This is a genomic window from Streptomyces sp. NPDC058051 (assembly GCF_042885475.1).
Lineage (GTDB): Bacteria > Actinomycetota > Actinomycetes > Streptomycetales > Streptomycetaceae > Streptomyces.
The window spans coordinates 58,337-115,111 of sequence record NZ_JBHVRW010000026.1 but is presented as its reverse complement, the minus strand read 5'-3'; the positions used below and the strand labels follow the sequence as shown (position 1 = coordinate 115,111).

Annotated in this window: 49 protein-coding genes and 1 pseudogene; 19 read left to right on the top strand and 31 right to left on the bottom strand. The window is 69.4% G+C overall.

Features of this window, described 5'->3' with window-relative positions; genetic code table 11:
• The first annotated feature begins 325 nt into the window (after nucleotides 1-325).
• Nucleotides 326-736, top strand: coding sequence for an HIT family protein (locus tag ACFVUT_RS30965; protein WP_389656686.1), 411 nt, complete (start codon nucleotides 326-328; stop codon nucleotides 734-736).
• Nucleotides 737-746: 10 nt separating this feature from the next.
• On the opposite strand, the pseudogene ACFVUT_RS30960 reads toward ACFVUT_RS30965, so the two are convergent.
• A pseudogene (locus tag ACFVUT_RS30960) lies at nucleotides 747-906 on the bottom strand (IS5/IS1182 family transposase); the annotation flags it as partial.
• Between the two features lie 109 nt (nucleotides 907-1,015).
• Here ACFVUT_RS30960 and ACFVUT_RS30955 point away from each other — a divergent pair.
• Nucleotides 1,016-1,576, top strand: coding sequence for a GNAT family N-acetyltransferase (locus tag ACFVUT_RS30955; protein ID WP_389656683.1), 561 nt, complete (start codon nucleotides 1,016-1,018; stop codon nucleotides 1,574-1,576).
• Between the two features lie 164 nt (nucleotides 1,577-1,740).
• Here ACFVUT_RS30955 and ACFVUT_RS30950 read toward each other — a convergent pair whose 3' ends face one another.
• The 7 genes from ACFVUT_RS30950 to ACFVUT_RS30920 all read right to left on the bottom strand — a co-directional run bounded on the left by ACFVUT_RS30950 (nucleotide 1,741) and on the right by ACFVUT_RS30920 (nucleotide 10,025).
• On the bottom strand, nucleotides 1,741-3,357 hold the full coding sequence (locus tag ACFVUT_RS30950) for a type VI secretion protein (protein ID WP_389656680.1): 1,617 nt from the start codon (nucleotides 3,355-3,357) through the stop codon (nucleotides 1,741-1,743).
• 1 nt (nucleotide 3,358) lies between these two features.
• Nucleotides 3,359-4,777, bottom strand: coding sequence for an ATP-binding protein (locus tag ACFVUT_RS30945; protein ID WP_389656678.1), 1,419 nt, complete (start codon nucleotides 4,775-4,777; stop codon nucleotides 3,359-3,361).
• 42 nt (nucleotides 4,778-4,819) lie between these two features.
• Entirely contained in the window at nucleotides 4,820-6,370 is a 1,551-nt protein-coding gene (locus ACFVUT_RS30940; RefSeq protein ID WP_389656675.1) for an SCO6880 family protein, read from the bottom strand.
• Nucleotides 6,367-7,740, bottom strand: a complete 1,374-nt coding sequence (locus ACFVUT_RS30935; protein ID WP_389656672.1) for a hypothetical protein — start codon at nucleotides 7,738-7,740, stop codon at nucleotides 6,367-6,369. The genes ACFVUT_RS30940 and ACFVUT_RS30935 overlap by 4 nt, the downstream gene beginning before the upstream one ends.
• Complete coding sequence (locus ACFVUT_RS30930) at nucleotides 7,730-8,608, bottom strand: hypothetical protein (protein WP_389656669.1); 879 nt, start codon at nucleotides 8,606-8,608, stop codon at nucleotides 7,730-7,732. Before ACFVUT_RS30930 ends, ACFVUT_RS30935 begins: the two co-directional genes overlap by 11 nt.
• 180 nt (nucleotides 8,609-8,788) lie before the next feature.
• Nucleotides 8,789-9,097, bottom strand: a complete 309-nt coding sequence (locus tag ACFVUT_RS30925) for a hypothetical protein (RefSeq protein ID WP_389656702.1) — start codon at nucleotides 9,095-9,097, stop codon at nucleotides 8,789-8,791.
• 301 nt (nucleotides 9,098-9,398) lie between these two features.
• Nucleotides 9,399-10,025 (bottom strand): DUF402 domain-containing protein, encoded by a 627-nt coding sequence (locus tag ACFVUT_RS30920; protein WP_389656666.1) that lies wholly within the window; start codon nucleotides 10,023-10,025, stop codon nucleotides 9,399-9,401.
• Between the two features lie 219 nt (nucleotides 10,026-10,244).
• Between ACFVUT_RS30920 and ACFVUT_RS30915 the strand changes: the two genes are divergently transcribed.
• Complete coding sequence (locus ACFVUT_RS30915; RefSeq protein ID WP_389656663.1) at nucleotides 10,245-13,544, top strand: LPXTG cell wall anchor domain-containing protein; 3,300 nt, start codon at nucleotides 10,245-10,247, stop codon at nucleotides 13,542-13,544.
• 242 nt (nucleotides 13,545-13,786) lie between these two features.
• Here the strand turns inward: ACFVUT_RS30915 and ACFVUT_RS30910 are convergent, their stop codons facing one another.
• The 3 genes from ACFVUT_RS30910 to ACFVUT_RS30900 are packed head-to-tail and all read right to left on the bottom strand — an operon-like array spanning nucleotide 13,787 to nucleotide 15,067.
• Nucleotides 13,787-14,026, bottom strand: coding sequence for a DUF397 domain-containing protein (locus ACFVUT_RS30910; RefSeq protein ID WP_389656660.1), 240 nt, complete (start codon nucleotides 14,024-14,026; stop codon nucleotides 13,787-13,789).
• On the bottom strand, nucleotides 14,019-14,210 hold the full coding sequence (locus ACFVUT_RS30905) for a DUF397 domain-containing protein (protein ID WP_389656657.1): 192 nt from the start codon (nucleotides 14,208-14,210) through the stop codon (nucleotides 14,019-14,021). The genes ACFVUT_RS30910 and ACFVUT_RS30905 overlap by 8 nt, the downstream gene beginning before the upstream one ends.
• A gap of 11 nt (nucleotides 14,211-14,221) precedes the next feature.
• Nucleotides 14,222-15,067: a helix-turn-helix domain-containing protein gene (locus ACFVUT_RS30900; RefSeq protein WP_389656654.1), complete on the bottom strand. Its 846-nt coding sequence runs from the start codon at nucleotides 15,065-15,067 to the stop codon at nucleotides 14,222-14,224.
• A 203-nt stretch (nucleotides 15,068-15,270) separates the two neighbouring features.
• Between ACFVUT_RS30900 and ACFVUT_RS30895 the strand changes: the two genes are divergently transcribed.
• Nucleotides 15,271-15,705, top strand: coding sequence for an ATP-binding protein (locus ACFVUT_RS30895; RefSeq protein WP_389656651.1), 435 nt, complete (start codon nucleotides 15,271-15,273; stop codon nucleotides 15,703-15,705).
• A gap of 146 nt (nucleotides 15,706-15,851) precedes the next feature.
• Here the strand turns inward: ACFVUT_RS30895 and ACFVUT_RS30890 are convergent, their stop codons facing one another.
• Both ACFVUT_RS30890 and ACFVUT_RS30885 read right to left on the bottom strand, forming a co-directional pair.
• Entirely contained in the window at nucleotides 15,852-20,279 is a 4,428-nt protein-coding gene (locus ACFVUT_RS30890; protein ID WP_389656648.1) for a caspase family protein, read from the bottom strand.
• Nucleotides 20,251-21,222, bottom strand: a complete 972-nt coding sequence (locus ACFVUT_RS30885) for a hypothetical protein (protein ID WP_389656645.1) — start codon at nucleotides 21,220-21,222, stop codon at nucleotides 20,251-20,253. The genes ACFVUT_RS30890 and ACFVUT_RS30885 overlap by 29 nt, the downstream gene beginning before the upstream one ends.
• Nucleotides 21,223-21,525: 303 nt before the next feature.
• Here ACFVUT_RS30885 and ACFVUT_RS30880 point away from each other — a divergent pair, with 303 nt between their 5' ends.
• The 6 genes from ACFVUT_RS30880 to ACFVUT_RS30855 all read left to right on the top strand — a co-directional run bounded on the left by ACFVUT_RS30880 (nucleotide 21,526) and on the right by ACFVUT_RS30855 (nucleotide 29,797).
• Nucleotides 21,526-21,927, top strand: a complete 402-nt coding sequence (locus ACFVUT_RS30880; RefSeq protein WP_389656643.1) for a hypothetical protein — start codon at nucleotides 21,526-21,528, stop codon at nucleotides 21,925-21,927.
• Entirely contained in the window at nucleotides 21,924-23,795 is a 1,872-nt protein-coding gene (locus ACFVUT_RS30875) for an alpha/beta hydrolase (protein WP_389656640.1), read from the top strand. The genes ACFVUT_RS30880 and ACFVUT_RS30875 overlap by 4 nt, the downstream gene beginning before the upstream one ends.
• An 829-nt stretch (nucleotides 23,796-24,624) precedes the next feature.
• A complete protein-coding gene (locus ACFVUT_RS30870; RefSeq protein WP_389656699.1) occupies nucleotides 24,625-27,006 on the top strand; it encodes an alpha/beta hydrolase in 2,382 nt (793 codons plus the stop codon).
• The gene (locus ACFVUT_RS30865) at nucleotides 27,003-27,596 is read left to right on the top strand and encodes a hypothetical protein (RefSeq protein ID WP_389656637.1); all 594 of its coding nucleotides are present in this window, start codon (nucleotides 27,003-27,005) and stop codon (nucleotides 27,594-27,596) included. Before ACFVUT_RS30870 ends, ACFVUT_RS30865 begins: the two co-directional genes overlap by 4 nt.
• A gap of 111 nt (nucleotides 27,597-27,707) precedes the next feature.
• Complete coding sequence (locus tag ACFVUT_RS30860) at nucleotides 27,708-28,718, top strand: NlpC/P60 family protein (protein WP_389656634.1); 1,011 nt, start codon at nucleotides 27,708-27,710, stop codon at nucleotides 28,716-28,718.
• A 347-nt stretch (nucleotides 28,719-29,065) separates the two neighbouring features.
• Complete coding sequence (locus ACFVUT_RS30855) at nucleotides 29,066-29,797, top strand: phosphatase PAP2 family protein (protein ID WP_389656631.1); 732 nt, start codon at nucleotides 29,066-29,068, stop codon at nucleotides 29,795-29,797.
• Between the two features lie 161 nt (nucleotides 29,798-29,958).
• Here the strand turns inward: ACFVUT_RS30855 and ACFVUT_RS30850 are convergent, their stop codons facing one another.
• Together ACFVUT_RS30850 and ACFVUT_RS30845 are read right to left on the bottom strand one after the other, a co-directional pair.
• Nucleotides 29,959-31,605 carry an FAD-binding oxidoreductase gene (locus ACFVUT_RS30850; protein WP_389656628.1) on the bottom strand — a complete coding sequence of 549 codons (1,647 nt, stop codon included), beginning with the start codon at nucleotides 31,603-31,605 and terminating at the stop codon, nucleotides 29,959-29,961.
• Nucleotides 31,606-31,665: 60 nt separating this feature from the next.
• Nucleotides 31,666-31,854, bottom strand: coding sequence for a hypothetical protein (locus ACFVUT_RS30845; protein WP_389656625.1), 189 nt, complete (start codon nucleotides 31,852-31,854; stop codon nucleotides 31,666-31,668).
• Nucleotides 31,855-31,987: 133 nt separating this feature from the next.
• On the opposite strand from ACFVUT_RS30845, the gene ACFVUT_RS30840 reads away from it, so the two are divergent.
• Nucleotides 31,988-32,932, top strand: a complete 945-nt coding sequence (locus ACFVUT_RS30840; protein ID WP_389656622.1) for a hypothetical protein — start codon at nucleotides 31,988-31,990, stop codon at nucleotides 32,930-32,932.
• Between the two features lie 142 nt (nucleotides 32,933-33,074).
• Nucleotides 33,075-33,269, top strand: a complete 195-nt coding sequence (locus ACFVUT_RS30835; protein WP_389656619.1) for a hypothetical protein — start codon at nucleotides 33,075-33,077, stop codon at nucleotides 33,267-33,269.
• Nucleotides 33,270-33,526: 257 nt separating this feature from the next.
• Here the strand turns inward: ACFVUT_RS30835 and ACFVUT_RS30830 are convergent, their stop codons facing one another.
• Nucleotides 33,527-33,892: a metal-sensitive transcriptional regulator gene (locus tag ACFVUT_RS30830; protein ID WP_389656615.1), complete on the bottom strand. Its 366-nt coding sequence runs from the start codon at nucleotides 33,890-33,892 to the stop codon at nucleotides 33,527-33,529.
• Nucleotides 33,893-34,092: 200 nt separating this feature from the next.
• Here ACFVUT_RS30830 and ACFVUT_RS30825 point away from each other — a divergent pair, with 200 nt between their 5' ends.
• A complete protein-coding gene (locus tag ACFVUT_RS30825; protein WP_388993491.1) occupies nucleotides 34,093-34,713 on the top strand; it encodes a DUF47 domain-containing protein in 621 nt (206 codons plus the stop codon).
• A 5-nt stretch (nucleotides 34,714-34,718) separates the two neighbouring features.
• Complete coding sequence (locus ACFVUT_RS30820) at nucleotides 34,719-35,717, top strand: anion permease (protein WP_389656612.1); 999 nt, start codon at nucleotides 34,719-34,721, stop codon at nucleotides 35,715-35,717.
• Between the two features lie 306 nt (nucleotides 35,718-36,023).
• Here ACFVUT_RS30820 and pstB read toward each other — a convergent pair whose 3' ends face one another.
• The 11 genes from pstB to mshD form a co-directional block, all read right to left on the bottom strand.
• A complete protein-coding gene (gene pstB, locus ACFVUT_RS30815; RefSeq protein WP_389656609.1) occupies nucleotides 36,024-36,800 on the bottom strand; it encodes a phosphate ABC transporter ATP-binding protein PstB in 777 nt (258 codons plus the stop codon).
• A gap of 62 nt (nucleotides 36,801-36,862) precedes the next feature.
• Nucleotides 36,863-37,942, bottom strand: a complete 1,080-nt coding sequence (gene pstA, locus ACFVUT_RS30810; protein WP_389656605.1) for a phosphate ABC transporter permease PstA — start codon at nucleotides 37,940-37,942, stop codon at nucleotides 36,863-36,865.
• On the bottom strand, nucleotides 37,939-38,934 hold the full coding sequence (pstC, locus tag ACFVUT_RS30805) for a phosphate ABC transporter permease subunit PstC (protein WP_389656602.1): 996 nt from the start codon (nucleotides 38,932-38,934) through the stop codon (nucleotides 37,939-37,941). The genes pstA and pstC overlap by 4 nt, the downstream gene beginning before the upstream one ends.
• Before the next feature lie 155 nt (nucleotides 38,935-39,089).
• A complete protein-coding gene (gene pstS, locus ACFVUT_RS30800; protein ID WP_389656599.1) occupies nucleotides 39,090-40,229 on the bottom strand; it encodes a phosphate ABC transporter substrate-binding protein PstS in 1,140 nt (379 codons plus the stop codon).
• A gap of 177 nt (nucleotides 40,230-40,406) precedes the next feature.
• Nucleotides 40,407-40,865, bottom strand: coding sequence for an NUDIX hydrolase (locus tag ACFVUT_RS30795; RefSeq protein WP_389656596.1), 459 nt, complete (start codon nucleotides 40,863-40,865; stop codon nucleotides 40,407-40,409).
• Nucleotides 40,862-41,860 carry a CHAD domain-containing protein gene (locus tag ACFVUT_RS30790; RefSeq protein ID WP_389656593.1) on the bottom strand — a complete coding sequence of 333 codons (999 nt, stop codon included), beginning with the start codon at nucleotides 41,858-41,860 and terminating at the stop codon, nucleotides 40,862-40,864. The genes ACFVUT_RS30795 and ACFVUT_RS30790 overlap by 4 nt, the downstream gene beginning before the upstream one ends.
• A complete protein-coding gene (locus ACFVUT_RS30785; RefSeq protein WP_389656590.1) occupies nucleotides 41,847-44,102 on the bottom strand; it encodes an RNA degradosome polyphosphate kinase in 2,256 nt (751 codons plus the stop codon). Before ACFVUT_RS30785 ends, ACFVUT_RS30790 begins: the two co-directional genes overlap by 14 nt.
• Before the next feature lie 270 nt (nucleotides 44,103-44,372).
• Nucleotides 44,373-45,344, bottom strand: coding sequence for an ABC transporter permease subunit (locus ACFVUT_RS30780; protein WP_389656587.1), 972 nt, complete (start codon nucleotides 45,342-45,344; stop codon nucleotides 44,373-44,375).
• Nucleotides 45,341-46,252: an ABC transporter ATP-binding protein gene (locus tag ACFVUT_RS30775; RefSeq protein ID WP_389656584.1), complete on the bottom strand. Its 912-nt coding sequence runs from the start codon at nucleotides 46,250-46,252 to the stop codon at nucleotides 45,341-45,343. Before ACFVUT_RS30775 ends, ACFVUT_RS30780 begins: the two co-directional genes overlap by 4 nt.
• On the bottom strand, nucleotides 46,249-46,659 hold the full coding sequence (locus ACFVUT_RS30770; RefSeq protein ID WP_389656581.1) for a GntR family transcriptional regulator: 411 nt from the start codon (nucleotides 46,657-46,659) through the stop codon (nucleotides 46,249-46,251). Before ACFVUT_RS30770 ends, ACFVUT_RS30775 begins: the two co-directional genes overlap by 4 nt.
• A 179-nt stretch (nucleotides 46,660-46,838) precedes the next feature.
• Nucleotides 46,839-47,762: a mycothiol synthase gene (mshD, locus tag ACFVUT_RS30765; protein WP_389656577.1), complete on the bottom strand. Its 924-nt coding sequence runs from the start codon at nucleotides 47,760-47,762 to the stop codon at nucleotides 46,839-46,841.
• Nucleotides 47,763-48,077: 315 nt separating this feature from the next.
• Between mshD and ACFVUT_RS30760 the strand changes: the two genes are divergently transcribed.
• A complete protein-coding gene (locus ACFVUT_RS30760) occupies nucleotides 48,078-49,913 on the top strand; it encodes a bifunctional metallophosphatase/5'-nucleotidase (RefSeq protein ID WP_389656574.1) in 1,836 nt (611 codons plus the stop codon).
• 263 nt (nucleotides 49,914-50,176) lie between these two features.
• On the opposite strand, the gene ACFVUT_RS30755 is transcribed toward ACFVUT_RS30760, so the two are convergent.
• Both ACFVUT_RS30755 and ACFVUT_RS30750 read right to left on the bottom strand, forming a co-directional pair.
• Complete coding sequence (locus tag ACFVUT_RS30755; RefSeq protein WP_389656571.1) at nucleotides 50,177-51,220, bottom strand: SGNH/GDSL hydrolase family protein; 1,044 nt, start codon at nucleotides 51,218-51,220, stop codon at nucleotides 50,177-50,179.
• 380 nt (nucleotides 51,221-51,600) lie between these two features.
• A complete protein-coding gene (locus tag ACFVUT_RS30750; protein ID WP_389656568.1) occupies nucleotides 51,601-52,062 on the bottom strand; it encodes an ATP-binding protein in 462 nt (153 codons plus the stop codon).
• Between the two features lie 245 nt (nucleotides 52,063-52,307).
• On the opposite strand from ACFVUT_RS30750, the gene ACFVUT_RS30745 reads away from it, so the two are divergent.
• The 3 genes from ACFVUT_RS30745 (at nucleotide 52,308) to ACFVUT_RS30735 (ending at nucleotide 54,024) form a co-directional block, all read left to right on the top strand.
• Complete coding sequence (locus ACFVUT_RS30745; RefSeq protein WP_389656565.1) at nucleotides 52,308-53,159, top strand: helix-turn-helix domain-containing protein; 852 nt, start codon at nucleotides 52,308-52,310, stop codon at nucleotides 53,157-53,159.
• A 13-nt stretch (nucleotides 53,160-53,172) separates the two neighbouring features.
• The gene (locus ACFVUT_RS30740) at nucleotides 53,173-53,367 is read left to right on the top strand and encodes a DUF397 domain-containing protein (protein WP_389656696.1); all 195 of its coding nucleotides are present in this window, start codon (nucleotides 53,173-53,175) and stop codon (nucleotides 53,365-53,367) included.
• Nucleotides 53,368-53,679: 312 nt separating this feature from the next.
• The gene (locus tag ACFVUT_RS30735) at nucleotides 53,680-54,024 is read left to right on the top strand and encodes a hypothetical protein (RefSeq protein WP_389656562.1); all 345 of its coding nucleotides are present in this window, start codon (nucleotides 53,680-53,682) and stop codon (nucleotides 54,022-54,024) included.
• An 18-nt stretch (nucleotides 54,025-54,042) separates the two neighbouring features.
• On the opposite strand, the gene ACFVUT_RS30730 is transcribed toward ACFVUT_RS30735, so the two are convergent.
• On the bottom strand, nucleotides 54,043-54,978 hold the full coding sequence (locus tag ACFVUT_RS30730) for a LysR family transcriptional regulator (RefSeq protein ID WP_389656560.1): 936 nt from the start codon (nucleotides 54,976-54,978) through the stop codon (nucleotides 54,043-54,045).
• A 133-nt stretch (nucleotides 54,979-55,111) separates the two neighbouring features.
• Between ACFVUT_RS30730 and ACFVUT_RS30725 the strand changes: the two genes are divergently transcribed.
• Nucleotides 55,112-56,416 carry an MFS transporter gene (locus ACFVUT_RS30725; RefSeq protein ID WP_389656557.1) on the top strand — a complete coding sequence of 435 codons (1,305 nt, stop codon included), beginning with the start codon at nucleotides 55,112-55,114 and terminating at the stop codon, nucleotides 56,414-56,416.
• 164 nt (nucleotides 56,417-56,580) lie between these two features.
• Here ACFVUT_RS30725 and ACFVUT_RS30720 read toward each other — a convergent pair.
• Nucleotides 56,581-56,775 (bottom strand): tectonin domain-containing protein (locus ACFVUT_RS30720; RefSeq protein WP_389671082.1); only part of this gene is annotated, 195 nt, incomplete at its 5' end.

Below are 56,775 nucleotides of genomic sequence, written 5' to 3'. Positions count from 1 at the left end.
CTGCAGGGGGGACCCTGTGGGAGAGTAGGACGCCGCCGAACTCCTTTTGTTGAGAAGCCCCGTGCCCTTGTGGCACGGGGCTTCTCTGCGTTCACGACCAGACACGACCAGACAGGAACACCCGCTCCGTGTACGGGTTCTTCCCGCTGAGGCAGGTCGGAGCTGTCGCCCGCGAGCTCCGCTGGTCGATCTGCGCGAGCTTGTCCTTCGCTGCCGTGAGGCTGATGCGCAGACCTTCGATCGAGCCGAGCCATCCCTCGCGCGTGGCAGCTGAAGTTGCACGAGTTGATGCCGCTGAGGCGCATCGGATGCGATCATCGGGCGGGTGAGTGGTTGCATCTTCTGCCAGATCGTCACCGGTCAGCTGCCGTCCTATCGCGTCCTGGAAGACGAGCACGCCGTGGCGTTCCTCGATATCGCGCCGGCCACTGCCGGGCATACCCTGATCGTCCCCCGCGAGCACGTCCGGGATGTCTGGGAGATCTCCGAAGGCGCTTACGGGCATGTTGCTCGGATGGTGCATCGAGTGGCCGCTTTGGTGACGGCGGCGCTTGCTCCCGACGGTGTGAACATCGTCCATTCCACTGGCGAGTTCGCCGGGCAAGAGGTCTTCCATTTCCATGCCCATGTGGTGCCGCGCTGGCAGGGTGATGGCCTGCGGCCGATGTGGAGTTCTCAGCCGGCGCCGGGCCAGGTGCTCGAACGGGTCTTGGAACAGGTCACCGCGGTTCGGTGAGGTCGGGCCCGCCTTCGGTGTCCGAGCCGTTCGCTGAATTCGCGTCCGACAGGACGTGCATCTTGGAACCCGGTCTGCTCCGGTCCACGGGGCTGGGGCCTGCAAGTTCGCCTCCCTTTCGACCACCGTATGTGGGCGGAGTCGAGGACCACGCGGGTCAGGTCGAGCAGGTACAGGGACGCACTCTCGGCGTTTGCCTTCGGATCCGCAGCACACCCTCCGGGGCAAGGCCATGAATTGTGTTTGCGCAGGTCGGGAAGGCAGGGGAAGGATCGGGGGATGGAACACGTGATGCGAGCCGTGCGGGCTGATGAGTGGCCTCTGGTCAAGGAGCTGCGGCTGGCCGCCCTGCAGGACCCGGCGGCGCCGATGGCTTTTCTGGAGACGTACGAGGAGGCCGCTGACCGGTCCGACGCGTTCTGGCAGGACCGGACACTCGGCGGGTCGGAGGCCGGCGGCGGTGAGGTGCGGCAGTTCGTCGCCGTGGCGCCCGACGGGCGGTGGGACGGCAGCGTCACCGTGCTGATCGAGCGGACAGGGGCGGAGGTGCGGTTCGGGGAGCGGCCCGATGTCCACCAGGCCCAGGTGGTGGGGGTGTTCGTACGGTCCGGCGCGCGGGGCGCGGGTCTGGCCGAGGAGTTGTTCCGGGCCGGGACGGACTGGGCCTGGTCGCTGGAGGAACCGCGGATCGAACGGGTGCGGCTGTATGTGCACGAGGACAATGCGCGGGCGGCGGCCCTCTACCGGCGGATCGGGTTCGTGGCCACCGGGCAGTTGATTCCGGTGCCCGGCGACCCGTCCGCCCAGGAACTCGAATACGCGGTGGAGCGGGCGTTGTAGGGCGGTGGCGTCGGGTGTGGCCAGCACGCAATGGTCTTGTTCACGGCGGGCCCCCATCGCGAGGGTGTGGCGGCGAGAGGGATGGGTGCGAGCGGTGAGGGCGTCGAGCTGTGTGGGTGCGTCGAGGGCGGAGGCCGGGTCCGGGAGACGCCTGTGATCTCGTACTAGCGCGAGCCGGTGAGGTCCTGCGGCCAGCGGGCGCGGGCCTGTTCCTGGGAGCGGAGAAGGGCCAGGGTCGGCAGGCCCAGGGCCTGGCCGGTCGACAGCAGCTCCGGGAGCCGGGGCAGGGGCGCCACCGCGGCGACATCGTCGAGCACGAGCGTCATTGGTGGGTCGAGCCGACCGTCGGTTGACCGTGCGGCCATGCGGCGGCCGTGCTCGACCACGTGTGAGGCGAGTGCCGTGAGCAGGGGCATCGCTCCGGGGCCCGAGCGGGGATCCTCGATCGGGTCACCCACCACATACAGGGTGCCCCCTTCGGCCGCAAACGAATCCAGCGTGAGCGAATCGGTACGGTTCGGTGTGCAGGCGTTGCGGATGTGGACCGAGGAGAGCGCGGCGAAGGCGCGTACCGTCAACTCCTGGGCCATTTCGCGGCGTTCGGGGTGCGCGATGAGTGCCGACTCCAACACGCCGGCGAGTCCGGAGGCCGCCTTGGGATGGGTCCGCAGGAGGCGCACCGGTTCGTGGGCGCTGCCGCCGAGAGCCCAGCGGTGGACCTGGCGGAAGGGACGGCCGTCGATGGCGGCGGCGTGCAGCCAGCACTTCAGGAGCGTCTCCGCTGTGTCGGCCGTCGCCGCGTCGATACGGGCCTGTGGCCGGACCGGGGCGAGGAGCGCGGTGGAGCGGGCGGCGGCGGTGTCGGGCTGCTCGCATCCGGCCGTGGGGGACCAGTGGAGACGGGCCGGGGTGTCGCAGAGATGGCCCGGGTCGTAGACGAGGACCGGGCCGAGCTTGGCGCGGGCGTCCTTCGTCTCGGCCCAGACGGTGGGGTCGGAGGTGACGACGAGCACGGGCCCGTCGGCCTCCTGGATCGCCTGGACGACGGCTGGGCGGCGGGTGGCGGCCGGCCCGTACACGACATGTGGGGTACGGGGCGGAGGCAGGGCTGACGGGGCGGACAGGGCGGGATCGGGCTGGAGGGGGTGCCCGAAGGGCACGGGTGTGGGTGCGGGTGCTGGGGGCCGTGTGGGTTCGAACGACGGGGTGTGCTCCACGGGCAGCATGGGTGTGTGGGGGGATTCCGGGGTGGGAGCGGGTTCCGGGGTGGCCTTCGTGGGTTCTGGGGAGTGGGCCGTCGGTTGCGGCGTCGCCCGGGTCGCCTCCGTCCGGGGCGGGTGCTGGGCTTCGGGCCGCGGTTCCTGCTGCCGTGACAGGTCGGGCCCGTCTTCGCCCATGTTCCGGTCGTGCCGCTGCCGTGCCCGTACCGCTCTCCAACGGGCCACCACACCCAGCACGAACACCGTGAGCACCATCAGTGTCATCAGTTCGCCTATGAACAGGCCCCAGAACAGCCCGTATCCGGAGAGCTCGTCCGCCGGGGTGTGCGGCCAGGCGGCCGGGAGATCGTGCGGGGCGGTGACGAGTTGACGCATCGCCAGCGGGGTCTCGGTGAGGGCGACCCCCTCCGGCCAGGCGCCGTGCGCGAAGAGTCCGGCCAGGCCGGTGGCCATCCACGCCAGGAGCGTCAGCCCGAGGAGGAAGGCCAGCAGACCGACCAGCAGGCCGTCCGGGACGCCTCCGCCGCCTTTGCCGGTACGTTCCTCACCGCGCCCTGCCATGTCATGCCACCGTTGACTCGGACGACTCGTTCAGTCGTTGCTGGTGCTCGATCCGTGCCGCGCGCTGTTCCGCCTCCAGGTCGGCGGCGCGTACGTCCTCCGGGAGGAGTTCGGCCGCGGAGGACTCGGTCATCGCGCGGTCGGTGAAGACCAGGGGGCGTTCCGCTTCGGTGATCAGGTGTTTGACCACCTGGACGTTGCCGTTGACGTCCCAGACCGCGATGCCGGGGGTGAGGGTCGGGATGATCTCGACCGCCCACCGGGGCAGGCCGAGCACGCGGCCTGTCGCTCTGGCCTCGTCGGCCTTCTGGGCGTAGATCGTGCGGGTCGAGGCCATTTTGAGAATGGCGGCGGCCTCGCGGGCTGCCGCCCCGTCGACGACATCGCTGAGGTGGTGGACGACGGCCACGAACGACAGACCCAGCCGTCGGCCGAATTTCAGCAGACGCTGGAAGAGCTGGGCCACGAAGGGCGAGTTGATGATGTGCCAGGCCTCCTCGACCAGGAAGATGCGTTTCTTCCGGTCGGGCCTGATCCAGGTGTGCTCCAGCCATACACCGACGATGGCCATCAGGATCGGCATCGCGATCGAGTTCCGGTCGATGTGGGAGAGGTCGAAAACGATCAGTGGGGCGTCGAGGTCGATGCCGGCGCTCGTCGGTCCGTCGAACATGCCGCGCAGGTCTCCGTCGACCAGACGGTCCAGGACGAGGGCGACGTCCAGGCCCCAGGCTCGTACGTCATCTATGTCGACGTTCATCGCCTCGGCGGACTCGGGCTCCGGGTGGCGCAGTTGGTCGACGATGTCGGTCAGGACCGGCTGCCGGTCGGTGATCGTCTCGTTGACGTATGCGTGGGCGACCTTCAGTGCGAAGCCGGACCGCTCGTCCAGGCCGTGTCCCATCGCGACTTCGATGATCGTGCGGAGCAGGGCGAGCTGGCCGGTCGTGGTGATCGCCGGGTCGAGCGGGTTGAGCCGGATGCCGCCGTTGAGCGCGGAGGTCGGGTCGAGACGGATCGGGGTGAGGCCGAGCTCCTGGGCGATGAGGTTCCACTCGCCGACGCCGTCCTCGCCCTGGGCGTCCAGGACGACGACCTGGCGGTCGCGGAAGCGGAGCTGGCGGAGCACGTATGTCTTCTCCAGCGCGGACTTGCCGTTGCCGGACTCGCCGAGCACCAGCCAGTGCGGGGCGGGCAGCTGCTGTCCGTACAGCTGGAAGGGGTCGTAGATGTAGCCCTTGCCGGAGTACACCTCCCGGCCGATGATCACTCCGGAGTCGCCGAGGCCGGGGGCCGCGGTGGGCAGATAGACGGCCTGTGCCTGTCCGGTCGACGTACGGACCGGCAGCCTCGTCGTCTCCACCTTCCCGAAGAGGAAGGCGGCGAAGGCGTCCGACAGCGCGGACAGCGGATCCCGCATGGCGTGACCGACCTCCCTTTCGTTTCTCTCGGTTGTCTGCGGCTAGCGGCGGATGCCGGTGGCGAACGGCAGGGTGTTCACGAAGGCGCGGTGGTGCTCGCGGTCGCACCACTCCAGCTTGAGATACGACTTTCCGGCCGAGGCGCGGATCGTCCGCTTGTCGCGGGCGAGGGCTTCGGGTGATCTTGAGGACACGGTGATGTACCCCACCAGGTTCACTCCGGCCGCGCCGCTCGCGAGATCTTCACCCCGCTGGTCGAGCCGTCCGTGCGCGGCGATGTCGCGCGGGTCGACGGTGCGGTTCATCTTGGCCTGACGGCTTGCCTCCGCCTCGTCGTTGGTCTTCTCGGTGAGCATCCGCTCGATGGCGATCTCGGTGGGTTCGAGGTCCATGCAGACGGCGACGGTACGGATCACATCGGGCGTGTGGACGAGGAGCGGCGCGAGGAAGTTGACGCCGACGGGCGTCATCGGCCATTCCTTCACCCAGGCCGTGGAGTGGCACCAGGGTGCGCGGGTGGCCGACTCGCGGGTCTTGGCCTGGAGGAACGTGGGCTCGACCGCGTCCAGTTCGGCCGGCCAGGCGTTGCGCTTGGTCATGGCCTGAATGTGGTCGATGGGGTGGTCGGGGTCGTACATGGAGTGCACGAGGGAGGCGAGCCGGCTCTGGCCGAGCGGCTGACGCACCCGGATGTCGGCCTCGGCGAGGCGGGCGCAGATGTCGGTGAGCTCGCGCGCCATGACGACGGCGAGGCCCGCGTCCCGGTCCAGCTTCCGGCCGGAGCCGGGACGGGCGGCGCGGGCCATGGCGTTGGCCTCGGCTGCCAGCTCGCGCGTGTAGTGCATGCAGGCGACGAGGTAGGCGCGGTGCTGTTCGCTGGAGGTGGAGACCATGGACTGGAGCTGGTCGTACGAATCCTGGAGCCAGTTCGGGGACGCCGTGTCGCCGCGCTGGGCGACATCCTTGGCATGGGCGTCGGGGTCGGCGGGGAGGGTGCGGGCCAGCATTTGAATGCGGGTCACGAAGCCGTCGCCGTTGGCGACATGCTTCAGCAGGGTGCCGAACCGGTCGACGAGGGCCTCTTGGTCCTCGCTGTCGCGCAGTCCGACGCCGGGGCCCTCGATCTCGATCGCGGCGGTGACGGTGCGGCGGTCGGCGTGCAGGAGCACGGCGATCTCGTCCGGGCCGAACGGGGCCGCGAGCCAGCTGATCCGGCCGATGCCGGGGGGCGGTCCGATCTCGACCTCGCGCCCGTCGGCGCCGACGCCCGCCTCCATGGCGGCGGAACGGTAGGTCGTGCCGCGGCTCAGGGTGCGCTTGTAGCTGCGGTTGATCTCGAACCAGCGGTAGAAGGTGCGGTGCTTGTACGGGACGTAGACGATCGCGAGGGCAAGGAGGGGGAAACCGGCGAGCAGCACGATCCGGGGTGCCAGGTAGGGGACGAGCAGCCCGCTCATCATGCCGAAGAACGCACCGGCGATGATCAGTGCGATCTCGCCGGTCTCGCGGTTCTTGCCGACGATCGCGTTCGGCCGGGCCCGGCCGATGAGATACGTACGGCGGGGCGCGATCGTGTGGGACTGGACCGTCAACGCCCTCCACCTCCCGTGCTGTTGTTACCTGTACTGCCTGATCCGCCACCTCGGGGGGAGCGGCTGCTGTGGGGGGTGCCGGAGGTCGGGCCCGATCCGCTGCGGGGCGGAGGTGCGGCGGAGGGGACAGATCCGCCGCCGACTCCGCTCCCGCCGCCGGAGTTGCGGGAGCTGTGCGCGGCGACACCGCCGCTGATCGGGTTGGCGGGCCGCGCGCCTCCGCTGCCGCCGCCGTCGCCGCTGTTCTGGCCGCTGCGGCTGCTGTGGGTCTTGATGCCCTGGGAGACGAGGGCGGCGGGAGAGCTGATCAGCGCGGCGGCCTGGGAGCCGTCGGTGGCCTGCTTGCGGTTGGTGCGGGCGCCCTGGATCTCGTCGCCGAAGCCGGGGACGAACCGGTAGATCATCGCGGAGGCGAAGATCGCGAGCAGGATGATGGCGAGACCGGACACGACGGAGGAGAACGCGTTCGGCCCGTCGTCCCCGGAGAGCGCGCCGGCCAGCCCCAGCACGATGACGATGACCGGCTTCACCATGATCACCGCGACCATGATGCCTGCCCAGCGGCGCACGTGGCCCCACATGTTCTTGTCCACGAGCCCCGCGTAGACGACGGTGCCGAGGAGGGCGCCCACGTAGAGCAGGGCGGCGCGGATGACGAGTTCCAGGTAGAGGACGCCCGCGGCGAGGATCGAGACGAGGGAGACGACGATCAGCATGATCGGCCCGCCGCCGATGTCGGAGCCCTTCTTGAGCGCCTCGGCGAACGAGCCGAAGAAGACGTCGGCCTTGTTTCCCGTGGCCGAGGCGATCACGTCACTCACGCCGTCCGTGGCGGAGACGACCACGTAGAGGATGAGCGGGGTGAAGGCCGAGGCGATGACGGTCAGCCAGAGGAATCCGACGGCCTCGGAGATCGCGGTGGTGAGCGGGACACCGCGGATGGCGCGCTTGGCGACGGCGAACAGCCACAGGACGAGCGTGAGGATGGCGGAGGCCGCGAACACGATCGCGTACTGCTGCCGGAAGGTTTCGTTGGTGAAGTCGACGTTCGCGGTCTGCTTCACGGCCTCGCTGAGCTTGCCGATGATCCATGCGGCGGCGTCGGCGCAGCCGCGGGCGAGGGAGGAGAGGGGGTCCAGGGAGTTGTCTACGGTGGAGGACGGGTCGGTCTTGGGGGCGCCTGCGTCGCCTTTTTCGCAGTAGTCCTTGGCGGGGCCACGGATCAGGTCGCATGCGTTGTTGCTCTCGCTGGGCGTAGGGCTCGGAGAGGGGGCAGCGAATGCGCGACTGGCCAGCATGATGACGGCGACCTGCAGGCTGGTTGCGGCCGCCGCCAGAGAAAGGGCTCGGCTGGATGGTTTACCGGGCATACGTGAACCCTCCGAACTCTTCCACTGCGTTGGCCATCTCCTCGGCAGGGGATGCAACCTGGTCACGACCGACAGGCGTGGGGCCGTCCTTCTGTGTGAAGTCGGTGACCTTCCAGTCTCCGTCGATCCATGCCAGGTCGAAGGTGTTGGTGAACCAGCTCTCTGAGACGGGATTCTTGGAACCTTCACCGGCCAGCCCAAACAGGGCTGAGTACCAAACGGCGACGCTCGCAGTGTCGCCGTTGAATTTCACGACCTTGGTTCCGGCCGGGACGGAGCGTGAGATGAAGGTCAGACCGGCCGGTGCGGTGCCATCGGGGTTCAGACCGATGCTGGTGAGGAAGGATTCACCGGAGTACACCTTGTCCAGGTCACCCTGGCGAGCAGCGGCGACCGCAGGGGCGTATACCGCAGTGACGACAGCGCGCCGACGGGTCTGGTCGAACAGATCGGCTGATCCGAGCGCCACGGCGTAATTCGCCGCCGCGCTCTGCGCCCCCTGCTCGTCATGGGCGAACCCCGAAGGGATCGAGCCGTTCTTCCCTGTCACCGGCTTCGTGCCCGTGGCGGCCGTGGACGACGCGTCCGGCTTGTTTCCGGCGCTGCCCGAGGCGCCGTCCTTGCCGTCCTTGTTGCCTCCGCCCCCCATGTTGGCGAACGCGATGGCGGCGATCAGGAGGACGACCACGCCGACCACCGTGACGAGGGAGCGGGAGTTGCGGGCGGGGCGGCGGGGGGTGCTGTAGCCGTCGCCGCCCTCGCCGTCGGGGAAACGGGTACGGGTCTGGCGCGTACCGCCGATGGTGCTGTATCCATCGTCCGTACGACCTGAACCGCTGCCGTAGCCGTTCTCGTCGCCGAGGCTCATGCCGCGTGCGCCCCCTCAACCGTTTCCTGGACCGTGTAGTACGACGGTAGCCGTGCGGGGTGCCGCGCGGGGGCGGTGTGGTGACTCGACATCAGAGAGACGCAACCTCTGCCGGTGGGTGCGACGGGCGGATGGTGTGGGAGGTGGGCGGGACTGCCCCTGGCGGGGGATGACGGCCGGTCAGACAGCCATCCCGTAGACGATGGTGAACAAGGTGCCGAGCGATCCGATGATGAACACACCGGTCAGACCGGCAACGATCAGCCCCTTGCCCTGCTCCGCGCTGAACGTGTCGCGCAGCGCGGTGGCGCCGATGCGCTGCTTTGCCGCGCCCCAGACCGCGATGCCGAGGCAGAGCAGGATGGCAATGGCCATCACGACCTCGATCAACACGCGTGCCTCGTTGCCCAAGGTCCCGAACGGCCCCCAGTTCGGGGCGATTCCGCCGATGATGGTGGTGATGTCGCCCTTTTCAGCTGCCAGGATCATGTAAGTCACCGCCCCTGTTGGGTAGTTCATTGCCCCTGCCACTTGGCATGGGTCGCTCTCTATCTTCGCTGATGAAAGTGCTCTCGTACGACGGCTTGACGGCTCTCTTTACCTGGATCTCGCACGCGCGACCGATCCGACCGCTCTGACCTGCGGTTCGAATCGATGTGTGACCGAATATGTATGGTTACTCTGTGTATCACGGAGGGTGACCCCGGGCAATGACTGCCATTCCGCCACCCTGGCCGAGAGCTTTGTGCGGGGGCGCGGTGGCGCAGGACCTGTCCGGAGCGGCGTCGGTTCAGAGGAGAGAGCGGGGCGGTACGGGCGGCCGGGGCGGTGTCGCCCAGGTCGGTGGCGGCCGGAAATCGCACCAGGTGCCGTCGAACGGAAACGTTCCGGCCTCGGCGAGCTGTGCGACGGAGGCGCCCTCCTGGCGGATGGCTGATGCTTCGTCGGCAGACCAGTAGGCCGGGTCGCCCGTCTTCTCGGCGAAGGACTGCTCGTCCTTCCATCGCCAGCTCCGGTCCGGCGCCACGTTGATGTCGAGTTCGTGATCGCTGATGTCGATGTCGTCGCCGTGGTGGACCCGGCGCTCCAGATTGACGTACCAGCCGCGGAACTTGTGTCTGCGGCCGAAGAGCCAGAGCACCGAGTGCGCGGCACCGGCCGGCTGGTAGAAGAGCGCGCTGCCCATCGGCCAGCGGTCGGCAACCACCGGAAAGCCGTCGGCCGGGCGCTCGTGCGGGGCGATGTCCCGCAGATGTGCCCCGCGCGGAAGCTCCGTACGCCACATCGGCGTGCCGGTCTCCATCCACACCAGCTGGCCCGCCTCGGTGCGCTCGACGAGGCGTACGGGCACCGACGTACTCAGATGGCCGCCTATGAAGAAGTTCCAGCGGAGGATCCGGCCCGGCTCGTCGTTCATGCCGTTGATCATGCCCACGGCGGAGTGGCCGGACACGTGGTCGCCGGGCGTGGCCGGCCGCCTGTCCGGAGGGGGCGGAGGCGGGGTCGGGGCGAGGGTGGGGCGGGGTGTGCCGTTGTCCTCGCGGCGAGACACGCCGAATGTCTCGCCGTATGAATGATTCGGTCAAAGTGGCCGATATTGGGGTCATCTGATAAACCATCGTCAATCGAGGGGCCCATGCTGCGCATGAAAACCCGGCAGGCAAGGCGAGCGACAGCGATCAGAGGCGCGGCCATAGCGATGCTCGCGGTGTCCGTGACGGTCGGGATCCCGTCGGTTGCCGTGGACGCGCAGGCCGAGGTGCGTGCCGACCTGCCACGTACCGTTCCCGCTCCCTCCGACTCCACCTCCGTCGTCACTGTCAAGACGGGTGGCGACCGCGACGGCGACCTGTCCGTGGCGCCGCTGCCCGGCACCGTACTGGGTCTGTATGCCGCCGAGACGGGTGGAAGCCCGGTGTTCACCTGCACCTCGGACGCCGCGGGTGACTGCAGCTTCGTCGTGCCCGACACGGGCAAGGGCGGTGCGAACGAGGGGCGGCAGTTCTGGGTGCGTCAGGTGTCCGCACCCGACGGCTGGTTCATCAACGACACCTTCCGTACGGGTGGTACGACGACGACTCCGTACCGCTTCCAGACGCCGCGCCTGCTCGCGGACACCGTCTACAGCTCCACCGACGGCGGCTCCAACGGATTCATGGTGGGCAGCGGAGCGAGCAACGAGAAGGCGTCCACCGGGACCTGGCAGCAGTCGCGGAACAATCCCGCGCTGCCCGAGAGGTGCGGTCTCAAGGTCGCGCTCGTGATGGACCTGTCCGGCTCGATGAACGGCAGCGTTCCCGCGCTCAAGAGCGCCGCCGACACCTTCGTCGACAGCCTCCAGGGCACCGCGTCGTCGATGGCGCGCTTCTCCTTCTCCTCCTACTCGCCCGCTACCAGGGGCGGCGCGAACGCGCCGGGTCTCGTGTCCGTGTCGACCCGCGCCGATGCCACGGAGTTCAAGCAGGGGTACGCGAGCTGGGACAACACCACGGCCAACGGCTCCACCAACTGGGACCGTGCGCTGTACGAACCCGCGTCGGCGACGTCCACGTACGACGTGGCGGTTGTCATCACGGACGGGATGCCGACGAACTACTCGATCCCCGGCGGTCCCTCCGGTGGGGCCAACGGTTCGGTGACCCGGCTCCGTGAGCTGGAGAGCGGCATCGCCTCCGCCAACGCGCTGAAGGCCCGGGGCACCCGTGTGCTGGCGGTGGGCGTCGGCAACGGCACGTCGGGGAACGCCGCGGTCAACCTGGCGTCGATCTCCGGGAGGACGAAGTACGACGGCAGCAACATCGAGGCGGCCGACTACTTCCAGGAGAGCAGCTTCGCCGAGGCCGGAACCGCGCTGCGTCGGCTCGCGCTCGCCCCCTGCACGCCCGCGGTCTCGGTGGTCAAGCAGATCCAGGCCGAGGACGGCACGATGTACAACGCGCCCGCGGGGTGGACGTTCGACGGGGAGACGGCCACCCCGGGGACGTCCGTCCAGTCGCCTCGGACCACGGTGGCCGACGGCACGGGCGGTGTCTCGTTCCCCCTCACGTACGAGGGCGCGTCGTCGGCGACCATCAGCATCACCGAACGGCAGCAGCCCGGCTATCAGCTGGTCGAACAGGACGGGAAGAACGCCGTCTGCGTCGAGAAGGTGTCCGAGCAGCCCGCCGAGGTCACCGACGACCCGGGCGGTGGTCCGGGCTTCAGCGTGGACGTCCCCGCACAGGGGTCCGTCAGCTGCACCGTGGTGAACAAGGCACCGCCCGAGGTAGTGCCGGCCACCCTCCGGGTCGACAAGAAGTGGACCGTCACCACCGATGACGGGAGCCGCACCTACGGCGAGGGCGAGCAGCCCCGCGAACTGCGGGCCGACCTCAGCCTCTCCGATCCCACGGGCAGAACCGCGTCCGCATGGGAGTGGGGAACCGTGCGGGACGGCTATGCCACCGGCGACTTGGTGACACTCACCGAGAAGCCCCGCTTCGCCGCGGACATCGACTGCGATCTCGCCGCAGTCGAACTCGACGGCCGGACCCTCGATCCCGAGAGCCCGTCCGCGGAGGTCGAGCTGGGCCGCGGCGACAATGTGCACGAGGTCACCAACCACGTGACCTGCCGCACCACGCTGACCCTGGCCAAGGCCGTGCGAGGTGGCGACGCCGACCCCGGGAGCTGGACACTGCGGGCCATCGCGGAGCAGGGCGCACTGCCGGGCCCCGACGGCAGGAGCGGCACCGCGCAGGCCACGGCCCGTGTCACGCCGGAGGCCCGGTACCAGCTCACCGAACAACTGGACCCGTCGGCCGACCCGAGCCTGCTGAACTACCGGCAGGCGGACAACCGTACGAACTACCAGAGCAACCCGCTCTCCACCGGCTCGATGAACTGTCTGGCCCACGGCAGGGGCGGGGACGAGCTGCTGGGCTGGAACGACGGCATCAACGGAGGCGTGAACGTCCCGCTCGGGCTCCACGTCGTCTGCACCGCGCAGAACGAGTCGGTGCCGCTCACCCTGATCAAGGAGGTGAAGGGCGGCGACGCGGGCGTGAAGCCGTCGGACTGGTCGATCACGGCCACCCCGGTCGACCCCGACCCCGCGGAACTGCCTGCCCCGACGGTGACCGGTGCGGCGGGACCGGACGGTGTGACGATTCAGGTACGCCCCGGCCAGAGGTACCGGATCAGTGAGTCGGGCGGCCCGTCCGGCTACGACCTGGAATCGGTGGTGTGCCGGACCGACGACGGCGTCGCCCGGACGCAGGACGGTGCCGTGACCGTCGGACCGGCGCAGCGGGGCACATGCGTGCTGGTCAACACTGCCCGTTCGACGTACCTGACGCTGGTGAAGAAGGTCGTCAACCGGCACGGAGGTACGGCGGAGCCGGCCGACTGGACGCTGTCGGCGACCGGACCGACCGAGGGCGTCAGGGGAGTGACAGGTTCCCCCGAGGTGACGCATGCACAGGTGACCCCCGGCACGTACGCGCTGTCCGAAGCCGGTGGCCCGGCCGGGTACGTCGCGTCCGACTGGACCTGTGCGAGCGCGGACGGTGATCTTCCGACGGAGGACGGGAGGGTGGAACTGGCCACGGGTGTCACAGCGACCTGCACGGTCACGAACAAGGACAAGCCCGTGAAGCCGTCCCCGTCCCCGTCCCCGACTCCGAAGCCGACCTGGACGAAGCCGTGGCATCCGGGGGGCCATCCCGGCGGCCATCCGGGAGGGCATCCCGGCGGTGGTCCGGGCGGTCGTCCCGGAGGTCATCCCGGTGGCGGTCCGGGCGGTCGTCCCGGTGGCGGCAGTCTCCCGAGCACGGGGAGCGACGACGCGCTGCTGTGGCTGGGTGGCATCGGTGTACCGATGCTGGTGGCGGCAGGCGGTTGGATGGTCCTGCGCGCTCGTCGACGGGCGTCGACCGGCGGGGGCGCCACCGGCTAGTGCCCCGCCCGGCACGCCTTGCCCCGTCGCGCCGCCCGGCACGCACGCTCCTTCCGGGCAAACGTTGCCGGTCACGGGACCAGGCGAGTGGTGAGCGGTACCGGGTGACCGGATGATGTGCCCGTACGGGGAAGCGAGGCCCCTGTACGGGCACATCCATGTCTGGATCTCCGCCCGGTGCCGCCCGGCCATGGCGATACCGGTGCGGGTTCGCCGACGTCGGATCCGACGTCGGACCGGGCTCACCTCACCGGATCCCTGCCGTCGGGCTCGGCGAAGTGGTCGAACTCGCCGGCCTGGACGCCCTTGGTGAAGGCGTCCCATTTCGTCCGGGTGGTCGTGACGACGGTGGCGGGGTCGCCGGTCTCGCGGAGGTGGACCAGTCCGTCCGGGCCGAAGGCGATCTCGATCCAGGGGCCGGGGCCCTCCTCGCCCTCGGGGGCGGCACGGGTCCAGACGAGGCCGGCGGGGACGTCAGCCATGGGAGCGACGCTCCTTGAGGGTGCGTACGAGGGCGGCCCAGGCGTCGGGGGTGGTGCGGAGCACCGCCCCGGTGGGGTCGCCGCTTTCTGTGAGACAGACCGTGCCGGGGGCGGGGGCTGCCACGTGCACACAGGAATTGCCCTGGGCGCAGTAGGACGATTTCTGCCAGGCAGGAGCGGACATGGTGGGTTCCTTCACAGGTCGCGGACGATGGTGTGGATGAAGTCCCTGGACGCGTCGCGGTCCAGCGCGGTGGCCTCCATGCGGCCGAGCAGCGCGCGGTACTTCTCCAACTGGGCCTCGGCGTCGAGGAAGACGGGGCCGTGCGACTGGTCCAGGTTGACGGTGTCGAGCTGCGGAACCGGTCCGAGGAAGTAGTAGATCGACTGACCCGACCCGGCAAAGGATCCCGCAGAGAACGGGATGACCTGGAGGGTGACGTGCTCCCGCTCGCTCATGTCGAGCAGATGCCGAAGTTGCCTGCGGGCCACTGCCGGGCCACCGAACCGCATGCGCAGTGCGGCCTCATGGACAACGGCCCGGTGCGGCGTCGGTGAGTCCCGGAACAGTACGGCCTGTCGCTTGATACGGAACGAGACGCGGTGCTCGATGTCGGGAGGCGACAGTTCCGGAATGTCCTGGCGGAAGACTTCGCGGGCGTACTCCGCGGTCTGGAAGAGGCCGGGGACGTGAACGGTGACGGCTGTCCGCAGCCCACGGGCATGGTGCTCGATCTCCGCCAGGTCCAGGAGCGGCGCGGGCAGAATCCCTCGGTACTCCTCCCACCACCCTCGCCTACGGTCGGACGTCATGCTTCCCAGGGCGGCGACGATGTCCTTGTCGGTGCAGTCGTACCGGTCGGCCAGGGCGCGCAGACGCGCCAGGCTCACGCCGATGCGTCCGGCCTCCATGTTGCTGATCTGGTTCTGCTTCACGCCCAGGAGCTGACCGGCCTGGGTCGCGGTGAGCCCTGCGCGCTCACGGAGTTTGCGCAGCTCGCCACCGAACCGGAGTTGACGACCCGTCGGAGTGCTTCTCAAGGGTTTGCTCGCCTCCCTGAGCGGCTGGTCACCCACACGGGTGTCAGTTTATGGATTCGTCCGGAATCGGTTAATGCATTAGCCGCCGGTCGTTACGGTGGTGGTCGGGCCCTCGCCCGGAAGTACCCCGCTCGACGGAGCGGCCTCGTCACCGGACGACCCGAAGTGCACCTTCCCACTCCCCTCCGTGAACGGAGACCTCCATGGTCGGTACCACGGTATCCCCGCCCTGGACCTACACCCTCCAACTCCCGCAGGATCCCCGCGCCCCCGGTGTGGCACGGTCGATACTCCGCACCATCCTGCGCGTACACGGCATGAGTGAACTCATCGAAATCGCCGAACTGCTGGCGAGCGAACTGGTCACCAACGCGTACGTGCACTCCTCGGGGCCGTACTCCCTTCGCCTGCGCGACGCCGGGCGCAGCCGTGTCCGGCTGAGCGTCCGGGACACCGACCCGCACATCCCCGCCCCCTTCCGATGGAGCGCCGAGGCTCCCGCGGAGCTGGCCGAGCGTGGGCGGGGGCTGTATCTCGTCACGCTCTACGCGGACAGCTGGGGCGCGTACCCCCTGTCCGGCGGCCTGCCGGGGCAGGGCGGGAAGCTGCTCTGGGTGGAGTGTGCGGCGAAGGGGTAGGGCCGCCGGGGCGGGGAAGCAGACCGGGTGTCTTCCGCTCCCGTCCGGCTGGGGATGTCGAAGCACCGGACTCTCTCCCGGTCGGCCGCGGCGAAGGGCGGTCAGGCTCTCGGTGTCAACGGTGGTGTTCCTGACCTCGTCCGGTCTCATCCTTCCGCGTCGGGGCCGGGGCCAGAACGGGTCGAGGGCGTACGCGCCCGGGTGAAGAACGCCACGTCGTTGCCGAAGACGACCGCGAGGTGATGGTCGGACACGGCGAGTGCGCGGCAACGGTTCGACAGCCTGAGCAGGGGGGTCGTGGTGGGCCTCGTCGCGGAGGGGAGCAGATCCCAGATCCGTACCGTGCTGTCGTGCGAACCGGTCAGCGCGACGGGCCGTCCGTCGAGTTCGGTGCAGACCATGGCGTTCACCCAGCTGGTGTGGCCGACGAGGGGGCGACCGATGGGGCGCTGGGTGGTGAGGTCCCACATCCGCAGCGTCTTGTCGTGCGAGCCGGTGACCGCGACGGGCTGTCCGTCGATCACGATGCACTCCACGGCCGTCACCCGGGCGGTATGACCGATGAGCGGTCGGCCGACGGGTTCACCGGTGCCCAGATCCCAGAGGCGGACGCTGCTGTCGGTGTAGCCGATGAGGGCGACGGGCCGACCGTCGAGCCGGGTGCAGGCCGCCGCGCCGCTCGAAACCTTGCGTCTGTAGAGGGGGCGGCCCACCGGACGGTAGGTCTCCAGGTCCCACAGCTGTGATGTTCCGTCGTCGTAGCCGACGGCCGCGAGAGAACGTCCGTCGAGGTCGGCGCAGGCCAGTGCCGTCACCCGGCGGGCGGACTTTGTCGCCAGGCGGCCGATGGCGCGGCGGGCCTCCAGGCCCCATACGGTCACTTCGCGGCCGAGTCCGGGCCGGTCGTCGGTGGTGAGGACGAGAGGACGGGCGGTGGCGGTGACGGCGACGGCGACGGGCCGCCCTTCGAACCGGGTGACTGCGGGTGCACCGACGATGGCGTGGCCGAACCGGTCAAGGACCTCGCCGGGGCGCGGGCGCCACACTCGCGCGGTCCGGTCGGTGGACGTGGTGACGACGACGGGTTCGCCGCCGAGGCGCCCACAGGCCACCGCGATCACATGGCCGGCATGGCCGGCGGAGGGCCGGCCGATGGGGTGGTCGGCGCGCAGGTCCCAGACGCGGACCGTGTGGTCGCGCGAGACCGTGACGGCGATGGGCCGCCCGCCGAGCCGGGCACAGGCAACCGCGCCCACACCGCTTGTGTGGCCGGTGAGGGGACTGCCGATGAGGCGGCCCGTACGCAGATTCCACAGCAGTACCTGGCTGTCGTGCGAGGTCACGACGCCGACGGGCTGTTCGTCGAGTCGGGTGCAGGCCAGCCCGCTCAACATGTTGGAGAGGCCCATGAAGGGCTGGCCGACGGGTTGGCCGGTAGTCAGGTCCACCACCTGTACGACGCCGGGGGTGAGGGTGACGACAACGGGTCGGCCGTCGATCTCGCTACAGGCTGCCGCCTTCACGGGGCCGCCCGAGAACGTGAAGGGCTCACCGATGGGCTGACCCGTGCTCAGATCCCACACTCGCACCGTGTCGTCCCTGTCGCTGGTGACGGCATAGGGCCGCCCGTCGTCCCCCGCGCACACGACGGCGTGGAACCATCCGGTGGGGTGACCGAAGGGCGGGCCGACGGTTCGGCGGCTGCTCAGGTCCCACATCCGTACCGCGCGATCGTGGGACGACACGGTGACGACGACCGGACGGCCCTCGAACGCGGCGCAGACGAGTCGGTCCACCGGTGTGTCGGGGCCGGTGAGGGGTTCACCGACAGGGCGGCTGGATTCGAGGTCCCAGATCCGTGCCGGGGAGTCGTACGAACTGGTGACGGCGAGAGGCCGTCCGTCGACCAGGGTGCAGGCCACCGCGGTCACCGGGGTTTCGTGACCGATGAGGGGGCTGCCGACGGGGCGGCCGGTTTCGAGATCCCAGATCCGCACGGTGCTGTCATGGGAGCCGGTGACGGCGACGGGTCGGCCGTCGAGCACGGTGCAGGCCACAGCTGCCACTTCGCGCGTATGGCCGGTGAGGATGTTGTGCGTGGCCGGGGAGACACCGCTGCCGGACGCCTGGACGGGCTTCCAGGCGTCGGCGGCCATCCGGCCGGTGAGCGCCCGCCGCGTCTCGTGCACCCCGTAACGTGCCGCGTCGAGTGCGAGGACCGCCCGCCGCTCGTCGGGCGGAAGCGGGCGGTGGGTTCCGATCGACGCCCGGTAGACGGCGCCGTGGAGCCGGCCCTCGTCGGTGGTCAGCAGATGCAGGTGCGGGGCGAGCGTGTCGCATTCCGCGTGGACCACATAGTCGGGGTCTTGAACCAGATCGTCGAGTACGCCCCCGAGCGCGGCGTGTGTGGCGAGGTGGCGGCGGAGGTAGGGATGGGCGCGCGACCAGTCGGGGGCGGCGTCCGCACCGTACGGGACGGTCGCGCGCAACGCGGAGGCGAGGGCCGAGTGCACGGCCTGCGCGTCCTGGTCCGTACGGAGGTATTCGGCCATTGCCTCGTGGTACAGCCGGTACACCGAACGGCCGTCCTCGATCGCCTCGACGATGTACGAACCGGCGGTGGAGCGCAGCTGCCGCAGGTGCTCGTTGGTGTAGCTGCTGCCGGAGACCGCCGAGGCGGCAGGGGCCCAGATGTCCTCCCACGGCAGACCCTGGCCCTGGGCGAAGGCGAGCGGGCGGAGCAGATCCATGACTTCGGCGGCCCGCTTGCCGAGCCGACGGGTGAGGTCGTTGTGGATGGCTTCGCCGGGCATCCGCGGCAGTGTCGCGATCCACTCGGGGTCCTGGGGGTCGGGGACCGACGGCGCGGCGGCGAGAGTGCCCGCGGTGATGCGGGCGACAAGGAAGGACCGGCCGGCCGCTCGGGCCACGCGCCGTGCCACGGCGGTGACCAGGGCGGGGTCGCAGTACCGATAGGGGGAGTGGGCGTGCGCGCCGCGCAGGTTGAGGATCGCGTAGGCGTGGACGGCCTCGGGGTCGGCGTATCTCTCTGAGTCGAGGTCGATGTGCCCGGCGTGCCCGTGGGCGTCGGGGCCGATGTGCCGGGTGTACTCGGAGGCGGGGCCGGCGCTTTCCGTGCTGCCCGGCCTGAGCCGTTCGAGCAGGTGGGGACGGGTACCGAGGAGCAGCCGCAGATGCGGCGTGCCCGGGTCGATCAGGGGGCGCAGGACATCGCGGCAGAGGCTCTCGGGGGTGACGGCCTCGTCGATCGCGTCGATCAGAATCGTCAGCGGTCGACGGTGGGGGCCGAGTGACCTCGGTCCGGCCTCCAGCCGGTTGACCAGTTCGGACACGGTGTCGGCCGATACCTGGGCGGCGGCGGTGATCCCGTGCAGGACCTGCTGGTCGGTGAGGCTCTGGGCATAGATCGCCGCGTCGAGGGTGCGCGGTGGTGGAAGGCGGACCGAGGTGAGTCCCATGGTGTGCAGCGGAACCGTACGGCGCTGCTCGGGGTCGCTGAGGGTGGCCAGGAGGCCGAGCACGGCCGTCTTGCCGGAGCCCGGCCCGCCGGTGACGGCGAGCGAGGGTTGCGAGGCCGGCAGGTCGACCAGCCATCGGGAGACGTCCGCGAGGGCGTCGTGGCGGCCGGAGAACCACCAGCTCGACTGGCCGGGATCCGGATGGCCCTTTGCGCGATTGAGGAATCGGCTCGTGAACTCGACGGCGCGGCGGTCGGTCTGGCGCTCCCGTTCGAGTCTCTGCTGCAGGGCCAGGTCGAAGTGGCTGAGCCGTTGGTCGTGACGCCTGTTGGGCAGGAACGGTGGGACAGTACCGGTCAGACCGATGATCTCCAGTCCGATTGTCTGGTGCTCGGGGCGTTTCGGGTGGTTCTTCATCGCGCTGACGACGGCGTCGAGCGCGAGTGTCTCGGGGGCGTGACCGGCCGTGGCCTGGCTGAGAACGGCCTGGGTGAGGAGTTCGGGGAAGGCGCCGGACTCGGCGAGTTGGTTGGGCTGGGCGGAGGTGAGGATCGCCAGTCCGGACTCTGTGCCGTTGTTCCACTGACCTTTCAGATGGGCCATGGCGGAGAGCAGTTCATTGCCGCCCTGGCCGGAGAAGCAGGTGTCCAGCATCAGCAGGAGCCGGCGGACCCTGGTACCCCGCAGGATTTTGCGGGCCAGGGTGAGGGTGGGCAGGGCGTCGTCGATGTCGTCAGGATCGGTGTCCGAGGTGAGGAGTACGTGTTCGCCGTCGGCGAGGACTTCGCCGTGGCCCGCGATGTAGACGGCGAGGAGGTCGTCGGGGCGGCGGTTGGGGGACGTGCTGAAGTCCCGTAATGCGGCGAGGAGGTGGGCCTCGGTGGGATTCAGGCCGAGATCCGACACGTGTGTGTAGCCGAGGTGCGTGGCGAACAGGTCGATGACCTGGTCACGCGCGTCCGCGAGGCCGGGTCGGTCCCACTCCAGAGCGGCTGGGGCCTTGGGGTAGTTGGTGACCGCGGTTGCGATGAGGTAGCGGCGCGGTGGCGGGGTCGCCGGGACGGGTTCAGTCACGGCGGGGGGTGTCTCCGTCATGCCGCAGCCCTTCTGCCACAGCCGAGCCGGTCTCGACGGCCGTCAGATACGCGGTGGCGTCGTGGGCGTGGGAGCCGTTGTGCACGACCTTGCCTTCGAGGGCAGGCCCGAAGAGCGGGGACAGGTCTTTGACCGCGGCGACGACATCGCCCTCGTCGACGACGTTGGTCCACCGCAGGGAGGGGCCGGAGCCAGGCACGCGACTGGCTCCTGGACCGGGACTGGTTCCTGGACCTGGGCCGGCTCCGGGACTGGCTCCGGGATCGGGACTGGTTCCTGAATCGGGCCTGGCCGGCCGGTCGTCAGGGCGCGGGGCGCTGGGCCAGTCGCCGGAGCGGGGCTGGAGCCGGTCGAAGACCATCCGCATGCCGAGCGGCGAACCGAGTGTGACCAACGCTTTCACGGGATGTCCGGGCATCGCGCACAACGCCTCGTACGCGATGACGGAGCCCAGCGAGTGGCCCACCACGACGCGGGTCTCGGGGCCGATCTGTTCCTGGACCCGTCGGCGGGCGGTGATACGCAGCTCAGGATCGAGGAGGTAGCGGCGTACCTGTTTCAGGTCGAAGACGAGTGCCCGCAATGAGACATCGGCGAAGAACCGGGAGTGCTGCAGGGCTCGCAACGCTGTCTGTGCCGCGCGAGGAGAACGGGCCAGGGTGGTGGCGCCGGTGGCCGGAGGCACGGTGGCGTCGATTCCGGCTGCCCGCTCCCACCAGGCGAGGAGCAGGTCGAGTTCGAAACCGTCCGCGACGTCGGACGCAGTGAACATGGGGTCGCCCACGGCCAGGGTGCGGCCCGGCGGGCGAAACAGATCGCCGTAGAAGGCCATGGTGAACTCGCCGTCGGAAATGCTGGGTCTGCCCGCGTGCCGGAGTCCGTCGGCGAGGGCCGGAAACCACTCATTGCGAAGCATCTCGCTCCCCATGAGCTGCTTGCCCACGCCATGTACGCCTACAACTCGGCTCACTCCGTACCTCGTTCCGTGCTCACCGGGGCGCGCGCGTATCAGGATCAGCGGTCCGCCAACTCACTTTAGGAGTCACTGATATGGCGCGACCACCCCCGTTGGCGGGATCCGGTCAATCTGCTCGACGCGGTACGACGGCAGCTCGTTCGGGTGAACTGCACGGTCCTGCGTGCCGGGCCTGCGCGGCCTTGGCCGTGAGACGCGTTCCGGCCCGGCGTGTCGCCCGCGCGGGATTTGGCACAGTGCCGCTCCACGATCAAGGCCGGACGGAGCGGGGTGGCTGGAGTGGCAGTGGTGGGGCAGCCGGGACGGCAGCGGCTGAGTGATCTGGCGGGCCACGCGGATGGCACGGATGGCGGCGTCGGGGACGTACTCAAGCACAGCGACGGGGCGTGGCTACGGGCTGCCGGTGGTGCGGAGGGCGTGTGCGCGCACCTCGGCCCGGTGAAGTCGGAAATGGAGACCGCGCACGAGGGCCTGCTCGTCGGAACAGCCGGTCTGACCGCGCTGGCGGAGCTGGGATCCGTGCGTGAGTCGTGGGAGCGGCGGTTCGAGGCCGCACGCGCGGAGTGCGGGGCCCTGGCCGGGAAGCTGCGGGCGGTCGCCCGGTCCCAGGGCGAGACGAACGAGGCCGTGAAGGCGTCGTTCGCCCCGGTGACAGGGGGTGGCCGGCGATGACGCTGACGTGGGCGCAGTTACGGGATCTGAAGTGCGGCGAACTGGAGGGAGCGGCCGACGGTTGGGGCAAGGCGAGCAACCGTGCCGACGCGGGCCGGGACCGGATCGAGACACAGCTGCTGAACGGGTTGCGCGCCACGCAGCGTGGTGCGGCGGCGGAGACCGCGGTCGCCCGGCTGCGGCAGATGGGTCGGAACCTGCAGTACGTCTACACGGAGTGCGGACTGCTCCGTACGACACTGAACAGCCTCGCTCACGAACTACGGGCCCAGCAACGGGCCTTGCGCGAGGCACTGGACGACGCGGAGTGCCAGAAATTCACTGTGCACGCCGACGGCTCCGTGACGTATCCGGCAGCGGGCGAGGGCCTGATCGACGGTAAGCCGGTGCCGGGCGGGAAGGCATCGGTGGATGCGATGCCGGGCCTCCTGCCGCCCTCGGGCCTGAACGCGCCCAACCCGAACTCCGCAAAGGCGCAGGACATCGCGGACCGGGTGGCGAAGGCCGTACGGACGGCGGCCGAGATCGACTGGCGGTACGCCCGCATCTTGCGCAGGTTGAAGGCCGAGGAGGGCCTGAAGGTCCCCGATGCCACCTGGACCGACGCCGCGGGCGACGCGGCCGCCGTACGGGACGCGGCCCGCGGCTACCTGAAAGACGGCATCCCCCACGACGCCTCACCGGCCGAGCGGAAGGCATGGTGGGCCGGCCTGACGGACGAACAGCGCGAGGAGTACCTGGCGGTGTACCCGGACCAGATCGGCAACTTGGACGGCATTCCCGCTGTGGTGAGGGATGCGGCGAACCGGGACAACCTGCAGCTGCTGATGGGGAAGCTGGAGGGGCGGGACGACGCGAAATCGGAGACCCAGCTCGCGGGGCTGCGGGAGATCGACCGGCAGTTGCGGGAGGGGAGGCAGCCTCCGATGTTTCTGCTCGGCATCGGGGATCAGGGGAACGGGCGGGCGATTGTTTCGTTCGGTAATCCGGATACGGCTCGGAATGTGTCGGCGTATGTGCCGGGTTTGGGTACGGCTCTTGACGAGGAATTCGCGAAGAGCGATCTGAAGCGAGCAAGGGATACGGCCATCGGGGCGAAAGAAATGAATCCTGGATCGCCGAGTGCTTCGATCGTATGGCTTGGATATGACGCACCACAGGCTTCGGTAGGCGATCCCCTTGGGAGCCTGGATGTGATGGGAGAACAAAATGCCATGGTTGGCGCTCACGCGTATAACAAGTTTATGGCTGGAATTTCCTCGACAAATGAACACGGAGATCCGCATGTCACGGCAATTGGGCACTCGTATGGATCCTTGACTGTCGGGTTGGCTGCGCAGGAGCAAGGTGGTATCCCAGGCGCTGATGACATCATTTTGGTGGGGAGTCCGGGAACCGGGGCGCGTTCCGCTGAAGAGCTTGGAGTTGGAAAGGATCACGTTTTTGTAGGGGCGGCGGATAATGACCCGGTTACCAAACTGCCCAATCGCAAGGAAGCGAGCGGCGTCGGGGCTGGTGTTGCCGGTGGGGCATCGACAGGCTTTGTGCTAGGCGCGAGTTTGGGTCCGGTCGGGGCCGTCATTGGTGGCGCGGCGGGAGGTATCGCTGGTGGGTTCGCTGGCTACTCTGCGCAGGATGCGCAGTCCGATGAGGGTGAGGCGTGGTTCGGGGTCGACCCGGCGCATCGAGAATTCGGGGCAAATAGGTTCGCGGTGAGTGATGGTCCACGCCCATTCGAGCGAGGTCGTGACCTGGTGGAGGCGCATTCCAATTATTTCAATCCTTCCAAGGATCAAATGTCGGCAGACAATATTGCGAGAATTGTTTCGGGGAAGTCGGAAGAGATCCAGCGGGAGCGTCTTAGGTGAGGATGCGTAAGGCTCTTCTGGTGACGGTCTTTCTCCTTCTCTCGGGGTGTGACTCCGTCGGTGGCTCGCCAAATTCAGGAAACGGTGGAGATGGTGTAGGCATGAACATGCAAGAAGCTGCGGACAGGGCGGACGGGATCCTTGACGATACATTCGCAAGAATTCGCCCGCCGGTTCGCTGGGTTCATGGGGAAAGCACGGAAGGGAATTGTGATGTGTCTCGGCGTCGCGCGGTGGTGACCGTAATTTCAGCGGCGCGGAGGGGGAGTTTTCTCGGGGTTGTGGAGCGAGGGTGGAGGAAATCTGGATACCGTCAACTCGGGGTGAATGCTGATTCGGTGAGTCCGGCCACTTATTTTGAGACGCCGGATGAGTTCCGAGTGCGGCTCCTCATTGGAGGGGGAGGCCAGGCGTTCTTTGAGGTGGCGACACCATGCGTTGACGAGTCCGGAGTCGCGCCACCGACTCTGGCTCCTGGCGAGGAGGGGCATGTGGGCGAACCGGTTCCATCCCCCAACGTCCATTCCGACTTCTGGTCCGCAGGCTCTTCCTGATGTGGCGTCATGGTGTCCAAGGGCCTGTAACAAGCCAGTCCGTACCGGTCGGTAACGGGGCGAGACAGGCTGGCTACCTGGGACTTTGAGACTTGCATTGGGCCCTGGGGCCCATGCCGCGCCCGGTGTTGGTGTGGTCGCATAAAGAGACCGGTTGAACTGTCGCTGCGCCCACTCACCAAGCTGGGAGACTCGTCGTGTCTGGCATACGAGAATTAGCGGTTCCGGGTGGTGCTGACTTGAGTGCTGCCGAGGCCCGTTCGGGCAGGCAGTCGTTGTCGCGCCCCCTGCAGGCGGTGCTGATTCTCGTCCGACTGCTCTTCGTCGTTACCGTCGTGGGCGCCATCGACGCGCTCGTCGTGGCCTCGTCCGTCGATGCCGCGGACGGTCATCTCCTGGGCATGGTGCTGTACGCCGCACTGCCGGGCATCGCCGGATTCGTGCTGTCGTTGTACCTGCGCACCGGTGGCGTCTGGATCTGGCGTGGCCTTCTCGCCGTGCACGTCTGGCTCACTCTGGGTGCGCTGGCGACACTGAGCGAGGACAGCGGCGGGCAGAACGTGACGCAACTGGTCATGCCGGTTGTCGTCCTCGTCCTGTTGTCGCGGTCCAGTGCGCGCGAATGGTTCGGGCTCAGTGCCGAACAACGCGCCGAGCACAGGCCGTTCAGCGTCGCGCGGATGATCAAGTGGCGTCGGGACGTCGGTCAGACCGCGTTGGAGTACCTGGGCATGATCCTCGTGGTCGTGGCCCTCATCGGCGGGCTCGTGGCGACGGGTATCGGCGGGCAGTTGACCGGTGAGCTCCAGAACGCCATCTGCCAGCTGACCGGTAGCGCCTGCCCCGCGCCCAATGTCAACGTGGTCGCCGGCAAGGGCGGGGACAACGGCGGCGGAAACGCGACCGGCGGCGGGTCCGATTCCGCCGGAGGTGCGGGCTCCGAGGGTGCGACCGTCACCGGAGGCACGGGGTCCGGCGGCTCGGACACGTCCGGTGGGTCCACATCCGGAGAATCCGGCGCATCCGGCGGTTCCGGCGCATCTGGCGGTTCCGGCGGGGCGGACAGCACCGGTGGCTCGGGAGGCGCCGGGGGTTCCGGCGGCAGCGACAGTACGGGCGGATCGGGCGGCAGCGAGGGCGGCTCCGACGGCTCCAGCGGCTCCACCGGCACCGCAAACGGTGATTCTTCTTCGCAGGTCGACGCGGGTAGACAAAAACCGAGCGCGAACTCCTCCCGCCCCTCCGACGGCAACTTCCTCACCGGTGTCGTCGGCGACGACGGCCTGTGGGGCGATGTCAGCGGCGTCGTCGACACGGTCTTCCACCCGGGTGACACCGCGAAGGGCGTCGTCGACCAGTACGCCCAGTCCACGCGTGGCGCGAGCGACAAGTGGAACAAGGGGAAGTACGTCGCCGCGGCCTGGGATGCGACCAAGGCGTCCGGCGGGGGCGGCGGCGCGGTCGCCGGGCTGCCCGGCTCCGGTACGCGCGTCGAGGCAGCGGTGCGGGACGCGGAGCGGAACTACCTCAACGACCGTATCCCGCAGAGTGCCACCCCGGCCCAGCGCAAGGACTGGTGGAACGGGCTCTCGCAGCAGCAGCGCGACCAGTACCTGGAGCTCTCGCCGGACAAGATCGGCAACCTGGACGGCATCCCGGTGGCGGACAGGGACACGGCCAACCGCAGGAACCTCCCCGATCTGATCACGAAGCTGGAGGGGAAGACCGACTCCAAGTCGAAGGATCAGCTCGCGGGGCTGCGGGAGATCGACCGGCAGCTGAAGGAGGGGAGCCAGCCACCGATGTACCTGATCGGCATCAGCGACGAGGGCAACGGGCGGGCGATCGTCTCCTACGGGAATCCCGACACCTCGAAGAACGTGTCGGCGTACGTGCCGGGGCTGAACACCTCCCTCGACGAGGAGTTCGCGAAGAACGATCTCAAGCGGGCCCGTGACACGGCGATCGGCGCCCAGGGGTACGACTCGTCCTCCGCGGCGATCGTCTGGCTCGGTTACGACGCCCCGCAGACGCCGGACGGGCTGCACAGCCTGGCGGTCGCGGGCACCGGCCGGGCGGAGAAGGGTGGTGTGGCCTACAACGAGTTCATGAGTGGCATCTCGGCGACCAACCAGAACAAGGACCCGCACATCACGGCCATCGGGCACTCCTACGGTTCCCGTACCGTGGGTGCCGCGACGCAGCGCGAGGGAGGTATCCCGGGGGTGGACGACATCATCCTGGTCGGCAGTCCGGGAGTCGGCGTGGACCGCGCCGTGGACCTCGGTGTGGGGGCCGGACACGTCTTCGTCGGTGCCGCGGCCAACGACCCGGTGACCAAGCTTCCGTCCAAGACCCAGGTCGCCGTCGGCGCGGTGGGGATGATCCTGGGAGGTCCGGCCGGTGCGTACCTCGCCGGAGACCTGGCCGACCCGGGTGACGACGACCTCTGGTTCGGCAAGGACCCGGCGAGCAAGGCCTTCGGCGCCCGGCGGTTCCCGGTGGCTCCCGGTCAGCCCCTGATCAGCACCAGCGGCGTGAGCTTCAACGCGCACTCCAACTACTTCGATCCGGTACGGGACGCCATGTCGGCGGACGGCATCGCTCTGATCGTGTCGGGGCACTCCGACAGGCTCAAGATGGAGGAACAGCGATGAAGCGCAAGTTCCAGATCGTTGCGGCGACCCTGGCTGTCGGCTTCGCGCTGTCCAGCTGCGGCACCGACGACGGAAGCGGCGGCAGCACGAAGGCGACGACCAAGAGCACCGGCAAGAGCACCAAGGAGAGCGGCATGAACATGCAGGAGGCCGCCGAACGGTCCGACAGCATGCTCGACGCCGTACTGAAGGAGATCGATCCCGAGGTGCAGTGGGCGCACGGCCCGACGACGACGGGCAGTTGCGACGTGACGCGCAGGCGCACCGTGATGACCATCGTGTCGGCCGAGCGCCGTCAGGGTTTCCTGGACCAGGTCGAGAAGTTCTGGCGCACGAGCGATTACCGCATCAAGGCCAAGAACAAGGACGAGGAGTTCCCGGCGGTCTACGCGCAGACGAAGGCCGGCTTCGGAATCAGTGTGAGTTTCCGGGGCGGGGGACAGGCGTTCTTCGAGGCGGACAGCCCCTGTGTGAAGGAGTCGAAGGTCGCCGACTCCACGTCCAAGCCGAACGGGCCCGCCTACGAAGGGGTCTACCCCCTCCCGCGCCCCAATGTGCGCTCCGACTACTGGTCTGCCGGAGCGTCCTGAGGGGTGGTCAGTGCGCCGGAGCGGCCGGTCGGCGACCCTGATGAACCGGATGATTCGTACACACCCGCGAAACCGCCCATGAACACGGCTTCGATGGGGGATGGTTGAGGGGTGCGGAAATTCTGGGTGGTCGGTGGCATCGGTGTCGGCATGGCCATGTGCTTCGTGGCGCTGCTCGTCGTCGGTACGTACTCCGCCGCTGCCGGACTCGTCAGTTCCGGCGTCGGCGGAGCCGTCGGGCTGGCCAAGGGGGCTGTGCCCGCGCAGTACCAGTCCCTGGTGCAGAAGTGGGGCAATCTCTGTCCCGCCATCAATCCGGCCCTGCTGGCCGCCCAGCTGTACCAGGAGAGCGGCTGGAACCCCCGGGCCGAGAGTCCCGCCGCCGCGCAGGGCATCGCCCAGTTCATCCCCGGCACCTGGGCCGGGCACGGCATCGACGGGGACAACGACGGGGACCGGGACGTCTGGGATCCGGCCGACGCGATTCCGTCCGCCGCCTCGTACGACTGCGAGCTGGCCGGGTACGTGAAGAAGGTGCCGGGAGACCCGACGGACAACATGCTGGCCGCGTACAACGCCGGCGCGTACCGGGTGATCCGTGCGGGCGGGGTTCCGGACATCGCGGAGACGCAGAACTACGTCACCATCATCCGGTCCCTGGAGAAGAGCTTCGCCCGCCCCGTCGGACGGGTTCAGCCCTCGGAGCAGGCGGCCGGGGCGATCTATTTCGCTCAGAAGAAGCTCGGTACGAAGTACCTGTGGGGCGGCAACGGCACGGCGGCGCAGGGAGGCCGGTTCGACTGCTCCGGACTGACCCAGGCCGCGTACCGCACCGTGGACATCGAACTGCCCCGAGTGGCCAACGACCAGTACAACGCCGGGCCGCACCCCTCGCGGGACGAACTGCTCCCCGGTGACCTGGTGTTCTTTTCGGACGATCTGAACAACTCGCGGGCCATTCACCACGTGGGGCTGTACGTCGGAGGCGGGTACATGATCAACGCCCCGTACACCGGTGCCGTGATCCGGTTCGACAAGATCGACACGCCCGACTACTTCGGTGCGACGCGCGTGACCAAGGAAGGGGCCGCGGCCCTTCCGACCGCCCTCCCGTCCGCATGACGCGGGGTCGGCGATGGCCAGAACTCTCCGTGAAGCCTGGGCCCTGAGCTGCGACGACGAGTCACTCTTCGATAACGTCATGGTGATCATTCGGTGGAGAGTGGAACGTACGCACGGGGCACGTCGTTCCCTGGGTGGACCGGACAGTGAGGCACTGACCATGCTGCGCTGATCGGAGAAGCCTTCCTGGACGGGATGGGACGGGACGGGCGGAGCAGCCACGCAGTACCGGTCCGCGCACGACCGATCGACCGTTCCACGCAGTGATCGAACCGACACGGGGGTTCGTCATAGCGGTGCACATGGGCGTGCCCCGCGGCAGCAGACAAGGCAAGGGGCCGCAGCAGATGGCTGGACTCGCACTGGATGGGTCGAACCCCGACGTCAGCCTGCTCTACGACATCAACGGACTCGCGAAGTCCGCTCCCACCTGGTTCGACCGGGTCATGGAGTTCGTCGGCGAGTACGGGATCATGCTCGGCATGGTCCTGGTGGTCCTGTGGTGCTGGTGGAGCGTGCGCCGGCGCGGCACGGCCGATGATTCGGTGACGGCGGCCGCCGGGATCGTGTGGGCTCCGCTCGCCGCCGGGATCGCACTGCTCATCAACATTCCGATCCGGGGCTTCGTGGAGCGCCCGCGGCCGTTCCGGGACCACCAGGGGCTCGATGTCCTGGTGCAGGGTAAGAACGACTTCTCCTTCGTGAGCGACCACGCCACGATGGCGATGGCTCTGGCCGTCGGGCTCTTCGTGGCCAACCGGAAATTCGGCATCGCGGCGATCGCCCTGGCTCTGCTGGAAGGGTTCTGCCGGATCTACATGGGTGTCCACTACCCGACCGACGTCATCGGCGGGTTCGCGCTCGGCACGGCGGTCGCGCTGCTGCTCGCCCCGCTGGCGATGCTGCTGCTGACGCCGTTGGCGGCGGCCGTCGCCCGTTCGGACCGGCTCGGTCGGCTCGTAAGGTCACGCAGGCCGGTGCCGTCGGCCACGGCCGACGGGCGGGCCGGGACGCTCGGGATTCCCGAGCCGCGGCCCGGCACGGCCGGCGGGGACGGCGAGAAGGACCTGGCCGCGTAGGAACCGTGGGTGGGCCGCGGCATCGTCGGCGGGTGCGGCGGGTGCGGCGGGTGCGACGCGTGCTGCGGTGAGCGCCCGTCAGGGGCGCCAGAGGCAAGAAATGCCCGCGTAGCCGAGGCAAGGGACGCCCCGAGAAGCCGGGGCAAGCGACGCCCGGGGAATCAGAGAGCCTGAGGGAAGGCGAAGAGGCGGCCGGGGTCGTACTGCTTCTTCAGCCGGCTGAGACGGTCGGCCGCCGTGTCGTAGTAGGCCTGGCGCCAGTCGGTCAGCGTCGGGTCCGTGTAGTTCTGGTACGCCGCTCCCGACGCGTACCGGCGCATCGCCGTGTGAGTGCTTTTCAGCCAGTCCTGTGAGGCGACGCCGGTCGTGCCGGGGCTCCAGGCGCCGATGTACTGGGCGAGCACGCGTGAGCCGCGGTGGACGAAGGCGGTCGCCTGCGGCGAGACCCGGTTGATCGCCCCGCCGAGTGCGGTGAGCACGATGGAGCCGCCGCCTCCGCTCTGGGTCACGGGAATCCGGGTGAACGCTTCGGCCCGGTCGAGCAGGGCGTTCACGCCCGCCGGAGACAGGGAACGGTCGTAGAAGTCGGACGCGGCGGCGTACGTCTCGCGCTGGAGTGTGCCCTGCGGGGTACGGCCGGGCGTCGTGCCCGGCAGATGGCACTGCGCGTCCGTGATGCCCGAACAGCCCGCGTACACGAGCATCGCCTCCTCGTAGCTGCGGCGGCGCAGTGAGACGGAGGAGGCCGAGGCGCCGATCCGGTCGGCGAGGCGGTCGACCGCGTTCTGCAGGTCGCCGTACGTTCCGAGGCTGAACGCGGCCACCGAGACGGTCGGGTTGCCGCCGCCCGGGCCCGCGTCGAGGTGCGCCGAGGACCAGATCTCGTCGGGCTGGGACGGCCCCCACTCCTGCCACGCCGTGAGGACGTTCCGGGCGCGCGACCACGGCCAGGACATGTAGGCGGTGACGGTCTGCGGGGCCGGGCGGGTACGGAACGTCAGCTCGGTGACCACGCCGAAGGTGCCGTTGCCCGCGCCCCGCAGCGCCCAGAACAGGTCCGGGTGGTGCGTGGCGTCGGCGGTGAGGGTCGCGCCGTCGGCCGTGACGACGGTGGCCGAGGTGAGGCTGTCGCAGGTCAGGCCGTACGCGCGGGACGCGACGCCGTGGCCGCCGCCGAGGGTGAGGCCGGATATGCCGACGGTCGGACAGGAACCGCCGGGAATCGTCAGGCCGTGGCCGGCGAGCCCTTGGTAGACGTCGATGAGCTTGGCGCCGGCACCGATCGTGCCGTCCTTCCCGACGTGGGACAGCGACGAGACGTCGACGACGAGGCGTCCGTCGCCGCTCGACCAGCCGGCGTAGGAATGACCGCCGCTGCGGATGGACACAGGGGTGGCGGTGCGGCGGGCGAAGGCCAGGCACTCGCGGATGTCCGCCGCGTGCCTGACGTAGGCGACGGCGGCGGGCTTCTGGTTGTCGAAGCGGGTGTTGTAGAGCTGACGGGCGGTCGGATAGGCCGCGTCCTGGGGACGTACGAGGGTGCCGTCCAGGCTCTTGGCCAGGGCGGACCAGTCCGCCGGTCCGGAGGGGGAGGGCCGCGGTGTGACCGAGGAGGTCGGTGAGGCGGGAGTGGTGCCCGCCGTGGCCGAGGAACTGCCGGAGCCGGCACCGGAACCGGCACTCGAACCGGAGCTGGATGTACCGCTACAGGCGGTGGCGGTGACACCGGTGAGTGCCGCGGCGCCCGCGGTCAGCAGGGTGCGCCGGGCGGGAAGGGTGCGCCGGGCGGGCAGGGGCGGCTGGTTCATCGGACCTCCGGGTCGGGACGCTCGGGCTCAGGCCGGAAAAGGGGAGATCAGTGAGAGGGGTCAGGGTGCCGCGCGGTGTTCCGCGGCGTCCGTGCGGGCGCGGTCCCGCGACCGGCGGGCCGGTCCGGACCAGCCGCAGGCGCAGCGGGCCGTGCAGAACGAGCCGCGTTCCACGGTCGTGGTCTCGTGCTCCGTGGACGCGGGGGTGGGGGGCGTCGGCGGTACCTCTTCGGTGTGTTGGACATACACCCGTCCACGGTACTGGGCACGGCCACTCGGCGGTGTGGCGTACGGAAACGGCGTGACGGGGGACACGGGCCGTCGTTATGCGGAACGGATGGGGGGCTCGGTCAGGCGGTACGTCGTTGGGGGTTGGCAGGCGATGGTGGTGCAGCAGCAAAGGTCCGGAGGCGGCGCGCGCACTGTCTGCGCCCTGGCCGTGGTGGGCGTGATGGCGGTGACCGCCGGATGTTCGGGCGGCAGGGGCGGCGACAGCGCCATGGCCGATGAACGGGGCGGTGCCGACTCCCTGGACGTGGTCCGCCGTGCGGCGGAGGTGCTCGCGGAGACGGTGAGCGGGACGGGGACCGGGGCCGGAATGGTGGCCGGAGCCGGCTCCCACGGCGCCGGGGCGTGGCCGGTGGCCGGAAGCGCCCAGGTGCGTACGTCGATGGAGACCGCGGCGGGCGGGACACGGGTGACGATCACGGGGCGGGGGATCTACGACTTCCGCACCCAGGTGGGCCGTCTCACGGTCGTGCTGCCCAAGGACGCCGCGGGCGAGGACGAGCACCGCCCCATCACCGAACTCCTGGCGCCCGGGGCGCTCTACATGATGAACCGCGGTGCCGGGGTGCCCGAGGACAAATGGGTCAGGATCGACACGACGACGCTGGAGGACGGCAATCTGGTCACGGGTGGAGCGACCGATCCGATGGCCGCCGCCGAGCTGCTGCGCGGGGCGCGGCAGGTGGCCTATGTAGGTGAGACCGATCTCGCCGGAGTGGCGGTGCGGCACTACCGGGGGGTCGCGGAGATCGGCCGGGCGGCGCGTGATGCCTCGCCGAAATCGCGTGGGGCACTCGCCGCGGCGGCGAAGGGGTTCCATACGGACACGGTGTCGTTCGACGCGTACCTGGATGAACAGGGCCGGCTGCGCAAGGTGCGGCACCGGTTCACCTTCGCCAACCGGGGTCCGGCCGTGGAGGTGGTGTCGACGACGCTGCTGTCCGGATTCGGAGTGCCGGTCTCCGTGCGGCTGCCGGACGACCGGGACATCTACACCGGGCGGATCCGGCAGGGACAGCCGGGCGCGGCGGACGGATGAGGCGGGGACGCAGGCGGGGAAGGGGACCGGGCCGGGGACGTAGGCATGCCGGCGGGCGTGAAATGGTCCGTCCGTGCCATGCGCGGCGTGTGGTCCGCTCCCTACGCTAGGAAGTCGGCGACGGCAGTGAGAGGTGAGTTACGTGGTGACGCTCAGCACGCCGACCGTATCCGACCATGTGGCCCTCGCCGAGATCGAGCTCTGTGGTGAGCTGATGATCGCCGCGTCGGCCGCGATCGGGGACCGGCTCAGTGCGGCCCGGATCGACGAGGTGCTGAACGTCGGGGTGATCGCCGACCGGACCACCGTCCCCAGGCAGGCCGACCAGCGAGGGTGAGCGCGGGCCCTTCCCCGCGCGGGGTGCGGCGCCCACGACGGATACCCGTCGGCCTCGGGTCCGGTCCGCATCGGGATCGGTCCACGCCAGGCTCGGTTCGCGTCGGCCTCGGATCGGTCCCCATGCCAGGCTCTGCCCACGCCAGGCTCGGTTCGCGGCGGCCTCAGGTCCCGGCCCCGTCCGGCATCAGGACAGCCGCCACATCCGAACATCTCCCCTTATCCGGATATCTCCCCGCATCCGGGCGTCTCGCCGTATCAGGTGCGGAGCAGGCGGGCGATGGCCTTCGTGGCCTCCTCGACCTTCGCGTCGATCTCCGCGCCGCCCTTGACCGCCGCGTCGGCGACGCAGTGCCGCAGGTGTTCCTCCAGCAGCTGGAGCGCGAAGGACTGGAGCGCCTTCGTGGACGCCGAGACCTGGGTGAGTATGTCGATGCAGTAGACGTCCTCGTCGACCATGCGCTGGAGGCCGCGGATCTGGCCCTCGATCCGGCGCAGCCGCTTGAGGTGCTCCGTCTTCTGGTGGTGGTAGCCGTGTATGCCCCGGTCGTGGTCGGTGACGACCGGATCCGGTTCCGGTTGTGCGGTGGCGGCGGTGGTCCCGGCGGCCTCGGTGGTGGTCATTGCTGCCTCCCGTTTTCCCATTACCCTGCCGTTTATATACCCCTGGTGGGTATATACTAACGAATTCTGCCGAACCGTGACCGGGGGCCCGTGCTGATCTCAGTGCCCGATGCGCGACACTGAAGAATGCCGGTTAGCCGTGGCCGGATGATGCGCCTAGCATCAGCCTGACCGAATCCAAAGCACCCCGAGGACCCCACGTGCGCTTTCGTCTGACCCCCAGGGAGACGAGCTTCTATGACATGTTCTCCGCGTCTGCGGACAACATCGTCACGGGCTCGAAACTCCTGATGGAATTGCTCGGGGCGGACTCTGCCTCCCGAGTCGAGATCGCGGAGCGCATGCGGGCAGCGGAGCACGCGGGGGACGATGCCACCCACGCGATCTTCCACCAGCTGAACTCCTCTTTCATCACGCCGTTCGACCGTGAGGACATTTACAACCTCGCGTCGTCGCTCGACGACATCATGGACTTCATGGAGGAGGCCGTCGATCTGGTCGTGCTGTACCAGGTCGAGGAACTCCCCAAGGGCATCGCGCAGCAGATCGAGGTGCTGGCCCGGGCGGCCGAGCTGACCGCCGAGGCGATGCCGGGTCTGCGCACCATGGACAATCTCACCGAGTACTGGATCGAGGTCAACCGCCTGGAGAACCAGGCTGACCAGATCCACCGCAAGTTGCTCGCCCACCTCTTCAACGGCAAGTACGACGCCATCGAGGTGCTGAAGCTGAAGCAGATCGTGGACGTACTGGAAGAGGCGGCCGACGCCTTCGAGCATGTCGCCAACACGGTGGAGACCATCGCGGTCAAGGAGTCCTGAACCACGTGGACACCTTTGTGCTGATCGTGACCATCGGCGTCGCGCTCGGCTTCACCTACACGAACGGTTTCCACGACTCGGCGAACGCCATCGCCACGTCCGTCTCCACCCGTGCGCTCACACCACGCGCGGCGCTGGCGATGGCCGCGGTGATGAACCTCGCCGGTGCGTTCCTCGGCAGCGGTGTCGCCAAGACCGTCAGTGAGGGCCTGATCGCGACGCCCGAAGGCGACAAGGGGATGGGGATCCTCTTCGCCGCGCTCGTCGGTGCGATCATCTGGAACCTCATCACCTGGTACTTCGGGCTGCCGTCCTCGTCCTCGCACGCGTTGTTCGGCGGCATGGTCGGTGCGGCGCTCGCCGGCGGGACGCTGGTGCACTGGGACGGGGTGCTGGACAAGGTCGTCATCCCGATGTTCGTCTCGCCGGTCATCGGTCTGGTCGTCGGCTATCTGGTGATGGTCGCGATCATGTGGATGTTCCGTAAGGCCAATCCGCACAAGGCCAAGCGGGGTTTCCGGATCGCCCAGACGGTCTCGGCCGCGGGCATGGCGCTCGGCCACGGTCTGCAGGACGCGCAGAAGACGATGGGCATTGTCGTGATGGCCCTGGTCATCGCCGACATCGAGAGCCCGAGCGACCCGATCCCGGTCTGGGTGAAGCTGGTCTGCGCGCTGATGCTCTCGCTGGGTACGTACGCCGGTGGCTGGCGCATCATGCGGACGCTCGGCCGGAAGATCATCGAGCTGGATCCGCCGCAGGGCTTCGCGGCGGAGACGACGGGCGCGTCGATCATGTTCGGTTCGGCGTTCCTGTTTCACGCGCCGATCTCCACGACGCATGTGATCACCTCGGCGATCATGGGCGTGGGCGCCACGAAGCGGGTGAACGCGGTGCGCTGGGGTGTCGCCAAGAACATCATCCTGGGGTGGTTCATCACCATGCCGGCCGCGGGACTGGTCGCTGCCGCGAGTTACGGGGTCGTGGTGCTGCTGTTCGGGTGACGGTGCGGTGAGATCACCGGGGTCGTCCGGTGGTGGCTCCGTTCTCCCGCCCGGCATGACCGCGGTGGTACGCACAACAGGCAACAGGCAACAGGCAACGGATATGGGGCCGCCCCCACTCCCTCTGCGGGGAGCGGGGGCGGCCCCTTCGCCTTGCGGTGGCACCGCCATGCAGCACCCCAAGGCCGTTGTGGGGACGAGGCCGGTCCGCCGGAGGGGGAGGGGCGAGGCGGTTCGCCGGTGGAAACTCACCACCGGGCGTCACGCCCACGCCTCCGGCCCACGTCGGCTCCGTTGCCGGGTGACCTATCCGAAGCGGCCCGAGATGTAGTCCTCGGTCGCCTGTACGGACGGGTTGGAGAAGATGCGTTCCGTCTCGTCGATCTCCACGAGCTTGCCGGGCTTGCCGACAGCGGCGAGGTTGAAGAACGCCGTGCGGTCCGAGACACGGGCCGCCTGCTGCATGTTGTGCGTCACGATGACGATCGTGAAGCGCTCCTTCAGCTCCCCGATCAGGTCCTCGATGGCGAGGGTGGAGATCGGGTCCAGCGCGGAGCACGGCTCGTCCATCAGCAGCACGTCCGGCTCCACCGCGATCGCGCGGGCGATGCACAGACGCTGCTGCTGGCCGCCGGAGAGACCGGAGCCGGGCTTGTTCAGCCGGTCCTTGACCTCGTTCCAGAGGTTGGCGCCGCGCAGGGACTTCTCGACGACCTCCGACAGCTGGCTCTTCTTGTACGAGCCGTTGAGCTTGAGGCCCGCCGCGACGTTGTCGAAGATCGACATGGTCGGGAACGGGTTGGGGCGCTGGAAGACCATGCCGACCGTGCGGCGCACGGTGACCGGGTCGACGCTCGCCCCGTACAGGTTCTCGTCGTCCAGCAGCACCTTCCCCTCGACACGGCCACCGGGGGTGACTTCGTGCATGCGGTTGAGGGTGCGCAGGAAGGTGGACTTGCCGCAGCCGGACGGGCCGATGAAGGCGGTCACGGAGCGGGGCTCCACGGTCATCGAGATGTCCTCGATGGCGAGGTGGGAGCCGTAATAGGCGGACAGACCGCTGACGTCGATGCGCTTGGCCATCTGAATCACTGCTTCTTTCTGTTGGCCGCGACAGCGGCCGGCCACGCGGCGGAGCCGCATATTCAGTGCTGTGGGGCCTTCCAGCGGGCGATGCCGCGGGCCACCAGATTGAGGATCATGACGAAGGCGATCAGGACCAGAGCGGCGGCCCAGGCGCGGTCGTACGACTGCTCGGTGCCGACCTTGTACTGCTCCCAGATGTAGAAGGGGAGCGAGGACTGCGCGCCTTGGAACGGGTTGGTGTTGATCAGCTGGCTGCCGAAGACCAGCAGCATGATCGGCGCGGTCTCACCGGCGATCCGGGCGATCGCGAGCATCACACCGGTGGTGATGCCGCCGATCGCGGTCGGGAGGACCACCTTCAGGATGGTGCGCCACTTCGGGACGCCGAGGGCGAGCGATGCCTCGCGGAGCTCGTTCGGGACGAGCTTGAGCATCTCCTCGGTGGAGCGGACCACGACCGGGATCATCAGGATCGTGAGCGCCAGCGCACCCAGCAGACCGGACGGGTCGGTCTTCGTCAGGAGCACGATGGAGAGGATGAAGAGACCGGCGACGATGGACGGGATGCCCGTCATCACGTCGACGAAGAAGGTCACGGCCTTGGCCAGCGCGCCCTTGCCGTACTCCACCAGGTAGACGGCGGTCAGCAGGCCGATGGGGGCGGAGATCAGGGTGGCGAGGCCGACCTGCTCCAGCGTGCCGATCAGTGCGTGATAGACACCGCCGGTCGGCTCGGAGCCGAGCACTCCGGCCATCGAGTGGGTCAGGAAGTAACCGTCCAGGCGCCCCGCGCCGCGGCTGATCGTCGTCCACAGCAGCGAGGCGAGCGGCACGATGGCCAGCAGGAAGCACACCCAGACGATGCTGGTGGCGAGCCGGTCCTTGGCCTGGCGCCGGTTCTCGACGACCGACGTCGTGACGTACGAGATGACGACGAAGAGCAGGGCGGAGAACAGTCCCCACTGGGTGTGGCTGCGCCAGCCCGCCGCCGCGCCGATGCCTACGCCCAGGGCGATCGCGACGGCGGCGAAACCGAGGGGGGCCCAGCGGGGCAGGGCCCGGCTGCTGAGACCGGCCCCGCGTGCGGGCGCCGTCGGGGTGGGGCGTTCCTGTATGCCGGTGTTGGCTGCCTGGCTCATGCGTTGGCCCCCGAGTATTCCTTGCGGCGGGCGATGATCAGCCGGGCCGCGCCGTTGACCAGCAGGGTGAGGATGAAGAGCACCAGGCCCGAGGCGATCAGGGCGTCGCGCCCGAATGCGTCGGCCTCGTCGAACTTCGCGGCGATGTTCTGGGCGAACGTTCCGCCACCGGCGTTGAGCAGGTGCCCGGAGATGATGAAGCTCGGCGACAGGACCGTGGCGACGGCCATCGTCTCGCCGAGCGCCCGGCCCAGGCCCAGCATCGAGGCGGAGATCACGCCGGACCGGCCGAAGGGGAGCACCGAGAGGCGGATGACCTCCCAGCGGGTGGCGCCGAGCGCGAGGGCGGCTTCCTCGTTCGTCTTCGGGACCTGGAGGAAGACTTCGCGGCTGACACTGGTCACGATCGGCAGGATCATGATCGCGAGCAGGATGCCGACGGTGAAGAGCGAGCGGGCGACGCCGACCTCGGTCTTCTCGAAGAGGTAGGTCCAGCCGAAGAACTGGTCGAGCCAGAGGTTCAGGCCCTCCAGGTACGGAACCAGGAAGAGGGCGCCCCAGATGCCGTACACGATGCTCGGCACGGCGGCGAGCAGGTCGACGACGTACGCGAGGGGCGCGGCCAGCTTGCGCGGCGCGTAGTGCGAGATGAACAGGGCGATACCGACAGCGACCGGGACGGCGATGGCCATCGCGATGATCGAGCTGACGATCGTGCCGAAGAGGAGGACCGCGATGCCGAAGACCGGCGGGTCGCCGGCGGGGTTCCAGTCGAAGGTGGTGAGGAAGTTGCCTTCGTCCTTGGAGACGGCGAGTGCGGCGCGGTAGGTGAGGAACACGGCGATCGACGCCATGATCACGAGCAGCAGAATGCCCGAGCCCCTGGAGAGGCCCAGGAAGATCTTGTCGCCCGCGCGCCCGGTCTTCGGCCTGGCGCGCTTGCGCACCGCCGGCGCTGCCGGCGGCGTGTCTATCGGTGTGGTGGAAGCCATGGTCTTTCCGGTCTGTGTGGGGGAGCGGTGGGCTCCCCTGGCGGCGGTGCACCGGATGGGTGGTGGCGGGCCGGTCCGGAGAGGTGCGCCGGACCGGCCCGCCGGGTGTTGCGGGTGTTGCTGAAGGTGTTACTGGTGGTGCTCGTGTCCCTCGGTTACGAGAGGGAGGCGATGGTCTCGCGGACCTTGGCGTTGATCTCGGCCGGGATCGGCGCGTAACCGGCCTCGCTGAGGAGCTTCTGGCCCTCGTCACCGGCGGTGTAGGTCAGGAAGGACTTGACCGTGGGCAGCGTCTCGGCCTTGTTGCCGGTGTCGCAGACGACCTCGTACGTCACCAGGACGATCGGGTAGGCACCGTCGGCCTTGGTGGTGTAGTCGAGGTCGAGCGCCAGGTCCTTGCCGGTTCCCTTGATCTTGGCGGCGGCGATGGCCTTGGAGGCGTTCTCCGAGCTGGCCTTGACCGGGGTGGCGCCGCCGGTGTTGATGTCGACGGTGGGGATCGACTGCGAGGTGGCGTAGCTGAGTTCGAAGTAGCCGATCGCGCCGTCGACCTGCTTCACCTGCGCGGCGACACCGGCCGAGCCGGACGCGGCCTGGCCGCCGGGGGCCGGCCACTTCTTCTCGGCCTCGTACTTCCAGTCGCTCGGGGCAGCCGCACCCAGGTACTTGCCGAGGTTCTGGGTGGTGCCGGAGTCCTCGGAGCGGTGGAAGGCCTGGATGGCCTTGTCCGGAAGCTTCGCGCCGCTGTTGAGCTTGGCGATCGCCGCGTCGTTCCACTTCTTGATCTTGCCGTCGAAGATCTTGGCGAGGGTGGGGGCGTCCAGCGTGAGGCTGTCGACACCTTCCAGGTGGAAGCCGATGGCGATCGGGCCGCCGACCATCGGGAGGTTGATGCCCTGGCCGGTCTTGCAGATCTTCTTCGAGTCGGCGACCTCTTCGGGCTTCAGCGCGGAGTCCGAACCGGCGAAGCCGACCGTGCCCTGGTTGAAGGCGATGATGCCTTCACCGGAGGACGAGGACTTGTAGTTGACCTCGACGCCGGAGCAGCCGGCCATGTAGTTCTTGACCCAGAGGTCCATGGCGTTCTTCTGCGCGCTGGAGCCGGAGGCGAGCAGCTGGCCCTTGGCGTCGCCACACGCGATGTCCGACGCGGCGCTCGTCTTGCCGCCGCTGCCGCCGGTGGTTCCGTCCCCGCTGTTGTTGTCCGAACCGCACGCCGTGAGGACCAGGGCGCCGGAGACGGCGAGGGCACCGAGCGCGGTGGCACGAAGCCGGTTCATGCGCTGAAGCTTCACTTTTCGGGTGTTCCTTCCAGGAGCCGCCGAGGTCTTTTCGTTCTACGACGGCGTGCGATGTGGTGGGTGCTCCGGCGTTTCGCCGCGCACCGTGCACTGACGAAGTTAGGCAGAACAGGTGAAGGCGTTTACGGGGGAGAGTGAACGGGAGGTGAACCGTGTCGGACGGTGCGGTTCTCAGGTGCTCGGCAGGCTGGTGAGCAGGGCGTCCAGTACGTCCCGGTCGTGGAGCCGGGTGAGCCGGGCGCGGGCCGCCGCCGGGGAGAGCCAGCTCACCCGGTCGACCTCGGCGTTCGGTACGAAGGCGCCGCCGGTCGCCTCGGCCGCCCAGTAGGCGACCTCTTTGGGACGCCCGTTCACGGTGTACCGGACGGTGGGCAGCGGGGCGCCCGGCACGCAGCGCCGGCCCGTCTCCTCCAGGACCTCGCGCAGCGCGCCGTCCAGCGCGGCCTCGCCGCGCTTCAGCTTGCCCTTGGGATGCGACCAGTCGTCGTAACGGGGCCGGTGGACCAGGCAGATCTCCAGCTCGCCGGAGCGTTCCGACCGGCGCCACAGCACACAGCCCGCGGCGAGCACGGGCCCGTTCGCGGTGGGCTTGCCGTCGCTGCCCTCGCTGCCGTCTGCGGGCCCGGTCACGGCGCGACCACCCCCGCTGTCGCGTACGGCCAGCTCCCCCGGAACACGCTGCGCGCCGCCCTCACCTCGTGCCGCTGGTCGGCGTGGAGCACCCCCAGGGCGTACGCGGTCGCGGGGGCGATCCGGGGCGTGCGGGCGGCCGATGCCGCCGCCGCTGCGGCCTCGGCCGCGTCCCGGTGCAGATCGAGGGCGTGCCCCGGCGCGGCCAGGACCGGATCGGGTGCGCCCCGCACCACCTCGTGGGCGTAACGGTGCAGGCGCAGCAGCAGTCGGGTCCGGTGCCAGGGCGCGTCCTGTGCCTCGTTGTACGGTTCGGCCGCCTCGTCCGAAGGGAGCGCGGCCACCACGGAGAGCAGCTGCTGTTCGGCCCGGTCGGCGGGTCCGTGCAGCATCTCCTCGGCCGGAGCCGTGGCCGCCGCGGAGAGCGGGACGTCGGAGGCGAGCAGGGCGACGGCGTCGGCCACCGCGTGGAAGCGGGAGGAGCCGAGCGCCTGGAGCGCGGCGGAGTGGGCGCGGGTCCGGGCGAGGGTCAGCTGCCGTTCGAGCAGCGCACCGGCGCGGGCCGCGCCGACGCCGAGGGCGGCGCGCTCCTTCTGAGCGGTGGCGTCCGGCCCTGACCCGGTGCGGGCGGCGGGCAGCGAGGTGCCGGACAGGGCGTGCAGCGCGTTGAGGAGCCGGTCCAGCCGGGTCGCGTAGGCGTGCTCCCGGGCCAGGGTGCCCGACAGCCAGGCCAGTTCGGTACGGAGCTGCTCGGCCCAGGCGGCGTCCAGCGCGGCCCGGAAGGTGTGCAGCGTGCCGCTGATCCGGCGGGAGGAGCGGCGCAGGGCGACGGCTGCTTCCTCCGCGGCGTGGGTTCCGGCGTCCGTGGGCGCGCTGTTCTCGCGGTGCAGACGAAGGCTGCGCAGGAATTCGGCGGCCTGTTGTTGCAGGTAGGGCGCGAGCACCGCGCCTGCCGTAAGGTCCGCCTGCGTCGTCTGGTGATCATGGCGTCGCACGCCGGCGCCTCCGGGCGTCAATGAGCATTTCCTGTACGTGCCGCAGCGGTTGGCCGTCCCCGTCCGTGGCGTGCCGGGTCCAGTTTCCGTCGGAACCGAGGTGCCAGGACGAGGTGGTGTCGGCCATGCCGGTCTCCAGGAGCCGGCTGAGCGCGGCGCGGTGGGCGGGGTCGGTGACCCGGACCAGGGCTTCGATCCGGCGGTCGAGGTTGCGGTGCATCATGTCGGCGCTGCCGAACCACACTTCGGGCTCTCCGCCGTTGCCGAACGAGAAGACCCGGGAGTGTTCGAGGAAGCGGCCCAGTATCGAGCGGACCCGGATGTTCTCGGAGAGGCCGGGGACGCCGGGCCGGATGGCGCAGATCCCGCGGACCCAGATGTCCACCGGTACGCCCGCCATCGCGGCCCGGTAGCAGGCGTCGATGACCGCCTCGTCGACCATGGAGTTGACCTTGATGCGGACGTACGCGCTCCGCCCGGCCCGCTGGTGCGTGACCTCTTTGTTGATACGGGTGACCAGGCCGTCGCGCAGGGATCTCGGGGCGACGAGGAGCCGGCGGTAGGTCTCGCGGCGGGAGTAGCCGGAGAGCCGGTTGAAGAGGTCGGAGAGGTCGGCGCCGACCTGCGGGTCGGCGGTCAGCAGGCCGAGGTCCTCGTACAGCCGGGCGGTCTTGGGGTGGTAGTTGCCGGTGCCGACGTGTGAGTAGCGTCGCAGCGTGTCGCCCTCCTGGCGGACGACGAGCGAGAGCTTGCAGTGGGTCTTGAGGCCGACGAGCCCGTAGACCACGTGGCAGCCGGACTCCTCCAGCTTGCGGGCCCACTTGATGTTGGCCTGTTCGTCGAAGCGGGCCTTGATCTCGACGAGTACGAGGACCTGCTTGCCGGATTCGGCGGCGTCGATGAGGGCGTCCACTATCGGTGAGTCGCCCGAGGTCCGGTACAGGGTCTGCTTGATGGCGAGGACGTCGGGGTCGCTCGCGGCCTGCTCCAGGAACGCCTGGACGGAGGTGGAGAACGAGTCGTACGGGTGGTGCAGCAGCACGTCGCGTTCGCGCAGGGCGGCGAAGATGTCGGGCGCCGAGGCGGATTCGACCTCGGCGAGATCGCGGTGCGTGCCCGCGATGAACTTGGGGAACTTCAGCTCGGGCCGGTCCAGGGACGCTATGCCGAACAGCCCGGTGAGGTCGAGCGGTCCCGGCAGCGGATAGACCTCGGCGTCGGACACCTTCAGCTCGCGCACCAGCAGGTCCAGCACGTACGGGTCGATGGACTCCTCGACCTCCAGGCGGACCGGCGGGCCGAAGCGGCGCCGCATGAGCTCCTTCTCCAGGGCCTTGAGGAGGTTCTCGGCGTCGTCCTCCTCGACCTCCAGGTCCTCGTTCCTGGTGACCCGGAACATGTGGTGGGCGAGGACTTCCATGCCCGGGAAGAGCTCTTCGAGGTGCGCGGCGATGACGTCCTCTATGGGCACGTACCGCTGGGGCGACGCCTCCAGGAAGCGGGTCAGCAGTGGCGGCACCTTGACCCGGGCGAAGTGGCGGTGGCCGCTCACCGGGTTGCGCACGACGACGGCGAGGTTGAGCGAGAGCCCCGAGATGTACGGGAAGGGGTGCGCCGGGTCGACGGCGAGGGGGGTCAGCACGGGGAAGACGCGCTGCCGGAAGAAGGTGAACAGGCGGGCCTGCTCCTTCTCGGTCAGCTCGGGCCAGCGGATCAGCTGGATCCCCTCGTCGGACAGGGCGGGGGCGACGTCCTGCTGGTAGCAGGCGGCGTGCCGGGCCATGAGTTCGCGCGACCGGGTCCAGATCAGGTCGAGGACATCGCGGGGCTGGAGCCCGGAGGCGGAGCGGGTGGCGACTCCGGTGGCGATACGGCGCTTCAGCCCGGCCACCCGGACCATGAAGAACTCGTCCAGGTTGGAGGCGAAGATGGCGAGGAAATTAGCCCGTTCGAGGAGGGGGGTCGCCGGATCCTCGGCCAGTTCGAGCACGCGTTCGTTGAAGGCGAGCCAACTGCGTTCCCGGTCCAGGAAACGGTCGTGGGGCAGCTCGTCCCCGTCGACATCGGGTTCGTACGCGTCGACGTCGCCGTCGATGTCGGGATCGAGGTCGGCCCTGGTGGACAGCGCGCCACCGTGGGACGCGGACGAGGCGAGGGCGTGCGGCCGGTGCGCGGCGAGCGAGCCGACCGACGGCTGCACGGTGGGCTGGACCGGGACATCCGAGCTGGGCTGCTGGCTCATGGCCCCATTGTTCCGCGTCAGGGGCTCCGGAGGCGCGCCGGACGGTGCGGAGATCGCGGGGAACCCGCGATTCGCGCGGTTCGTACGGTCTCCGCCGGGTTTTCTCCCGTTGCGGGGGGTTGGCACAGCTGGCTGCATCCTGAGAGGGTCGCAAGCCCTTCTGAATGGCCGGTAACGGCGACATGACATGCAGGAAGCGGTGTGCGGGTGCGCGGATACGCCGTACGCACCGTTCCGGGCCCGTGATCGGGGCCCGGAACGGGGGCCGGGTCAGCCGTGACGGCGGCGCAGCACCCGGAAGGTGAGCGCGACCGCGAGGGCGGCGAGGGCGAGCAGAATTCCCGTCTCGACGAGTTGGAGCGGCCAGAAGTGCGAGGCGGGGTGGTAGTCGAGGTAACGCAGGGTGATGTCGTTGTCGGCCAGGCAGCGCTCGTAGTCCTTCGCGTTCTGGCAGACATCGGCGGACAGCCGTTTCCCGCCGCTGGTGACCCAGCCCTGTCCGGCGTTGGCGGCCCCTTCGGGCCACGGGTAGCCGACCTCTATGCTGTCTGTGGCCGTCAGCGTCGGCCACAGGCTGTTGCGCACGGAGTTCAGGGCGGTCACCAGTGCCCCGTACGCGATCACCGTCACGATCATGGCGCCGACGGTGCGCCGCAGCACCATCCCGACGAGTGCGCCGAGCGCCAGCATGCACAGGGCGTAGCCGACGGGCACGGTGCCCATGGCGCCGTACACCTCGCGGTCGTACCACTCCAGCGGGTAGTGCGTCCGCTCGGCTCGCGTCCGGGCCCAGGTGCAGACGGCCGAGAGCACGCTGACCCCGGCCGTCGTGAGCACGGCGGGCACCGCGAGCCGGGCCACCAGCCAGCGCGCCGGGGAGACCGCCTGGCTCCAGGACAGCCGGTACGTGCCGCTCTCCAGCTCGCGGCCGATCAACGGGCCGGCGACGAACGCGCCCACCAGCGCGGGCAGGAGCATCATGACCAGGCCGCCGTACCTGAGCAGATGGTTGAAGCGGAGTTCGGTGTCGAGGAAGTGCCGGACGGTGCCGTCGCAGTCGCTGGTCGTGTTCCTGATCGAGCAGCCGGTGTCCGCGAACGCGTCGGAGACGGAGGTCGTCCACAGCTGGGTGGCGATCACTGTGACGACCCCGGCGAACGCGAGCACGACGGCGGCCCACAGGGTCCAGCGGTGCAGACGTACGGTGACCCGGACCGGGCCGCGCAGGCTGAGCGTGCTCATCGCGCCGCCACCGCCTCACGGCTCTCGGCCGCGTCCAGTGCTGCGCTCGGTGTCAGCAGCGCGGGTGCCTCGGGCGACCGCAGATGTGCGAGGAGCAGTTCCTCCAGCGAGGGTTCCGCGGTCTCCCAGACGCCGGTGTCCACCGGGCCCTCCGTCCGTACGAGGGTGCTCTGCACCCGTCCCGCGGTGCGGGACTCGATGGCGATGTGCGGTGCGGTGTCCCGTACCGGACCGGTGAGCAGGGCGTGCGCGGCGAGGAGGTCGTCCGTCTCGCCGCCGAGGCGGACCCGGCCGCCGTCGACGAGCAGGAGGTAGTCGCAGGCGCCCTCCAGCTCGGTGAGGATGTGCGAGGACATCACGATGGTCGTGGAGTGCTCGGCGGCCTCCGCCATGAGCGCCCCCATCAGCTGGTGGCGGGCGAGCGGGTCGAGGTCGGCCATCGGTTCGTCCAGCAGCAGCAGTTCGGGCCGCTTGCCCAGGGCGAGGGCCAGGGCGAGCCGGGTGCGCTGGCCGCCGGAGAGGTGACGCACTCCGGCGTCGCGCGGCAGCTCCCCGGCGATGCGTTCGGCGGTGTCCTGGTCCCAGGTTCCGGGGTTCAGCTCGGCACCCGCCCAGAGCGTCCCGGCGACCGTCAACTGCGGGTACAGCGGCTTGTCCTGGGCCACGAAGGCCACCCGGGACCGCTCGGCGCCGGGCGCCGCGCCCAGGACCCGTACCGTTCCCTCCGCCGGCCGCAGGAAGCCCGCGGCGAGTGCGAGCAGGGTCGACTTGCCCGCGCCGTTGGGGCCGGTGAGCGCGCACACGCGCCCGGCGGGCAGCCGGAACGAACAGTCGCGCAGGGCCCAGCCCCCGCCCCTGCCCCGGTACTTCATGCCGAGGCCGTCGGCCTCGATCGCAGTGTCCGTCATCCGGCCTGATCCCCCTCGAATGTTCTGTCCAGTACGGCGGTGAAGAGCGCGCTCACGTCGTCCTTCTCCAGCCCGGCCGCGCGGGCCCGGCGGGTCCAGTCGGCCAGCTCGGCGCGCAGCGGCGCGTCGTCGGCGGCCGCCGCGCCGCCCAAGGTGCGGGTGACGAAGGTGCCGAGGCCGCGCCGGCCCTCGACGAGGCCCTCGCGCTCCAGCTCCCGGTACGCCTTGAGCACGGTGTTCGGGTTGATGGCGGTGGCCTCGACGACCTCCCGCGCGGTGGGCAGCCGGTCACCGGGCTCCAGCAGGCCGAGGCGCAGGGCCTGTTTGGTCTGCTGGACGATCTGGAGGTACGTGGCGACGCCGCTGCGCCGGTCGATGCGGTATTCGACCGCTGCGGACTGTGCCATGTTCACCCCTCTTTCACTAAGGAAGTAGTGAAAGTGTGGTGCAAGGGAGGGGCGGCGTCAAGCGGCGCCGCCCCTCCCTCCGGTTCTCCCGGTTCTCCCGGCGTGCGTGCCCCTGTCCCGTCCTCCGGGTGGTGCCCGCTCAGGACTCCGTGCGGTACGTCAGGAGTCTGCGCGGTACGTCAGGACTCCGTGCGGTACATCAGGTCCACTTCGTGCGTCGTGAAGCCCAGCCGTTCGTAGACGGTCAGGGCCGCCGGATTGTCCGCGTCGACGTAGAGCATGGCGGTCGGCAGCCCTTCGGAGGCGAGGTGGCGCAGTCCGATCGCGGTGAGCGCCCTGCCCAGCCCGCCGCCCTGGGCGTCGGGCCGGATGCCCACGACGTAGACCTCGCCGAGCTGCTCGTCGGCGTGCACCTTCGTCCAGTGGAAGCCGATCAGCTCGCCCTCGCGTTCGGCCAGGAAGAAGCCCTTCGGGTCGAACCACGACTCGGCCTTGCGGTCGTCCAGGTCGCGCTGGGTCAGCGAGCCCTGCTCGGGGTGGTGGGCGAAGGCGGCGCGGTTCACGGCGAGCCAGGCCGCGTCGTCCTCGCCGGGCACGAAGGTGCGGACGGTGACGCCGGGCGGCAGTACCGGTTCCGCGATGTTCAGCGGGCTCAACGGGCGCCGCAGCTGACGCAGTTCGCGGAAGAGCGAGAGGCCGAGCACCTGGGCGAGGTGCCGGGCCGCGGACTTCCCGCCGTGCGCCCACACCCGCAGTCGCTTGCCCGTGGCGGCGAGCAGCGCCGCACCCAGCGCCCGCCCGTGGCCCTGTCCTCGGTATGCCGGATGCACGACCAGCTCCGCGGCCGGTGCCTCGACCGGGTCGGTGTCCTCCAGCTGCGCGTAGCCGACCAGGACGGATCCACTCGTGAGCAGCAGATGCCGCACTCCTTCGCGCCGCCCGCCCCGCAACTGAAGCCGTCCCTGCTCGGACACGGCCTGCCTGCCGTCGGACTTGGCCGCCTCGGCGAGCAGACCGGATACGGCCGTCGCCTGTTCGGCGGAGAGCACGTCGAGCGTCTGGATCTCGCGCCCCGGGGCGGGGAGAGGTACGTCAGTCGTCATGTGTACGAGCGTACGGGGGTACGGCGCGGAGGCGGGGCACGGTGTCGACGCAGGACGGTCCGGGGCAGGGGCGGGGCATGGACGCGGACGGCGGGTGCCTTTCACACGCGTGGCCGACAACGGTGCGTTCCGTACGCCGCCGTCGATGTGCCCCCTATGGGTGATACATGGGAGTTGGCCTGAAACCGACTGCATGGCAACCAGTTCGTAACCCGGTACACCTGTCGCGCTACGCGCGTTGACCCTAGGCTGCGGCACGAAGTCTCCAGACTCGCCACCACCCTCAGAACTCACGCTGAACTCACAAGGGGACCGATGTCAGCGACACCGCAGAAGAACCGCGCGTCCCGGCGGGTGCTCGCCACCGCGGCCGGGCTCGCCACCGTCGGCGCGCTCGTTGCCGCGATGCCGGCAGGCGCCCAGGACCGTGGCAATGGCCACGGCCACAACAAGCCGGCCCGTACCGTCGACGTACAGCTGTTGTCCTTCAATGACCTGCACGGCAACCTGGAGCCGCCGGCCGGCTCGGCGGGCACGGTCACCGAGACGCAGGCCGACGGCACGACCGCGTCGATCCCGGCCGGTGGCGTCGAGTACCTCGCGTCCTCGCTGCGCACCGCGCGCAAGGGGCACCCGTACTCGATCACCGCGGCCGGCGGTGACATGGTGGGCGCGAGCCCGCTGCTGTCCGGTCTCTTCCACGACGAGCCGACCATCGAGGCGCTCAACAAGATCGACCTCGATGTGACGACCGTCGGCAACCACGAGTTCGACGAGGGCGCCACCGAGCTGGCCCGCCTTCAGAACGGCGGTTGCCACCCGGACGAGGGCTGTTACGAGAAGGGCAAGAAGTTCAAGGGTGCGGACTTCCCCTACCTCGCCGCCAACGTGACGAATGAGAAGACCGGCAAGCCGATTCTCAAGCCGTACACGGTGTGGAAGAAGAACGGCGTCAAGATCGGCTTCATCGGCGTGACCCTGGAGGGCACGCCGAACATCGTCACGGCCAACGGCGTCAAGGGCCTGAAGTTCCACGACGAGATCGAGACGATCAACAAGTACGCCAAGGAGCTGGACCGGCAGGGCGTCAAGTCCATCGTCGCGCTGATCCACGAGGGCGGGGCACCGGCCTCCACCTCGTACAACTACGACTGCGACAGCTCCGGCGCCGGTGACGGCATCTCCGGACCGATCGTCGACATCGCCAAGGGCATCACGCCCAAGGTCGACGCGCTGGTCACGGGCCACACCCACCAGGCGTACGTGTGCACCGTCCCGGACCCGGCGGGCAACCCGCGCATGGTCACCTCGGCGTCGTCGTTCGGCAAGCTCTACACCGACACGACTCTCACCTATGACCTCCGCACCAAGGACATCGTCCGTACGTCGGTGAAGTCGGCCGGTGCCTCGAACCCGAAGTCGGCGAACCACGTCGTCACCCGGGACCAGCCCAAGGCCGCCGACATGACGGACCTGATCGCCCGCTGGAACACCATTGCGGCACCCATTGCGAACAGGCCGCAGGGCTACATCACCGCCGACATCAACGGCCGCGGCTCCACGGCCCCCGAGAAGCCGCTCGGCAACCTGATCGCGGACGCCCAGCTGGAGGGCCTGGCCCCCGAGGACAAGGGCGGGGCGGTCGTCGCCTTCATGAACCCGGGCGGTATCCGCGCGGACCTGGTGTACACGGCCAGCGGCAGTGAGGGCGACGGTGTGGTGACGTACGGGGAGTCCTTCACCGTGCAGCCCTTCACCAACATGATGAACGTCGTCGACCTGACCGGCGCCCAGCTGGTCGAGGCACTTCAGCAGCAGGTCAGCGGCTCCAACGAGGCCAGCCCGAAGATCCTTCAGGTGTCCAAGGGCCTCACCTACACCCTGGACATGACGAAGACGGGCGCGGCCCGCGTGGTCACCGACACCATCAAGCTGAACGGTGAGGCGATCGACCCGGCGAAGAGCTACCGCGTCGCGATGAACGAGTTCCTGGCAGGCGGCGGCGACGGCTTCGCGGCCCTGGGCGAGGGCACCAACAAGCTGGTCGGTGCCTCGGACCTGGACCTGTTCAACGCCTACCTGGCGGCGCACTCGACGGCCGCCGCGCCGCTGGCCCCGCCGGCGACGGACCGGATCACGGTCATCCAGTAACGCCCGTACGCGGGTGAGTGGGGCGGTGGGCCGGCGGGCCCACCGCCCTTTCGCGTGTGCGGGGCTCCTCGCGGATGCGGTGCTCCTCGCGTGTGCGGTGGCCGAGGGGCCGCTGTCGGCCGTAGGTGCTCGGCCGGGCAGGGGCGTCCGACTCGGATCCCGCCGCGGAAGAGCGGTGCTCCGTGTGCCGACTGGCCAGGTGGCCCCGGGCCGCGTTCTTGTGCGGGTGCCGGGGCTCTGGCGTCAGGCTTCGGGACAGCTCGTCACCTTTCGAGGAGGGCGATGCGGATGGCTCGTTCGACGTGGGCGGCGGTGTTGGCGTGTCCTTCGGCGTTGGGGTGGACCAGGGTGGCGCGCTTGCCGACGACAGCGCAGCTCAGCAAGGTGCCGGGGAGCTTGGCGGGCCAGTAGTCCTCGGCGTCGCCGCAGATCCCCTCGACCCATTTGGTGCCCGCGGGCTGGCAGGCGTCGTGGCCCACGCTGGAGGAGTAGACATCGACGTAGCGGTCGCCGAAGAAGTCCGTGACCCGCTTGATCGTGCTGTTCAGCTTCTTGAGGACGTCGTCACGGAGCCAGTCGACATCGGCGTGGGTGATCGAGCCCAGCTCGGTGAGGGCGAGGCGGTTGCAGTCACGCCCTTCCGTCGGCAGAACGGCCGGGTAGCCGACCGTGATCACCTTGGCGTCGGGCGCGGCCTGGTGCACCTTGGCCAGCATCTCGATGTACTCGTCCTGGACCCGGGCGAGCTTGTCCTCGATGCTCTCCTCCCCCTCGGGGGGATTGGTGTAGTGGTCGCGACAGGACTTGCCGATGGCGCCCCGTTCGAGGCACTTGAGGAGCATGCCGCCGAAGGGCAGGCTGTTCCCGCCGACGCCGATGGTGACGATGTCGGTCCGGTCGTTGAGGCCGGCACGCTGGGTCTGCGGGTCCACCGCGGGCCAACCGCCCTCGGGGGGCTGGACGGGGCTGATCGGCGTCTGCTTGTCGTTGGCGATGTTGGCGATGGTGGCGTTGCCGCAGCTGACGTTGGTCAGGTGGACGGGCCTGCCCGGCGGGAACTCGGCCAGCTCGCGGTCGACGACATCGGGATAGGCGTTGGTGGTGCGGTCGCAGCCGTCCCGCGACGCATCACCGAGTGCGGGCAGCGGATCGCCGACGAAGCCGCCGGCGGTGTACGAGTCGCCCAACGCGGCCCACTCGTACTGGTCGGCCGCGCCGGCGGAGCCGGCGGGAACAAGCGCGGACGCCGCCAGCGCGAGCCCGACGGCCAGTGCTCGCGTGCGCAGGCGGGAGACAGGGTGGCGCATGGATCCTCCAGGATCTGCAAAAGACGCCCCAGGGCCGGACGTGCCGCGGAGCGGAAGGCACCTCGGCCAAGATCATCCACACTGGCAGCCTGCCCCTTGGGCACATTGGGCCCACCACCCCCGATCGAGCTAAATGATCAGATCTTTCGTGCCGCCGATCGCCGACACCTCACTCCGAGCGGTCGGGCCCACGCCGCCCGGTGCCCGAGGGGCAGGCTCCACGGCCGGATCCATGGAGCCTGGAGCGAGCCGAGGTGCGAGAGGTGTCCCCTGGGAGGAATCGCTGTCGCCGGTTCCGCCGGTGCGGGTGACCGTCCACCCGCCCGGTCCCGTACGCAGGAGGTGGGGAACCGGCGAGGTGCAGCCGCCGGGGATGACGACTACCGTGCGTCGGCGCGTCCGGCGAGTGTGAACCAGACTGTCTTCCGGTACGGGAAGCAGCCGCCGATGACGGCCGAGCCCCAGGCGAACGCCAGCTGCTCCACGAGCAACAGCCCACGCCCGCACTCCCGCTGATGCCCACCATCGGCCTTCGCCGGTGACGGCAGGGACCAGTGGTCGTCGTCCGCGACGGCGACGGTGACGTGCTTGCGCTGCACCGTCACGCGGACGCGGATCAGCGGTGTGCGCGTGTGGCGGTGGGCGTTGGTGACCACCTCGGTGACGCAGAGGCGTGCGTCGTCGACGAGGCCGTCGTGTCTGCTGACGGTGAGCAGGGAGGCGACGAAGTCACGTGACAGTTTCGCGGCGTTGGCGGTGTTCGGCAGGGCGAGCCGGTAGATCTCGCCGCCTCGATGGCCTGGCGGATGCGGCGTGTGTGCGGTGGCGTTGACGTGGGTCATTCGTTCTCCCAACGCGGTGCGGTGCGAACGGTGCGCGCCGCTCGTTGTCCGTGGCGATGGCCGCATCCGCGCAGGTCTCAAGGCGCGCTGATACGGCTGCACTTCGGACTGGCCGAGGTGTGGCGCGGTGCTGGGAGTACGCTAGCGCAACGCCTCAACCTTTAGACGCGTTCGCGTAAATCCATTGACGATGTGGACCGGTAACGCAGGGGGGTTCACACTGGGATCCGACGGGAGGGCAGCGCATGCCATCGAGAAAGGCGCCCACGGCGCGTCAGCGCCGGCTGGGTACCGAGTTGCGCAGAATCCGGGAGCACACCGGCTTGTCGCTCACTGCGGCGGCGGCCATGCTCGGCACGGACCGCACCACCATCAGTAACATCGAATCGGGCCGCTTCGGAGTGAGTGCCGAGCGGGTGCGTGCGTGGACCGGTCATTATGGGTGCCCTGACGCCGCGTATGTCGAGGCGCTGGCGGACATGGCCGGCGAGCGCATAAGCGGCTGGTGGGAGGACTATCGGGGCGACCTCGCGAGCGGCGCTCTCGACTTGGCGGAGCTTGAGTACCACGCCATCGGCATTCGGTCGGTGCAGATCATGTATATGCCCGGCCTGTTGCAGACCGAGGACTACGCGCGTGCGGTGTTCGCGGAGAGTGTGCCGCCGCCGAGCCCCGAGCGACAGCGGCGGCAACTCTCGCACCGGCTGAGGCGTCGCGATGTGCTCGACCGCCACGAGCTGGCCTCGTGCACGTTCCTCATCCATGAGGCCGCGCTCCGGATGGTGTACGGCGATTCCTCCGTTGCGCGTGGCCAACTCGACAACCTGCTGGTGCAGTCGGACCGCGACAACGTCACTATTCGCGCGATCCCCTTCGCTGCGGGCGGTTTCCCGTATGCCAGCAGTTCGGCACACTACGTGTGCGGCGCCGTACCGCAGCTCGACACCGTGCAGACGGATACCGCGACTGGATCGGGGTTCCTGGATGCCGAGACAAGTCTTGAGAACTGGCGGGTCGCGCTGGACCGGACCGAGGAGAAGTCGCTCGACCCGGACGGTTCGCGAGACTTCATTCGCAGAATCGCAAAACAAGCATGAAGGCGTGAGAATGATGGAAATTCAGTGGCGCAAGTCGTCGAAGTCCTCCAATGCCGAGGGGTCCGACTGCCTGGAACTCGCGGCGCACGACGGTGAGATCCTGATGCGTGAGAGCGACAACCCCGACGTGGTCATCCGGACGACCCGTGCCAAGTTGCAGGCATTCCTCGGAGGCGCGAAAGACGGCGAGTTCGACGATCTGACCTGAGCTGCCACGCTTCCGCTTCGGGCGGTTCCCACCGGCGCAGGTGGGGGCCGCCCGTTTGCGTTGAACCTCACGTGCAAATCAGATTCGCCTCACTCGTTAGACGTCAAAAGCTTGATGCGGGTCGGTGTAAAACGCTAGCTTCGAGCTGTGCCGCCGGTCGGGCCGACTCCTCAGGAGGCTTGTGTCCGGACGCACAACTCCGCCTATCTCTGCGCCAGTTGGGCGGAGTTCCGAAGGGTCGCCCCGCGTCTGCTGCTCGTCACGCCGGCCGCGGGCGCGGGGCGGTCCCGATGCGGCGTCAGGAGACTCACCGTGCGCGAGCAGAAACCCGCACCGTCCGCAACGCGTGTGTTCTGGTGCGAGCGGGTCACGTACCGCACGATGGAGGCGGACGAGATCACCGACGTCTCCCGGTACATGGCTCTCGAAGCCGCCGAGGCCGTCCGCCTCATCCGGCTGGACGTGCGGGCCCTGGCCGCCTCGCTGTCACCCATGGAGCGGCATCGGGCGCTCAGTTGGGTCGACGGCGGTGGAGGTGTCGGCGCGATCGGCTCGTTGCATCGGGGTGAGCCCTGCGGCTTCTCGCTGAGTCATCGCGGCACCTGGATCGAGTGGACCGTGCGCCCGTGCGCCGGGCCGTCCGTGTCTCCACGGTGATCGCGGACGCGGTGGTGTTCAGCGCGTAACTGCCCAGCCCGGCACCCAGGTTCCGGCGGCGTCGTGGTCGGCGGCTGTGGTGGCGAGGTGGGCGCGGAGGGTGGCCAGTGCCGGGTGGGGGTTGTCGCGGTGCCAGAGGAGCGAGTGCGGATAGACGGGCTTCGGGCCGATCACCGGGATGCGGCGCAGGCCGTGGCCCGCGGGCCAGACGAGGCGGGAGTGCTCGCCCATGAAGGTGGCCAGGGCGGGGGTGTCGGCGACGGTGTCGAGGAGCGCGTCGGAGCCGAAGTTGGGGCCGGTCGCCTCGATGGTGAGTCCGAACGCGGCGACGAGATCGTCGTAGTAGGCGCCCCACTCGGTACCGGGGACGATGCCGGGCATCCAGATCCGGTGCCCGATGAGCTGGGCGAGCGTCACGGACCGCGCGCCCGCCAGCGCGTGGGCGGGACCGGTGAGGAGTTGCAGCGGCTCGTCGAGCACCCGGACGGACTCGATGTCCTCGGGAAGGGGCCGACCCGGCACGCCGACGGCGCGGAAGGACGTGTCGATCGCACCGGACCGGATGGCGGCGACGGCCGTCTCGATGTCGAACAGCATCACCACGTCGAGCTCGATCTCGGGGTGCGCGCGGTGGAAGCCGCGCATCAGGGCCGACTGCGCGGTGCGCGAGGCGATCACGTCGACGCGCAGCGGGCGGCGGCCGGTGCGCACCGACGCGACCGCGCGCTCCGCGACGCGCAGCAGCTCGCGCGCGTGGGGCAGGAACGCCTGCCCGTCGATGGTCAGCTCGGCGCCGCGCGCGCTGCGGGTGAACAACCGCACGCCGAGGTCGCGCTCCAGCGCGGCGATGCGTTTGGAGACGGCCTGCTGGGTGACCGCCAGCTCGGCGGCGGCCTCCTGGAACTGCCCCGCGTCGGCGGCGGCGACGAAGGTCCGGACGATGTCGAGGTCCATGCCGACACCCTATGGGTACAACCGATGGTTGTGGCCGACGGTCCTTCGGTTGTTTGATCCCTGGGTGTGGGGCTCGCTTTGATGCATCCGATCGCGTATCGGTTGTGCGGACGAGTGGCGAGGGGCGTCGGGCATGAGGAGCGGGCAACGGCTGGGACATCTGCCAGGACACCGGCTGGCTGATCGGCTGGGGCATCTGCTCGGACATCGGCTGGGGCCGCAGTTCGGGTGGCTGTGGGGAGCGTACGGGACCAGCGCGCTCGGTACCTGGCTCGCCTTCGGCGCGTTCCCGCTGATCGCCATCCAGGTGCTGCACGCCGGACCGGCCGAGGTCGCCGCGCTCTCCTCCGTGGGGGCGGCGGTGGGCGCGGTCGTGGCGGTGCCGCTCGGCCCGTGGGTGGAGTTCCGTCGCAAGCGGCCGGTGCTGATCACGATGGACCTGGTGCGGTGCGCGGCGCTGCTGACGATCCCCACCGCCTTCGCGCTCGGTGTGCTCACCTTCCTTCAGCTCCTGCTGGTCTCGGTCGTCGTCGCGGCGGCCGACATCACCTTCCGCGCCGCCTCCGGTGCGTACCTGAAGACACTGCTGCCGGCCGAGGACCTGCTCGTCGCCAATGCCCGGTTCGAGTCCACGGCCTGGACGACCACGATCGTCGGACCGCCGCTGGGCGGCGCGGCGATCGGGCTCCTCGGTCCAGTGGTGACGGTGGTGGCCGACGCGGTCAGCTACCTGCTCTCGGCCCTGGGCATCCGTGCGACGGGCGGGCACGAGCCGCAGCCCGAGCGCCAGGAGGCCACGCGCATGCGGGCCCGGGACCTGTTCGACGGATGGCGCTCCATCCTCGCCGACGCGGCACTGCGTCCGCTGTTCTTCAACGCCGCCCTGTTCAACGGCCTGGTGACGGCCGCGCAGCCGCTGCTTGCCGTCCTGATGCTCGACCGGCTCGGGTTCGCCCCGTGGCAGTACGGCCTCGCCTTCGCCGCGCCCGCGATCGGCGGACTGCTCGGTTCGCGGCTGGCCCGGCCGCTCGTCACCCGGTTCGGACAGCACCGGGTCCTGGTCGTGGCCGGGACGCTGCGCGCGTTCTGGTCCGTCGGCCTGGCCTTCCTGGGACCGGGTACCGGAGGGCTGCTGCTGGTGATGGGCGTCGAGCTCGGGCTCATCTTCTGCTGCGGGGTCTTCAACCCCGTCTGCGCCACCTACCGCCTCCAGCGCACCGCGACCGACCGGGTCGCCCGCACGCTGTCCGCATGGGCGGTGACGACCAAGGCCGCGACCGCGCTCCTGACAGCGGCCTGGGGCGTGCTGGGCGGACTGCTCGGCCCGCGTACGGCCATCGGACTGGCCGGCGTGCTCGTGCTGGCGACCCCGCTGTTGCTCCCCCGGCACGACCACACGCCGCAGCACGAGCCGGAACCGGCCCGTAGCCGCGCATGACACACCGCAACGCGCTGCCGATGGCCGCCGGCCACCGGTCCGCCGCAGCCGGTCCGCCGATGCGTGTCCGTGCCCAAGTGAAACTGCCTGGGCGACAGTCCGGGGCGGGGACGAGGACGGGCCCACGCGCACCACGCGTGGGCCCGTCTCGGCGGTGTCCGGGATCAGCTCGGCTGGTCCCCGGTGTAGCGGTAGATTCCGCCTGCTGAGTTGACGTGCCATACGGTGCCGTCGGCTGCTGCGCCGATGTCGACGGCGTTACCGGGGATGCCGATCCACGGGTTGGAGTCGTGGCCGGTGTAGCGGTAGATCTGGCCGAGGGAGTTCACGCCCCAGACGTGGGTCCTGGATCCGACCGT

Bases quoted from the DNA above. Each gene is read 5' to 3' on its own strand.
- ACFVUT_RS30840 (WP_389656622.1), top strand. From the start codon at position 31,988: ATGGTGGTGCAGCAGCAAAGGTCCGGAGGCGGCGCGCGCACTGTCTGC.
- ACFVUT_RS30925 (WP_389656702.1), bottom strand. From the start codon at position 9,097: ATGATCCTGGCAGCTGAAAAGGGCGACATCACCACCATCATCGGCGGA.
- ACFVUT_RS30945 (WP_389656678.1), bottom strand. From the start codon at position 4,777: ATGCGGGATCCGCTGTCCGCGCTGTCGGACGCCTTCGCCGCCTTCCTC.
- ACFVUT_RS30935 (WP_389656672.1), bottom strand. From the start codon at position 7,740: ATGCCCGGTAAACCATCCAGCCGAGCCCTTTCTCTGGCGGCGGCCGCA.
- ACFVUT_RS30895 (WP_389656651.1), top strand. From the start codon at position 15,271: ATGGTCGGTACCACGGTATCCCCGCCCTGGACCTACACCCTCCAACTC.
- ACFVUT_RS30755 (WP_389656571.1), bottom strand. From the start codon at position 51,220: ATGCGCCACCCTGTCTCCCGCCTGCGCACGCGAGCACTGGCCGTCGGG.
- ACFVUT_RS30915 (WP_389656663.1), top strand. From the start codon at position 10,245: ATGCTGCGCATGAAAACCCGGCAGGCAAGGCGAGCGACAGCGATCAGA.
- ACFVUT_RS30785 (WP_389656590.1), bottom strand. From the start codon at position 44,102: ATGAGCCAGCAGCCCAGCTCGGATGTCCCGGTCCAGCCCACCGTGCAG.
- ACFVUT_RS30760 (WP_389656574.1), top strand. From the start codon at position 48,078: ATGTCAGCGACACCGCAGAAGAACCGCGCGTCCCGGCGGGTGCTCGCC.
- pstB (WP_389656609.1), bottom strand. From the start codon at position 36,800: ATGGCCAAGCGCATCGACGTCAGCGGTCTGTCCGCCTATTACGGCTCC.
- ACFVUT_RS30930 (WP_389656669.1), bottom strand. From the start codon at position 8,608: ATGAGCCTCGGCGACGAGAACGGCTACGGCAGCGGTTCAGGTCGTACG.
- ACFVUT_RS30780 (WP_389656587.1), bottom strand. From the start codon at position 45,344: ATGAGCACGCTCAGCCTGCGCGGCCCGGTCCGGGTCACCGTACGTCTG.
- ACFVUT_RS30750 (WP_389656568.1), bottom strand. From the start codon at position 52,062: ATGACCCACGTCAACGCCACCGCACACACGCCGCATCCGCCAGGCCAT.
- ACFVUT_RS30725 (WP_389656557.1), top strand. From the start codon at position 55,112: ATGAGGAGCGGGCAACGGCTGGGACATCTGCCAGGACACCGGCTGGCT.
- ACFVUT_RS30910 (WP_389656660.1), bottom strand. From the start codon at position 14,026: ATGGCTGACGTCCCCGCCGGCCTCGTCTGGACCCGTGCCGCCCCCGAG.
- pstA (WP_389656605.1), bottom strand. From the start codon at position 37,942: ATGAGCCAGGCAGCCAACACCGGCATACAGGAACGCCCCACCCCGACG.
- ACFVUT_RS30830 (WP_389656615.1), bottom strand. From the start codon at position 33,892: ATGACCACCACCGAGGCCGCCGGGACCACCGCCGCCACCGCACAACCG.
- ACFVUT_RS30950 (WP_389656680.1), bottom strand. From the start codon at position 3,357: ATGGCAGGGCGCGGTGAGGAACGTACCGGCAAAGGCGGCGGAGGCGTC.
- ACFVUT_RS30770 (WP_389656581.1), bottom strand. From the start codon at position 46,659: ATGGCACAGTCCGCAGCGGTCGAATACCGCATCGACCGGCGCAGCGGC.
- ACFVUT_RS30745 (WP_389656565.1), top strand. From the start codon at position 52,308: ATGCCATCGAGAAAGGCGCCCACGGCGCGTCAGCGCCGGCTGGGTACC.
- pstC (WP_389656602.1), bottom strand. From the start codon at position 38,934: ATGGCTTCCACCACACCGATAGACACGCCGCCGGCAGCGCCGGCGGTG.
- ACFVUT_RS30875 (WP_389656640.1), top strand. From the start codon at position 21,924: ATGACGCTGACGTGGGCGCAGTTACGGGATCTGAAGTGCGGCGAACTG.
- ACFVUT_RS30730 (WP_389656560.1), bottom strand. From the start codon at position 54,978: ATGGACCTCGACATCGTCCGGACCTTCGTCGCCGCCGCCGACGCGGGG.
- ACFVUT_RS30865 (WP_389656637.1), top strand. From the start codon at position 27,003: ATGAAGCGCAAGTTCCAGATCGTTGCGGCGACCCTGGCTGTCGGCTTC.
- mshD (WP_389656577.1), bottom strand. From the start codon at position 47,762: ATGACGACTGACGTACCTCTCCCCGCCCCGGGGCGCGAGATCCAGACG.
- ACFVUT_RS30855 (WP_389656631.1), top strand. From the start codon at position 29,066: ATGGCTGGACTCGCACTGGATGGGTCGAACCCCGACGTCAGCCTGCTC.
- ACFVUT_RS30850 (WP_389656628.1), bottom strand. From the start codon at position 31,605: ATGAACCAGCCGCCCCTGCCCGCCCGGCGCACCCTTCCCGCCCGGCGC.
- ACFVUT_RS30740 (WP_389656696.1), top strand. From the start codon at position 53,173: ATGGAAATTCAGTGGCGCAAGTCGTCGAAGTCCTCCAATGCCGAGGGG.
- ACFVUT_RS30775 (WP_389656584.1), bottom strand. From the start codon at position 46,252: ATGACGGACACTGCGATCGAGGCCGACGGCCTCGGCATGAAGTACCGG.
- ACFVUT_RS30905 (WP_389656657.1), bottom strand. From the start codon at position 14,210: ATGTCCGCTCCTGCCTGGCAGAAATCGTCCTACTGCGCCCAGGGCAAT.
- ACFVUT_RS30890 (WP_389656648.1), bottom strand. From the start codon at position 20,279: ATGACGGAGACACCCCCCGCCGTGACTGAACCCGTCCCGGCGACCCCG.
- ACFVUT_RS30920 (WP_389656666.1), bottom strand. From the start codon at position 10,025: ATGAACGACGAGCCGGGCCGGATCCTCCGCTGGAACTTCTTCATAGGC.
- ACFVUT_RS30955 (WP_389656683.1), top strand. From the start codon at position 1,016: ATGGAACACGTGATGCGAGCCGTGCGGGCTGATGAGTGGCCTCTGGTC.